A 57,671-nucleotide genomic window follows, 5' to 3' on the forward strand; every position below is an offset into this window, starting at 1 on the left:
GTGGGCAATATGCTTGTAGAACTCCTTGTACTCTTCGTCCTTGATCTCGGTACGCGGCAGGGTCCAGAGAGCGGTAGCGTCGTTGACGGTTTCGTCTTTGCCCTTCTCTTCCTCGTCCTCGGATTCGGATTTCATGACCACCGGGAAGGAAATGTGATCCGAGTATTTCTTCACAAGATTGCGCAACCGGAAGCCGTCGGCAAATTCGGTGGCATCCTTTTTCAGGTGGATCACAATCTCGGTGCCGCGATTTTCCCGATTAACCTGCTCGATGGAAAATTCGCCGTCGCCTTTGGACTCCCAATGCACGCCCTCTTCCGCCGGAGCGCCTGCACGGCGAGTGAAGACATCAACCTTGTCGGCCACAATAAAGGAAGAGTAGAAACCAACACCGAACTGACCAATCAGTTTGCTGTCCTTCTTCTCGTCCCCGGAGAGCTGCTTGAGGAATTCCGCGGTACCTGAACGAGCAATGGTGCCGAGATTCTGGACGACGTCGTCGCGGGTCATGCCGATGCCGTTGTCCGTCAGCGTGATGGTGTTCGCCTCTTTGTCGTAGTCCAACCGGATTTTCAGCTCCGGATCGCCCTCGTACAGACTGTCGTCCTTCAAGGCGGCAAAGCGCAGTTTGTCCTCGGCGTCCGAGGCGTTCGAAATCAGCTCACGAAGGAAGATTTCCTTGTTGGAATAGAGGGAGTGGATCATCAGGTGAAGCAGCTGCTTCACTTCGGTCTGAAAACCCAGGGTCTCTTTTTGCGACTCAACCGTCATGGCGTCTAAATCTCCTGATTTTAACTCACAGTTCAGAGAAGGAAGTGCAGAGGTTTTTCCAAAACCGAGCGGAGCCGTGTCTGGCAGAGCCGAGCGCACAAGGGCGTATTCGCAGCGAGTTTCAGCAAAACCTCTGTGCTTGCTTCAGCACGGATTTTTTGTCTTGCTGCAAAAGTGGGGGCGTGCCAGAGCTTTTCAAGCCCCGGCCGCGTGGGGAAATCAGTCTTCCATGAGAAAGTGGGCGCGCGCCGTGGCAATAGGCTGGGAACGGGATTTCTGCCACGCGGTGACCATGACATTGGCAACACGATTGCCCTGGCGGGTGAGACGGCATTCTGCGTAGGTTTCGCGGTTCAGGCCGGCCCGCAGGTAATCCAGCGAAAAATCCACGATGCGGGGCATACGCATGCTGTCCTGTGACATCATCAGGTAGATCGCAGCCGACAGTTCCATAAATCCACCGATCACACCACCATGTATCGCCGGCAGAATCGGGTTACCCAGGTTTTCCTCCTTTTTCGGCAGGCGGAAGATAAGGTCATCGCCAAACTGGTCACACTCCAGCCCGATGAAGGTGGCGTACGGAATACTTTGCAGCAGACGGGAAAAATCGCCGGTTTCCCGCGTGTAGCGGTAGATTTCGGGATCGGTCATTCGCCACCTCCGGTGATCAGATCACGGTAGTGCTTGGGCGAGGCCTCCTTTCCGATACGCATGAAGGTGCCGACGCAGTTGGCGATGGTCTCCCCACCTTCCTGGTAGGCCTCGCAGCGGGTGAAGATGATATTGCGGGTGACCTTGTAGGTTTCCGCTCGGGCATAGACCGGCTTGTGGGGCTCTGCCGGTCGCATGTAATCCACCCGAAGGTCCAGTGTCGGGCACAGCTCGAAGTCATCCAGCGCGCAGAGAATGACCGACCCTGACGCCGTGTCCATGAGCGTGGTGATCGCGCCACCGTGGATGACGCCGGTATCGGGGTTCCCGATGATCCGGTCGCTATAGGGCAGGCACAGGGTGAGGCTCCCTTCCCTGGCCTCGATTACCGACAGGCCCAACTCCTGGGCCTGCTTGAGGGTATCAATGAACCGGGTAACCCGGTTTAGGCGGATAGCATCGTTCATTCAGGACAAACCTGTGAATCAAGAATTGGACTTTTCATTTTTCTCGGACTTACCCGGCACCGGTTCCTCGAACACTTTGCCCGAGCGCAACGCAAAGAGCGCGTCGGAGCAGAATTCCCGCCGATAAAGAACAACCACGACCAGTGTAGAGGCGGCCATAAAGACAACCGGATGGATGAACCAGCCGACCACGGCAAGGGCGTAGTAGTATGACCGCAATCCGAGGTTGAAGGCATCGCCTGCAAGATTACAGACATTCCCGGCGCTGCGGGCAAACGCCTCGCGACCAGCCGGGCTGGTTTTGGTGTCATCCGGTGGTGGAGCGCTGCCGACCATCACCGACACGAAATTGTACATCCGCATGGACCAGGTGAACTTGAAGAAGGCGTAAATGAAGACCACCAGCAAGACCACCATCCTCAGTTCCCAGACTTCGCGGCTCGGTAGGGTACCGAACGGCATGGTGCTGAACACCTCCATAACTTCCTGGGTATAACCGAGGGCGGTGATGATACCGGCCAGGATCAGCAAACAGCTGGAGGCAAAAAACGCCCCGTTGCGCTCCAGGTTACCGACCACCGAGGCGTCGGCAATGCGGTTTTCGCGCCGAAGCATCACGCGCATCCAGTCCTCCCGATACAGATCGAGGGTATTGGAAAGACACGGCCGATCTCCGGCCCGGCGCTTGGAGTAATGGCTGTAGCCCAGCCAACAGAGCAGAAACCAGAGTAATGCGATCAGTTCGAGGAAATTACTCATGTAACGCCTTAGAGCCAGAATTCGGAGTGAAACGTCGAGGGAACAGATACTTATAATACGCTAAGGTCGGTGGCGTCACCACAACCAGGGGGATTTCCAGCCAACCAAAGCCGTGCAATGATGTGCTATAACGTTGCGAAATGCCGTGAAGGGAGTTCCGTGTGAATCAGTTCGTATTGAAACGTTGCGTAATGCTGCTGGTGCTGGCTCTGGCGGTGACTGGCTGCTCCGTCAATCCGGTGACCGGCGAGAGCCAGTTGTCCCTGATTGATGAAAATCAGGAGCTGGCCATGGGTGCAGAGCAGTATACACCTACCCAGCAAACCCAGGGAGGTCAGTTCTACCTGGATCCGGAGCTCACCCTCTACGTCCGTGAGGTGGGGCAGAAACTGGCTCAGGTCAGTGACCGACCGGACCTTCCCTATGAATTTGCGATCCTGAACAGCAGCGTGCCCAATGCCTGGGCGCTCCCCGGCGGCAAAATCGCCATCAACCGCGGCCTGTTGACCGAACTGGACGACGAAGCCCAACTGGCCTCGGTGATCGGCCATGAGATTGTACACGCAGCAGCGCGACACAGTGTCCAGCGCATGCAGCAGGGGATGCTGATCAGCGCCGGAGTTGCCGGACTGGGATTTGCTCTCTCCGACAATGAGTGGGCGGGCCTGCTCATGGGTGGCGCCGCCGTGGGCGCCCAGCTGGCGCTTGCGCAATACAGCCAGTCCGATGAACTGGAATCGGATTACTACGGCATTCTGTACATGAAAAAAGCTGGCTACGACCCGACCGCGGCCGTTGAGCTTCAGCAGTTGTTCCTGGAACTGTCCGAGGGCAAGGAGAGCGACTTTATCCAGGGCATGTTTGCCACTCACCCGCCCTCGGCGAAGCGGGTACAGAAGAATCGGGAACTCGTCAATAAAGTCGGTGCCGGAGGCTACCGTGGGGAAGACGTTTTTGAACGCAAACTGGCAACCCTCCGCAAGCTCCAGCCAGCCTATGATGCCCATGAGAAGGCAATGAAACTGGCCTCTGACGGGGACATGAAAGCGGCGCTTGAGAACATCACCGAGGCCATTCGCCTGGCTCCGGATGAGGCCCTGTTCTACAGCCTGCGAGGCCGCATTTACCAGGAACAGAAGAAACTTGAGCAAGCCTCGGCGGATTTTGAGAAAGCCGTTTCCCTTTACCCTGAAATGTTCGTTTACCGGCTGTACAACGGCCTGAACGCGCTGGCACTCAATAATCTCGATAAAGCCCGGGCCAACCTGGAGCGCGCCAATCAGGTGGTCCCCACATCCATAGCCTTCCTGCGCCTGGGCGACATTGCTGCCAAAGAGAATCGCCGCGATGAAGCCATAGCCTATTACAGCAAAGCGGTCGAAGCCGGGGGCGACGTTGCCAAGGAGGCACGTCAGAAACTGGAAGCGCTCACCGGCTGATCAGCCCCATGCTGCTCGGAAGCAAGCCGGCGGACAGCCCCATCCGCCGGCTTTTTTTATGCCCGACGCCCGGGTTTGCCCTGCTGACGCAGATTAAACGTCATTGCCACATTGACTTTTAGAGCAATAACTCTAAAAATCAGGTTACACCAACAACAAATGGATGACGGCCATGCTAGCGAAACGTATCCAGCCGATGATTTTCCAGGCTCGTCGCCTGTACGTGGAGATGATGTTCCAGGTGATGGGACGTGCGTTGCAGGCAGTGAGTGAAGTGGATGATTCGGTCAAAAATGAGGCCCGGGCCCTGCCCGAAGGGTTTCTCTTCGAGATGATGGTCATGCCGGATGGGCCGCGACTGATTGTCGAGCATACCGGCCTCGGCCGTTTCCATTTTCATGGCGACTCGGCGCCCCGACCGATCGACCTGTCAATCCAGTTCAAACACATCGCCCACGCCTTTCTGGTGCTCTCGTTCCAGGAAAAGACATCCGTAGCCTTTGCCAACGACCGCATGCTCGTTGATGGCGATATCAGCTACGCCGTTCGCATGACCCGCGTGTTGAACCGGCTTGAGTCATTTATTCTTCCAAAACTGATTGCCCAAAGGGCGGTAAAGGAATACCCCGCCAACCTTCACCTGCCGGAAAAGCTGATCAGCGCGGCAAGAATCTACCTGAAGGTTGCTACCAATTTCGTTGAGACGGTGAGAGCGTAATGACCAACAAATACTATGAGTTCTTTTGTCCGGTAAAAGTGATCGCCGGCAAGTCAGCCCTGGAGCATATCCCCTACGAATTGACCGGACTGGCAGCGAAACGACCCATGATTGTGACGGACAAGGGTGTGCGTGCCGCCGGCCTGCTCGACCCTGTCATCGCGGCGTGCGAGGAAAGTGGTCTGGAAATTGTCAGCATTTACGATGACGTGCCTCCGGACTCCTCGACCACAGTCGTCCGGGACATCGCCGGCATCTACCGCCAGGAAAAATGTGACTCGATCATCGCTGTTGGCGGTGGCTCCGCCATCGATACCGGCAAGGCCGTAAACATTCTGGTGTCCGAAGGTGGCGACAATATCGCCAAATACAGTGGCGCCGGGATCATCAAGCATCCACTAAAGCCATTCTTTGTTGTGCCGACAACCGCGGGCACGGGCTCGGAAGTCACCTCTGTCGCCGTCATTACAGACGAGGCCAAGGGCGTCAAACTGCCCTTCACCTCATCCTTCCTGCTGCCCAATGCCGCCATTATTGATCCAAGAATGACCCTGACGCTGCCGCCGCACATCACCGCGGCCACAGCGATGGATGCCATGACACACGCCACCGAGGCCTTCACCTGCATGGCCAAGAATCCGCTCAGTGATGCCTACGCCACCGCAGCGGTGAAGAAGATCAGCCACTCCCTGCTGCATGTCATGGACAACCCCAAAGACACCGACGGCCGCCTGGAACTGGCCCAGGCGTCAACGATGGCCGGCATCGCGTTTTCCAACTCCATGGTGGGCCTGGTGCATGCCCTTGGGCATGCGACCGGTGCCATCTGTCACCTTCCCCATGGCCTGTGCATGAGCCTGTATCTGCCCTACGTGCTTGAGTACAACCTTGAAGAAATTCGCGCCCCGCTGGGCGAACTCCTGCTTTACCTTGAAGGGCCCGAGGTCTACTCCGCCACACCGTCCAGCCGCCGCGCCGAGGCCAGCATCTCTGCCCTTCGGAAGCTCCGGGATCAGTTGTACAAGCGCTGCCAGTTGCCACGCACGCTCAAGGAAACCGGCAAGGTGCAGGAAGAACAGCTCGATCACATTGCCGAGATGGCTCTGGACGATGGATCAATCATGTTCAACCCGAAGGAAGTTACCCTGGAAGACGCCCGCGCGGTTTTGCGACGGGCCTGGGCATAACTCACGACGGGGTCCCAGCGAGGGCCCCTTTTTTTCAGTCACTTGCAGACAAAACAATGATTGAATTTATCTAACAAAAGCGTAACAATTGTGGCCACACTGGCAGGGAGTAAGCCGGGTACAACTTTACACAGTGAAGAGTCCTGCATGATGATGCGAAAACGGTCTCGCCGATTGATTCCTGCCGTGCAACTCGCCGCACTTGTAATCTGGGCCGTGACCCTCAGTTCCGAAGCCATCGCCGCCGCAGACAGTAAAACCTTCCATTTCAATGTCTCTCCGAATGGCTATCCGCCGTACCTCATCGTAAACGAGAGCCAACCCTCCGGCATCATGTGGGATGTGGTCTCGCTTATCGGAGAGCGTCTCGGTTACAAGGTCGTGCCGGAGAAAGTCCCCAGAAAACGGGTGGATGAAATGCTGCTCGAGGGTTTTATTGACGGCACCCCCCGGGCAATCGAATGGACCACCGAGCCGGAGCGCTTCCTGTTCACCGACGCGGTAGTGCCCATTGAGGAAGTCTTCTTCATTCCCGCCGAGTCCGACCTGACCTTCCGGTCGCCAGAGGATCTTTTCTCAAAGACCGTCGTTACCCATCTCGGTTACCAGTACCCCCTCCTGCAGGAACATTTTGATGCGGGAACCATCCAGCGTTTCGATGTTTCCCGGGATCGGGATATGTTCACGTTTGTGCTGCACGGTGAACGCTTTGACGCTGCCATCGCCGATAGACTGGTCGGCCAGTGGATCCTTCGCCGGGAGGGGCTCCAGGATCGCTTCCGGAGCACCCGTGAGGGTATCAGCAAGGTGGGGTTCCGTCTTATGCTCCGAAAAGACTGGCAGGACTTTGCCGAGGCCTTCAACGCCGAACTTAAAGACATTCGCGAGAACGGCGAACTGGAAGCCATCCTCGCGAACTACCGATAAGACCCGCTTCATTCCAACCGGCGAAGCAACAGCATGGGCGACACGCTCAGCACCGGGCTCAGCTGCCACCGACCGAACAGGGCCAGCACAACGGCGCTGATAAGCGGCACCGGCAACACCACCTGCCAATGCCAGCTGAAGTTACCCTCAAACATCCGGAACTGAAGAGCCCATACGGCTGCCTCGGCTGCAACCACGCCGAGCACTCCGGCAAAACCGCCCAGCAGCGCGAACTCCAGCATGGTGCTGCGCACCAGCAACGACTGACGACCGCCAAGGGTTCGCAGCAGGGCTCCCTCCCGCTGGCGATCCCGCAATGTGGCACTGACAACCGCCGCCATCACGACCAATGCAGCGGCGAGGATCAAAGCCAGAATGGCTTCAATCGCCTGCGTCACCTGGCGAACAATCTGCTGGATACGGTCAATAATATGATCGATCTCGAGCACTGAAATGGTTGGGAACTGCCTCGAGAAGTCATTCAGCGCGGTTTTCTTGTCAGTGGGCAGGTAGAAGCTGGTAATCCAGGTCGCCGGCATATCGGTCAGACCGCCCTCTGGCGGAAATGCCATGTAGAAATTAGGCTTCATGCTGTCCCATTGGACCGTACGAATGCTGGTGATCGATTCCGTCACCTTCTCTGAGCCAATGGTGAAGGTCAGTCGGTCTCCCAGAGACAGGCCTAAACGTTCGGCCAGCTCCGCCTCAACGGAAACCCCCTCGGTCTGGCCAGGGTCAAACCACTGGCCCTGAATAATTTCGTTATCCGTTGGCAGGGTCGACATCCAGGTCAGGTTCAGTTCTCGGTTCAACGCGCCCACGCGCTCATCCTTACTCACCGCCTCCTTCACCGGCCGCCCGTTCAACTCGGTCAGCCGGCCCCGAACCATTGGATACTGCTGGTTCAGGGGTTGCCCACGCTCCTGCCAGAAGGCACTGACCTCTTCAACGGCGTCAGGCGCGATATTGATGAGGAAGTGGTTGGGAGCGTCCGGGGGAAGCTGGGCCTGCCAATCGTCCAGGAGCGAGCTTCGCACCAGGACCAGGGTCGCTGCCAGCATCAGTGTCATCGCGAACACCGCCATCTGTGACAGGCTGGCACGACGATGCCGGTAGAGCCCGACCAGCGCGAGACGCCAGGCATTGCCGCCTCCCCTGACCCTACGCAGGGTTGCGACCAGCAGCCAGCCCAGGAGGCCCAGTGCACCGAGCAGCAGCACCAGCCCACCCAACAAGGCCGCCACCAGACTCAATTCGCCCGCGTACAACCAGACCAGCCCGAATACCGCAATGATCGCAATCGCGAAGTCCGGCAAAGCCTCACGCCCTCCTTCGCCCGGCTGGCTACGAAGCACGCGCATGGCCGGAACATCACGTAGCCGGCGAATGGGTGGATAGGCAAAGGCAAACAGGGAAACCAGGGCCGTCAGCAATGCCGGGGCCAACGCCGCCGGATCCAGGTAAAACTCGACCGGTCGCTCAAGCACATTACTCAGCAACCGGGTCAGCAACCAGAACAGGGGCAAGGCAACCAGCAGCCCGCCGACGATACCGGTCAGGCCCCAGAGTGCCAGGCGACGAAGGTACAGCTTGCCGATTCCCCGACTGCGAACCCCGAGCGTTTTCAGCAGCGCAACGGTGTCACGCTGGGACAGTGCATATTGCCTGCTTGCAACGGCAACGGCCACGGCCGCCAGTAAGACGGCAAGGCTGCCGCCCAGCAGCAGAAAACTCTCCGCGCGCTCCAGAGACCGCGAAAAGGTTTCCCCGTCCCGAACGCCCTCCCACTCGTGGCTGGGCTCCAGTCGCGACTGCAACCACTGGTAATAGCCCTCAAGCGCACCGTCATCGCCGGCAAACAGGTAGACATACTCGACCCGGCTGCCCTCCTGGATAACACCGGTTGAGGGCACGTCATCGGCGTGGATCATGATCCGTGGCGCCAGTGACGAGAGCCGGAACCCGCCGTCTGGCTCCCTGATCAGCAGGCCCGACACCCTGAGGTTCAGGTTCCCCACCTCCAGGGAGTCGCCGATGTTCAGTTCGAGCAGCCGCAGCAACCGTGGATTGATCCAGACCTCACCGGGTTTCGGGCCTGACCCGACCAGCTTTCTCGGTGCGTCCGCAGCGTCCTGAACCTCGATTTCACCACGCAGTGGATACTCGTCGCTGACGGCTTTTACGGACACCAGCTGAAAACCACCGCTGCCGAAGACCATGGTGGAGAACTCCACCATACGCCCCGTTTCCAGCCCCCTGGACTGGGCTTCGGTCAGCCACTCCCCGGGAATCTCCCGCCCGTTTTCAGCCTCCAGTTGCCGGTCGGCTGCAAGAAACGAGCTGGCAGACGACACAAGGGTACGCTGCAGCTGGCTGGCAAACAGCGCGATGGTAGCGACAGTGGCGACGGCAATGATCAACGCAGCAAGCACTACCCGTACATCACGCTCCCGCCAGTCCCGGCGAACCGACATCAACTTGCTTGCAGCCGCCATCAGTCAGCCAGCTCCCGGGCCGCTTCCGGCTCCGTCAGAATGCCTGCCTCAATATGGAACTGGCGGCCGCAGCGGGCCGCCAGATGTTCATCGTGAGTCACCATGACCAATGTCGTTCCCTGCTCACGGTTCAGTTCCATCAGCAGATCCGACACCGACTGGCCAGTGCGGTTATCGAGATTGCCGGTCGGCTCATCGGCAAACAGAATGACTGGGTCGGAGGCAAATGCCCGGGCGATCGCAACCCGTTGCTGCTCACCGCCGGACAACTGCCGGGGGGTATGGTTGAGACGCTCGCCCAGGCCAACCCTTTCCAGCAGTTCCCGCGCCCGGGCTTCCGGCGACTCCATCCCTGCCAACTCCAGCGGCAACATCACGTTCTCCCGGGCAGTCAGTGCCGGCAGTAACTGGAACGACTGGAAAACAAACCCCACCCGGCGCGCCCTGAGCTTCGCCCGCTCATCTTCGGTCAGCTTGCTGATCACGGAGCCGTCCAGTTCCACGGTTCCGTCACTGGGCGTGTCCAGACCTGCCAACAGGCCAAGCAATGTGGTTTTGCCCGAGCCGGACCGGCCGACGATGGCTACGGACTCTCCCCGATTGATTTCCAGACTGACCCCCTGCAAGATCGTCAACGTATCAGTTTCCAGGCTGACCCGGTGCGTAAGGTTGTCCACTCGTAACATGGTTTGTCGGCGCTCGGCGTTGAAATCGGTCATCTGGTTCACGGAAGCTCTCAATCCTTGGGTCAATAAACTGAATTAGGGTAAACGAATTGTCTATGAATACGGCACGACTGTCCGTCAGATCAATCCTTTTCGTTGTGCTCGCCTTACTGGCGATGCCGGCATTGGCCAATCAGAATACCTTGCTGATCATGGGGGACAGTCTCAGTGCCGCCTATGGCGTGCCATCCGAACGTGCCTGGGTGCAACTGCTCAAGGAGCGCCTGGACCAGAATGGGCTATCCCAGTGGCAGGTAATCAACGCCAGCATCAGTGGTGAAACCACCGACGGGGGCGCCAGACGTCTGCCGGATCTACTCAGGGAAAACGATCCGGATGTTGTCGTTATTGAGCTCGGTGGCAACGATGGCCTGCGGGGGTTTCCACCCAATGTCATCGAATCCAACCTGGCGGAAATGATTGAACAGGTCCAGCAAACTGGCGCTCGCACCGTGCTGGTGGGTATGCAGATACCACCAAACTACGGTCAGCGGTACACCGAGATGTTTGCGGATATTTTTCCGAAGTTATCGGACCGCTACAACACGGCATTGGTTCCCTTCTTTCTGCAGGGGGTCTACGACCGGGACGGGTTCATGCAGGACGATGGCCTCCACCCGTCAGAGGCGGCGCAGCCAAAACTGCTGGAAAATATCTGGCCCGTTCTCAAACAAAACCTGGAATAACCCTCCCCCGAGTGGGCACCGCTTTACACAAAGCCCTGCAGGAATGCGATTGCCCGGCGCTCGGACCAGTAATAACCGTCCCGGGCGTGCTCGACAAAACCTACGTGACCGCCCCAGCGTGGGGATTCAACCCGAACATGGGCGCCGAGTACGCTGCGGGATTCGGGAAAACACCGATCGGATAAAAACGGGTCATCAATGGCGTTAACCATCAGGGCCGGTACCCGGATATCTCGCAGGCGTCCCAGCGCCGAGGCCTGCGCCCAGTAATCTTCAGCATCCCGGAATCCATGCAGTGGAGCGGTGTAGCGGTCATCAAACTGGCGGAAATTACGAATCGATTCAAATCCCGAGACATCGATGATGTTCGGAAACTTTTCCGCCTTTTCCTTCATTTTACCGTGCAGATCGTTCAAGAAACGCTGCATGTAGATCTTCCTGCTGGGCCGGGAAAGCACGTCTGCACTACCGGCCAGGTCGCAGGGCACCGAGTAGGTGACAGCGCCGCAAATACGGCTATCAACCCGCTCTCCCTGTTCGCCCAGGTACAACAGGGTCAAATTGCCGCCCATGCTGAATCCGGACAGAAAAAGCCTGCTGTAGGAGCCTGCCAGGCCATGCCGGACCACCCGTTCCAGATCCCCCGTGGCGCCGCTGTGATAAAACCGGGGCTGACGGTTCATCACACCGCCGCAGGAGCGATAGTTCCAGGCAAGTACATCCCAGCCGGCACTCAAAAGCGCGCGGGTCAGACCCAGCACATAGGGCCTCCGGCTGTGCCCTTCCAGACCATGCGACACGATGGCCAGACGGTCACTGCCCTGACGGTACCAGTCCAGATGGAGCTCATCGTCATCGTCGGTGGGCAGGATTTCGGCCTGGGGCGCCACCATATCCACCTTGCGAAACAGTGTGGGCCAGATGGATTGCAGGTGACCATTTCGTAGCCAGGGCGGCGGCGCATATTGCATTCGCTCCAGCCTGACATTGGCGGGTAAAGGATAAGGGGCGGATTCAAAAGCGGTCATAACAACACCTCCCTGTCACTATGCACTGCCGAGCACTCACTTCCGTACAATTTTTAACCTTCTAATTCAGGGGGTTGACCCGGTCCACCAAAGCACTTAATATGCGCGCCACTTCGATACTGTTCCCCGATAGCTCAGTTGGTAGAGCAACGGACTGTTAATCCGTTTGTCGCTGGTTCGAGCCCAGCTCGGGGAGCCACTTTTCCGGAATGCCGCTACTTCATACGAAGCAGCGGCATTTTTCGTTTCATGCCTCACAGAACGCGATCACGCTGCATGAATTCGGTCAGCACCCGAAATAAAGTATAGCCGTCTTCGGTACCGATGAGTTCCCGAATCGAATGCATGCCAAACTGTGGCACGCCGATGTCGAGCGTGGTTACGCCCAGGTTACCTGCAGTCAGGGGGCCAATGGTGCTGCCACAGCCCATATCACTGCGCACAACAAACGTCTGGTGCGGCAGCCCCAATTCATCGCTGATATGACGATAAACGGCTGCAGACCGGCTGTTGGTCGCGTAGCGCTGATTGTGATTCACTTTGATCACCGGGCCCTCATTCAATTGTGGGCCGTGGTTTTCGTCGTGCTTGTCCATATAGTTCGGGTGAATTCCATGGGCGTTATCCGCCGAGATCATCATGGACCGGGCAATCGCCCGAGATTTACCCGCACCGCACCAGCGCTCGAGCACGGAGGCGAGGAACGGCCCCTGGGCGCCCTCTGCCGACATGCTGCCCACCTCCTCGTGGTCGTTACACACCAGCAAAGCGGCTTCATCACCCGAGGTTTTAAGCAGCGACTGGAGGCCAATGTAGCAACTCAGCAGGTTATCCAACCGGGCGGAGGCAATGAACTCGTCGCGCAAACCGATAAAAGAGGCTTCGCTGGCGTCATAGAAACTCAGCTCATACCCCAGCACCTTGCGCACCTTCATGCCGGACTCGGTGGCAATCTGCTGGCGCAGCAGGTCGGCAAAGCTGGTGGTATCACTCTCCGGCACCTGCATGACCACCGGCGGCAAATCGGTCTGCGGATTCACCGTGCGATTGCTGTTGGCCTCGCGATCGAGATGAATCGCAAGGCTCGGGATAAAGGCCACGGGCTTGCGGAAGTCCAGCAGGGTGTCGCGCACTTCGCCGTCTTCATCCAGAACCGTCACACGGCCGGCAAGCGAGAGATCACGGTCAAACCAGGGGTTCAGCAGAACGCCACCGTACACCTCGACGCCCAACTGGAAAAACCCCTTGCGCCGCACCTCAGGGTTCGGCTTTACCTTGAGGCACGGGCTGTCTGTGTGCGCCCCGACCATCCGGATGCCGGAGGCAGAAACGTCCCGAGTGCCGGTGCGGAATGCGACGATGGAGGACCCGTTCCGGATGGCGTAGTACCCCTGATTGGGTTCGAGGCTCCAATCATCTTTCTCGTCCAGCTCTTCAAAACCAGCAGCGTCCAATTGGACCTTCATGGTCGCCACTGCATGCCAGGGCGTTGGCGACGAGTTCAGAAACTTCAACAAATCTTTGTTAAATTCAGCGTGTTCCATGATGTCCCTGATTGAATGATAATTGCCGGAACAGTATGGCATGAAGCCATGAAGCCTCATACCGGGTCAGCGGACATTCCTTATAACCGCGACCTCACTTACCTCTCAGAACTGGAGCTCAGCGTGCAAGCACCGAGATTTCTAGATATCGAATACTGCCAGACCGAAGACGCCCTGTTTCCAGTTGCCATGGCGTGGTCCCTTGCGGATGGCCGCATGAAAACGGTCGTCATCGCCCCTGAAGACGATTGGCTTCCGGAGGATGGCGACCTGGGGGATTTCGACCTCAGGTATCTTGAGGAACAGGGCGTTCCGCCCCTGGAACTGACCAGAGAGCTCCATCAGGACCTGCCGGACCAGACCGTTTATGTAGACGGCCTTGATCCGGATGAAATCCTGATCGACAAGCTCTTCAGCGCCGTCGGCCAGGAACCACCCTTCGAAATAGCCCCCATCACCGAGCTCATTACCAGTCTGGACAGCGACTCTCTTGAAGACCGACGTCGCCAGCTCATGATTGATGAGGGCCTCGAACCGCAGCTACCGGAGAATAGCGTTTACGCCCTGCTCTTGATGGCCCGGGAGGAAGGGCTGTTTGACGAAGACTGAGGCGGGGCCTGCCGGACACGGGGAAGTGTGACACGGGTCGACGTAACAAACGGTTACGCAAGGCAGAATCAGGCCCGTATATGCTCACCTCAGGAAGCCCGATAACAATGAACAAGGTTGTGCGAACGTCCCTGCTTGCCGCGCTGTTAACAGCGACACTGATGATCAACCCGGCCGCATTCGCCCAGGAAAGTGCTGCCTCGGACTCAAGGGAAGATCTCCACTATGTCGGATTGCTTGCAACCACCTTCAACCACCGCAGCATTGGCGAGATTACCAATGAGGCAGCATGGGGCACTGGCGGCACACTGATTGTCGGCGGGCACATCACCGACCTCTTTCATGCCGAATTGCGTGCCGGCGGCGGCTTTAAGGATGCCGAAGTCCCGAACAGCGATTTGACTCTCACGGTGGATTATTTCGCCAGCTGGTATATCGGCATGCACCATCCCATCACCGACTACGCCAACATCTACGGTCAGTTCGGCTTCTCTTACATCAGCGGTGAGGCTGAACTGCGCAATTCCGAGGCAGACCGCAATCGCCAGTTTCAGACCCTGGAGGGCGAGTTCCCGGACAGCGGATTCAGCGTCAGTTGGCTCGCAGGCCTCGACTTCGAGGTGATGACGAACACCTTCCTGGTGTTCGAAGGCGGCAAACTCTTCGAAGACACTGGAACGGAGGTCAACACGTTCCAGTTCTCTGGCGGGTTACGTTACGAGTTCTAGGTTTCAGCCGCGATGGCGGATATGCCAGCAGTGGTGAATGCGTGCGTTTCTTTGAAAGTCCTTATCGATGGTGCTGCGGCCCACCTCCTCTACATCAAACTCGGACGCCAGCTCCTCGTCCAGCTTGAAGCGACGGAAGTTGTTGGAGAATATCAGCAACCCCTCCGAGCTGAGACGCTGCATCGCCTGGCGCACAAGCCGGCTGTGATCCTTCTGGATATCCAACACCCCGGCCATCCTTGCTGAATTCGAGAACGTCGGCGGGTCCATGAAAATCATGTCGAAGCGCTGGTCCGGGGACGGCTTCTCCGCCAGCCAGGCCAGGCAATCCGCCTGCTCCACCCGGTGCCGCTTTGGATCAATGCCATTCAATGCCAGATTATCCTCCGCCCATCGTACGTACGTCTTGGACATATCCAGACTCAGCGACCGGCTCGCGCCACCAACCGCTGCATGAACCGTTGCCGCACCGGTATAACAGAACAGGTTCAGAAAACGCTGGCCTTTGGCGTGCTGCTGGATCCAGTGCCGGACCGGACGATGGTCGAGGAACAACCCGGTATCCAGGTAGTCCTTGAGATTGACCTTGAGCACGCAACCGTGTTCGTGGACCTGGAAAAACTCACCACTCACCGCCTGCTTTTCATACTGGCTGGTTCCGGCCTGACGCTGGCGCTGCTTACACACCATCGACTCCCGCTCGACACCCAACGCCTCAGGTATCACGGCGAGCGCCTCAGCCAGGCGTTCCCGGGCAGCGCGCTCATCAACTGTTTTTGGTGGCGCGTATTCCTGCACATGCACCCGCCCTTCGTATACATCAATGGCCAGGGCAAATTCCGGCATATCGGCATCGTAGAGACGGTAACAACTGATTCCCTGCTTGCGCGCCCACTGCCCAACCGTTTTCCGGTTTTTCTGCAAGCGGTTCCGTAACATTGCCGCCCGGTCCTCGTTGGTGATTCGAGGGGTAATTTCGCCGGGAACATCGGGTTCACGCGGCGTCATTGCACTGACTTCGTCAATGGTGAACAACAAAAGTTGGGCCGGCAACTTGCCGTTAAAGAGACGATATTGCTTGTAACTGCGCAAACCGATTGATTTTCCGAACTCCGGGGCGCCGGTAAACACCCCAAGTCGCCAGCCCGGAACCAGACGTTTCACAGCGTCACCCAGGGACTCATAGAGTGCGCCCAGTTCGCGGCGCTCGCTCAGCCGCTCACCGTAAGGAGGGTTGGTCAAGACCAACCCGGTGGACGACCACTCGCCCTCAAGCTTGAGATCCGCCAGCGGGCAAATGCCAACCTCAACCACGCCGTCCAGCCCTGCTCGCTGAATGTTATTCCTTGCAGTGGCAATCACGCGGTTGTCCTGATCGAACCCCCAAATTCTGGGCAGCTTTCCTTGTTTGCCCTCGTGCGCCCGACGCTCCGCTTCCTGACGTAATGACAGCCACATCTCCGACTGGTGGCCGAGCCATTTCTCAAAACCGAAGCGTTCTTGTTTGCGGCCAGGTGCCAGATCCAGAGCCATCATAGCCGCCTCGATCGCCAAGGTGCCCGACCCGCACATGGGATCAACAAAATCACCGCCCTCGCGCGCCAGGTCAGGCCAGCCCGCCCGCATTAACAGAGCCGCCGCGAGGTTCTCCTTCAGGGGCGCCGCGCCTTTCTCGGTCCGGTAGCCGCGCATATGGAGGCTGTGCCCACTCAGATCGATTCCCAGCGACAACCGGCCCCGATTCAATCGCGCAGACACCGTAACGTCCGGTGTTTTCGCATCCACAGAGGGTCGTTGCCCTCCGCTTGCCCGGAACCGGTCGACAATGCCGTCCTTAACCCGCTGGGCGCCAAACTGCGTGTTGCGGATAGCATCGTTCTGGCCCAGAAACGTGACCCTGAAACTGCCGTTGACCGGAATATGTTGCTGCCAATCCATGTGAACGACACCGTCGTACAGCTGGTCGCCGCTGGTGGCGTCAATCTCATCCAGGTGCAGAATGATGCGGTTCGCCAGACGCGACCACAGGCAAACCCGGTAGCCGCCTTCAAGAGTACCTTCTGCCCAGACGCCTGCAGGTGCATTGCGCACTGGTTCCAGACCGAAAGTACTGAGCTCGTCCGCCAAAAGGTATTCGACGCCCTTTGGGCAGGTTACGAAAAAGACAGATTTGGACAAGTTCTACTCCTGATTGAAGAGGCTTCAGGTAAGTTGGCGAAATTGCGGCTTTTACCTGAAACGGCCACCATCGCTTATGTCATGAAACTATAAGAAAATCGCCACATAGACGAAATAATTAGTGTACATCCGCTCGACCTTCGACTTACCTTGTAGGTGACGCGTCGTTCCGGAGGTCATTAATTGCCTCCGTTAACAGGATCCTGACTGCTCTGGCTTGAGCTGACAATAGTGGGTTTTCCCCGGAGGGGTGCCGCATGTCAGGGCCACTGCAGATGTGTACACGCATGTTCTGTTAATCCATCAGTGAGGAACGGCATGAAAAGACAGAAAAGAGATATGTACGCTCGTGCATTCAAGCGGGGTTATCTCGCTGGCGTGTCTGGTAAACCCAAGGACAGCTGCCCCATCGAACAACCAGAAGTCCGCCAGGAATGGTTAAGCGGGTGGCGAGAAGGCCGCACCGATAACTGGGAGGGTATGACCGGAGTTTCCGGCATCCACAGACTTTCCAACGTCACCTCGGCGTGACGGACATTCACTGAAACTCCGGATCTAGTCTGATCTTTTGTACACCGACAATTTGACGCAGTACGCTGACTAACCCAAACGGGGCCTCCCGCCCCGTACCATGCGAAGAAGCGCCACGGGGTTTATTCCCCGCACGGGCCCGCTAAGCGGGCCCATTCTTGTTCTGGCCCCGGCGTATTCCTGCCGATCAGGGCATTACCCCTCTTCCTTTAACTGCCGAATGGCCTCCACCGCTTCACGGATCAATGCCGGTCCCTGGTATATGAAGCCTGTGTATATCTGTACCAACTTGGCCCCGGCGCGAATTTTTTCCGCAGCACTCTCACCATCCGTGATGCCGCCAACCCCAATGATCGGCAGCGCCTCTCCAAGCTCGGCGTACAGTCCCTGGATCACTCTCAGGGAGGCTTTTCGCACTGGCGCCCCGCTCAGGCCACCAGTTTCTCCGGCGTGGCGGTGGCCAGTTACGGCATCGCGACTGATGGTGGTGTTCGTGGCTATTACCCCATCGAGTCCCGTTTGCCGCAGCGCATCAGCGACAAAACGTATGCCATCATCATCCATGTCTGGCGCGATCTTCACGGCAATCGGAACGTAGCGGCCAAATTCCCGCTCGCATTTGCCCTGCTCGTCCTTGATGGCTTCCAACAATCCCTTCAGGGAATCCCCGAACTGCAAATCCCGGAGGCCCGGCGTATTCGGCGAGGACACATTGACGGTGATGTAGTCCGCCCTAGAATACACCGAAAAAATGCCCTTACGATAATCGGCCTCTGATTCCTCGTTCGGCGTGTCCTTGTTCTTGCCGACGTTGATTCCCAGGATTCCCTGGTAGCGTCGATGGTCTACCCGCTCCAGAAGATGCGAAAGGCCTTCGTTATTGAAGCCCATTCGATTGATGATCGCCTGATGTTCCGGCAAACGAAACATTCGCGGCTTGGGATTGCCCGGCTGGGCGACCGGTGTCACGGTACCCACTTCAATAAATCCGAAACCCAATGCACCCAACGCATCCAGATGATCGGCGTTTTTATCCAGCCCGGCGGCAAGGCCAACAGGGTTCGGAAACTCCAACCCCATTACATTCACTGGCAATGCATCTATCTTCGGCGAAAAAATCTTCAGTAAACCGAGCCTGTTGGCCGCATCCAGACCGTTTAATGCAATATTGTGTGCCTGTTCAGGGGGTAGCCGGAAAAGCAGGTTGCGGATTACGCCATACATCTGAAAACTCCTTGCCAATGAGTGAGCGGAGTATACCGGAAGTTTTCCACAGCTTCGCTTTTCCATTAAGAATCAGCGCTAAATGACTGCCTGACGCACCTCCCAAGATCTTTTCCACGGAATCTGTGGATAAACCTGTTGAAAATCGAGGGGCAACGGTTTCCATCCCTTGATAACTGCGCCAATCTACAGATTGATCATTTTTTAACCAGTTATTTTATTGTTTATTTTCAGATAGTTATAATTTTTTAGAGAAGGTATTGAGTAAACATGAACAAAATGTTAGCCAGTCACAGTTCAGCAACATTGTGCATAAATAGTGCACGAGGTGCCTGAAAACTGGCCCCTCCCGTCTTCAGTAATAACGTTATAATGACACACCATCCTATTACCGGAGCAACCTGATGGAAGAGCCTGTTTCGCCGGCGCAAGGCCGTCGTGAAAATCTCGCCATGGAAATGAAGGCCGCAACCAGCGTCACTATCATTGGGATGATTCTCGATGCGGTTCTGGGCGTCATTAAGGTTATTGCAGGTACCCTTTTTCATTCTCAGGCGTTGTTGGTCGACGGTATTCACTCATTCAGCGACGTCGCATCGGACCTGGTGGTACTTGCCGTCATGAAGGTCTCAAGACAAGAGCCCGACGAAGACCATCCTTACGGCCATCAGCGTATCGAAACCTTCGGCACACTGGTTTTGGGCAGCATTCTGATTGCGGTGGGCGCGGCGCTGGCCTGGGAGAATACGTTGCGTCTGGTTCACGGCGAAGCGGACATCGTACCCGGCTGGCCGGTATTGGTCGCGGCAGGGCTATCAGTGGTCAGCAAGGAATGGATCTATCGCTATACCAGACGGATTGGCAAGGAAATTCGCTCCGACCTCATCATCGCCAACGCCTGGCATAGCCGAACCGATGCGTTCTCCTCGGTTGTCGTGCTGTTTTCCACCGTCGGCGCCATGGCCGGTATGCTCTGGCTGGACGTCCTCGCGGCGGTTGTCATTGCCGGCATTATTATTCACATTGGCTGGAAGTTCACCTGGGACAGCGTCAAGGAGCTCGTGGACACGGGCCTATCCCCGGAAGACACCGACATGCTAAAGGATATTGCGCGCCAGACCGACGGTGTCAGGAATGTCCATGAACTGCGCAGTCGCCGGATGGGGCACGACATCCTGCTCGACATTCATCTGGTCGTTCGGCCGGATATCAGCGTTTCCGAAGGCCACCAGATCGGCATGCAGGTCGTTGGCGGCATGCGGCACGCACTTGAGAACATACGGGATATCAATTTCCACATAGACGCCGAAAACGATGAGGATCAACCCCAAACCTCGGAACGCCTCCCCAATCGCGAAGAGATCCTGAATGTCCTGTCCCGGCATGTCGGCGAACTGCCGTCGAACACCCGCCTTCGGCTGCACTATCTGAAGAACAAGGTATACCTGGAGCTGTTTTTCGACACCGCGGCCGATGGCGACATACTTTCTGCCGACAGAATTCGCGAAGAACTGGCCGACTACGGCTGGTTTGGCAGTGTAAGGGTCTGGGTAAGTGGCCAGTAAAAACCGGGAGACCGGCGCCTAACGACGCCGGTTGTCCTCCATACGCGACAAAAACTCCTGCATGATCAGCGTGTAGAGCTCTCCGCCGAGAAAGCGGTCTTCCACGCCTGCATCAATACTGGGATTGTCATTGACCTCAATGACTGCCACACGGTTACCGGACTGCTTGATATCCACCCCGTAAAGTCCGTTGCCGATCAGCCGGGTAGCGTTCAGCGCCGCCTGAATGACATTTCGCGGCACCTCGTAAGTGGGCATGGTTTCAAAGTCGCCACTTTCACTGCTGGACTCACCGTGCTGATAGATCTGCCAATGCCCCTTCACCATCATGTACTTGCAGGCGTAGATGGCCCTGCCCCCAAGAACGCCAATCCGCCAGTCGTAATCGGTATACAGGTACTCCTGCGCCAGCACCAGGGCAGACTGCTTGAACAGCGTCTTCAGGCCTGCGCGCAGCGATACCTCATCCTCGGCCTTGGTGACGCCTCGGGAAAAGGCACCGTCCGGTATCTTGATGACCACAGGAAAGCCCAGTTCCGAAATGATCTGCTCCACCGACTGTTTGTGGTCCCGGGATAGAATCAGTGTCTTCGGTGTTGGCACCTTGTTGTTTTTCAGCAGGTCTGCCAAAAAAACCTTGTTGGTGCATTTCAGGATGGACACCGGGTCATCAATCACCACCATCCCTTCGGCTTCGGCCTTACGGGCAAACCGATAGGTATGATGGTCAATCGCCGTAGTCTCACGGATAAACAGGCCATCGTATTCAGGCAGCCGCATGTAATCGCGACGGGTAATCTGCTCCACGTTGATACCGAGCTTGCGTCCGGCCTTCTCGAAGCGCTTCAAAGCAAGCTTGTCGCTGGGCGGCATCTCCTCCTCGGGATTGACCAGAATCGCAAGGTCATAACGGTAACGACGCCGGGTGCGCGGTTTGCGCCAGACCATGCTGCTGAACCGGTCCAGGGCTTCCGCGAAGACATCCTGTTCCTGCTCATCCAGATCAGCCGGCGCCGCCGGTTTCATCGACTCGATCTGCCAGCCTTTTCGGCGCTTGAAGACCACTTCCAGGATCGGGCACGGAAACCGGTCAAACAGCGCGCGGGCAACAGGTTTCAGCTCCGCGTGGGCCGCCTGGCCAAAATAGGTTCGGATCCTCACCTCATGGGTGGCCTCACGCGCATCCGTGGCCGGATCAATCTCCGCACCGGAAGCCTCCAGCCAGTTCACTACGCTGTCGTCCAGTTCCTCCAGTTGCAGGGAAAAAAGCCCCTTCCGACTCAGATCGTTGAGCGTCATCACGGACGGCACCACATGATGCCCACGGGCTTCGGCCAGCAGGGAGCAATAGTAACCCCGGCTCAGGTAACGGGCACTCTGGCACAGATTGATAACCCGCACCCGGCTGGACGCGGGCGCTGAGAACTGGAGGTACTCATCGAACGTAAGGACATCTTCACTGGGGTAATAAGGAGACCAGTCTTTCGCACGATCGACGACTATGAGCAAACGGGACATTAAAGGCGCTCCTCCCTGAAGGTTCGACCCTGATTATTTTTGGCAACAATACGCTTGAGCCGAAACCTGCACAATCGTTTGCTGATGCGTGCTTTTACGCATACTTCAGCTATTTTTCAGTCATCGGCTCTGGCTCATAATAGCGCCGCCAGGAAAGTTCACCGGCCTGCCCACCAAGACGCTCACCAAGGCTCCGATAAAATGTCCTTACTCCAGATCAGACAGGCCATACAGACCGATCTCGACGACCTAGTTCAGCTGGAGAATCGGTGCTTCTCTGAAGACCGGATATCGCGGCGCAGTTTCCGTCGATTTCTCGACATGCCGCGAGACCGTCTGATTGTTGCGACCCTCGATAATGCACTGGTGGGTTATTGCCTGGTCCTGATGAATGCAGCGACCCGGCTTGCCCGCATATATTCGATCGCCGTTTCACCGAAAACCCGGGGCCTGGGTGCAGGCGAGAAACTGGTGCGTGAGGCGGAACGTGAGGCGGTCAACGCCGGTCGCATCATCATGCGTCTGGAAGTGCGTGAGGACAACCATCCGGCAATCAATCTATACAAGCGCCTGGGCTACCGACAGTTCGGCACTTACCGGGATTATTACGAGGACCATGGCAACGCCCTGCGCTTCGAACGCCGCATTCTGTTTTACGAACCCTCCAAGCAATTTTCCCCCGTGCCCTACTACCCGCAAACGACGGATTTTTCATGCGGGCCCGCGGCACTGATCATGGCCATGGCGGCACTGGATGAAAAACAACCGGTCACCACGCTGGAGGAACTCAGACTCTGGCGCGAAGCGACCACCATTTTCATGCTGGCCGGCCATGGGGGCTGCGGGCCCCACGGACTGGCACTGTCAGCCTGGAATCGGGGATTCCAGGCCAGCGCCTGGATCAGCAAGGAAGGCGCCCTGTTCAAGGACACCGTCAGGAGCGAGGAGAAGAAGCGGGTACTGGAACTGGTACACGAGGGCTTCCTGCACGACATCGGCCAGACCGGAATTGAATTGCATCACGACCCTCTGACGCTGGAGGGCATGGAGCAGGCTCTTCAGCACGGCCGCATCCCGGTCATCCTCATCAGCACCTGGCAACTGAATCGAAGCCGGGTTCCTCACTGGGTGACCGTCTGCGCCATAGACGAACAGTTCGTCTACCTGCACGATCCGGAAATCGATGTCGAGGCCGGCGAAACCGTGGCCGATAAGCAGTATCTGCCCATCGACCGCCGGATCTTCAACAAGATGTCCCGTTACGGCCGTCTGCAACCACTTCAGGCGGCCGTCATCGTCGGCCCCAAACGGGGCAACTGATCAGCCGGTACGCAAAGCTGCTTCTTTCAGGTCGGAAATCTCATCCCGGATCCGTGCAGCAGTCTCAAAATCCAGATCCGATGCGGCCTTGTACATCTCGTCTTCGAGTCTTGACACCTCTTTGAGCACCTCTTCGGGTGACTTGTTGCCAGTCTTGGCCCGATACCGTTCCGCTTCCTCCGCAGCCTTCTGACCCGGACGCTCGCCCTTCCGGCGGCCTCGACCGCCACCACCGGCGCCTTCCATGATATCGGCAATCTTCTTGTTCAGTCCCTGAGGCGTAATCCCATGCTCTTCGTTATGTGCAGTCTGTTTGGCGCGCCGGCGTTCGGTTTCATCAATGGCTCTCTGCATGGAACCTGTAATCCGATCCCCATACAGAATCGCCTTGCCATGTATGTTCCTCGCAGCCCGGCCAATGGTCTGGATCAGTGACCGTTCAGACCGCAGGAAACCTTCCTTGTCCGCATCAAGAATGGCTACCAGCGACACCTCCGGCATATCCAGGCCCTCCCGCAGCAGGTTGATTCCGACAAGAACGTCGAACTCACCACGCCGAAGGTCCCGGATGATCTCAACCCGCTCGACGGTATCGATATCGGAGTGGAGATACCGAACCTTAATGTCGTGTTCCATGAGAAAATCGGTAAGGTCCTCAGCCATCCGTTTGGTCAGGGTCGTCACCAACACGCGCTCCTTGATGGCCACCCGGGAATGGATCTCCGAGAGCAAATCGTCGACCTGAGTGGACGCGGGCCGGATCTCGATCTCCGGATCCAGCAAACCGGTGGGCCGGACCACCTGCTCCACAACCTGCCCGGAATGCTCCGCCTCATAGTTGGACGGCGTTGCCGAGACAAAGATCATCTGGGGCGCGATACGTTCCCATTCATCGAATCGCATGGGCCGGTTATCCAGCGCGGACGGCAATCGAAAGCCATACTCCACGAGGGTCTCCTTGCGCGAGCGGTCGCCTTTGTACATAGCACCAATCTGGGGGATGGTCACGTGCGACTCGTCCACCACCAGTAGTGCATTGGGTGGCAGGTAATCAAACAAAGTCGGCGGTGCTTCACCGGGACGGCGTCCAGACAGATAACGCGAGTAGTTCTCGATACCATTGCAGTAGCCCAACTCCATCATCATCTCGATGTCATAGCGGGTCCGCTCTTCGAGCCGCTGCGCCTCCACCAGACGATTGTTGTCGCGTAACTGCTGCAGGCGCTCGTCGAGTTCGACCCGGATATTCTCCACCGCATCCAGAACGGTCTGGCGGGGCGTAACGTAGTGCGACTTCGGATAGATCGTGACCCGGGGAACCCGGCGCAGGACCTCGCCCGTAAGCGGATCGAAGTAACTGAGGTTTTCTACCTCGTCATCGAACAGCTCGATCCGGATGGCCTCCTTTTCGGATTCTGCCGGAAACACGTCAATCACGTCGCCACGAACCCGGTAATTGGCCCGGTGAAACTCGATATCGTTGCGGGTGTATTGAAGTTCGGCCAGCCGACGCAGGATTAAGCGCTGGTCAATCTGGTCGCCCCGGTCAAGGTGCAGCATCATCTTCAGATAGGATTGAGGGTCACCCAGACCGTAGATGGATGAAACCGTGGCCACGATGATTGCATCCGGCCGTTCCAGCAGGGCTTTGGTCGCAGACAGCCGCATCTGCTCGATGTGCTCGTTAATCGATGCATCCTTCTCGATGAAGGTGTCGGACGAAGGCACATAGGCCTCGGGCTGGTAATAGTCGTAATAGGAAACGAAGTACTCGACGGCGTTATTTGGGAAAAACTCCCGGAACTCGCCATAGAGCTGCGCGGCAAGCGTCTTGTTGTGCGCCATCACAATGGTCGGGCGCTGAATCTGCTCAATGACATTCGCTATGGTAAAGGTCTTGCCGGAGCCGGTTACCCCCAACAACGTCTGGTGCGCCAGACCTGACTGAATGCCATCTACCAGACCGTCGATGGCCTTTGGCTGGTCACCAGCAGGCTTGTAGGGCGAATCAACCTTGAACACACCCTCTTTGTCAGCACTGGACTCGTTTTTGGCCATAATAGGCGGACAACCTCCGGTTTTTTGACAGACACAGCCCTTGCGCAGGCCCGAACCGTCGAGAAATTTAGCGTTACGCCGGCTTCATGATACCATCAGTGCGATCGACGGCTGGGCGAAAATCAGCCAGCTCCATGGCTTAAGCACCGAGTCCCGGCCGATCGCAGCCCTATCAGACGCAGCTTTAAGGAGCGCAAGTTTGGACCTTCAACTTTCCAGCCGTGTACAGGCGATCAAGCCCTCTCCCACCCTCGCAGTCACCAACAAAGCCGCGGAACTCCGCGCAGCTGGCCAGGACATCATTGGCCTGGGTGCAGGCGAGCCGGACTTCGACACTCCCGATCACATCAAACAGGCAGCCATTGAAGCCATCAACAACGGCCAGACAAAGTATACCGCTGTGGATGGTACGCCGACCCTGAAGAAAGCGATTATTGCGAAGTTTAAACGGGACAACGGCCTGGATTACGAAGCCAACCAGATACTGGTATCCAGTGGAGGCAAACAGAGCTTTTTCAACCTGGCGCTTGCCACTCTTAATCCGGGTGACGAAGCCATCATTCCGGCTCCCTACTGGGTATCCTACCCAGACATGGTCCTGGTTGCCGAGGGCAAGCCGGTGATCATCGAAACCGGCGCGGAAACCCGATTCAAGATTACGCCTGAGCAGTTGGAAAACGCCATCACCGAGCGCACCCGTCTGTTCGTGATCAACAGTCCGTCCAACCCGAGCGGTATGGCCTATACCCTGGAAGAGCTACAGGCGATTGGCGAAGTTCTGAAAAAGCACCCGAACATCATGATCGCGACCGATGACATGTACGAACCGATCCTCTGGACTGGCAAGCCGTTCTGCAACATCCTGAACGCCACCCCGGAGCTGTACGATCGCACCTTCGTGCTCAACGGCGTATCCAAGGCCTACTCCATGACAGGCTGGCGCATCGGTTACGCGGCGGGCCCGGCCAAAATTATCGGTGCCATGAAAAAAATCCAGTCACAGAGCACCTCTAACCCGGCCTCCATCTCCCAGGCGGCGGCACAGGCTGCGCTTGATGGGGACCAGGGCTGCGTTGGCGACATGGTCAAGGCATTCAAGGAGCGCCACGACTGGCTGGTTGAGGCTCTGAACAAACTGCCGGGCGTTGAGTGCCTGAATGGCGACGGCACCTTCTACGTGTTCCCGAGCTTCCACGGCGCCATCGACGCCGATTCAGGCGTCAGCACCGACGTGGAATTTGCCGAAAAGCTGCTGACTGACGCCGGCGTGGCACTGGTTCCAGGCTCCGCCTTTGGTTGCCCGGGCCACATGCGCCTGAGCTTCGCCACCAGCATGGAAAACCTGAAAAAGGCCATCGAGCGCCTTCAAAAAGCACTTGGCTAAAAAGTTCCGACCAGGGGTTGACGGGGGCGTATTGCCAACTTAATATACGCGCCTCGTCACACGACGACGTTCCCCGATAGCTCAGTTGGTAGAGCAACGGACTGTTAATCCGTTTGTCGCTGGTTCGAGCCCAGCTCGGGGAGCCACTATTCAAAAAAGCCGCTGATTCCTGGAATCAGCGGCTTTTTTCATTTCTGGCCGAAGGCAAAGCGACTCAGAGAGTCGCCACCTCCTGATGTATCGCCTCCAGCGCCGCCAGTGGATCAGACGCCTGGGTAATCGGCCGACCAATCACCAAGTAATCACTGCCAGCCCGAAGCGCATCGCTCGGGGTCATAATCCGTTGCTGGTCACCTCTGGCCGCACTCAGCGGCCGAATGCCCGGCGTGACCAGCCGGAAATCGGCGCCCTGCTCCGCCTTCAGAGTCGGCGCTTCCTGAGCCGAGCACACGACACCGTCAAGACCACAATTTCGGGTCAGGGTTGCAAGCCGTGACACATGGGCCTCTGGCGATTCAACAATGCCAATACCTGCCAAGTCTGCAGCGCTCATGCTGGTCAGGACCGTTACCGCAATCAGCAATGGGCGATCGGCACCGAAAGACTCCAGGCGTTCGCGACAGGCGGTCATCATCTTTTCGCCACCCGAGGCGTGCACGTTGACCATCCACACCCCCAGGTCCGCCGCAGCCGCCACCGCTGCAGACGTTGTGTTGGGGATATCATGAAACTTCAGATCAAGGAAGACTTCAAATCCCCGCCGTTGCAGGTTCTGAACCAGTTGGGGGCCAGAACGGGTAAATAGCTCCTTACCCACCTTCAGACGGCATTTGGCGGGATCCAGCTTGTCCACCAGCTCAAGCGCCGGATTCTCGGAGGGAAAATCCAGCGCGACGATAATTTTCGGATCGTTAGCGTCTTGCACGTTTAATGTCCTGCGGAATGTCAGAAAAGTTATTCGGCTTCAACGCCCTGGATCGGGCGTACGGTTTCCCATTGTTTGCAACTCGGGCACAGCCAGTGCAGCTGTTGACCGGAGAACCCGCAATTCGCGCAACGGTAAACCGGGCGATTGGAGAGAATCAGATGACCAATCCGACTGACCAGCCGGCCTTCGTCCGTGGTCATGCCTTTTTCGTATCCGGCCATCTCCACCAGCCGGAGCAAGCCCCTGACACTGGGGCGCGTCTCGAGCTCCTGCCTTAACAAATCAATGGCTGCCGGTCGGCCAGAGGAACGTTCCACCGATTCAACCAGCGCCAGAAGCAGGCTCGTACTGGGATAGCTTTCGTAGAGCTTGCGCAGCTTTTTACCAAGGCGACCAACATCGCCGTGCTCATTTTCCAACCGCATCAGGCGGTCAACCGCCTCCGGGCCAAACTCCGGATTCTGGTCGAAAACCTTCAGGCTCTGGTTAGCCGCCTCCCGGAAACTGCCCTGGCGAACTTGCAGCTTCATCAGTATCAGGGTTGCCCTGACACAGGAATGATCGTAATCCAGGGCTTCCTTCGCCAGTTTCTGCGCCGCCCAGCGGTCGTCACGCCGCAGCGACTCTTCTGCCAATTCGCAGGTAATGTAAGCAAGCATCTTGAACATCGCCGGATCGGCATCGCCTTTAGTCAGCGCCCGTGCCACGTCAGCGGCCTTCCCCCATTCCTTTTCCTGCTGATAGACCTCAATCAACTGCTGGGCGGATTTGCGGCCGTAGTCTCGGTCTCCCATCAATTGTTGCAACAAGGCTTCCGCCCGGTCCAGAAGGCCGGCGTTCAGATAGTCCTTGGCCAATTCGAGAGTTACCTGGGGTGAAAAGCGGGTGGGTAATTCTGGCCGGGCCAGTAGATTCTGATGAATCAGGATTGCGCGCTCGGTCTCGCCTTTAAGGCGGAAGTGACTGCCAATAGAGAGGTGCAGACTGACCGTATCCTTGTTCACCGCGAGGGACTGAACAAAATTTTCCACGGCCTGGTCGGAGTAATTGGTAAACAGAAACTGAAGACGATCGCGCACCGACTCTTCGTCGGAGATGGTTTTTCTGGTCCTGCGGCCATTGCTGCCTAGCCTGCCGGCTACCCAGCCAGCCGCGACCGCTGCGGTGAGCAGCAGCCACTGAAGCACTATATCCATTAAAGAGTCCGGTCGTTCTGGGCCCTGGATTTCTCCAATGCCTGCTCGGCACGATCAAGTCGTTTCTGAAGAGTTCGCCGGGAAACCGAGTTACGAACAGTTGCCAGCATCGCGATCAGCACTCCAACCAGAGCGCCGATCACAAATGCCATGATAATCCAGACAGCCACCCCGTGGGGCTGGGTTTCGAACAACAGAAAATTGAGCGAAACAGCCACCTGATTATTGAGCGAAAACACGAGTGCTAGCAGGATAAGGACCAGTACCAACAGAATAATAAGAATTTTCTGCAATCCTGCCATAGCCATAGCGCTCCCTGATGGGCTTCGGAAAAGCCCGAATTATACCCGTTCCCCGATCCGGCGTCAGAAGCCTTTTTTCAGACTGTCGTTAACCTGTTCCCGCAACTCTTTGCCCGGCTTGAAATGGGGCACGTACTTGGCGGGTAACTGAACCGCTTCTCCGGTCTTGGGGTTACGGCCGGTGCGAGCAGCCCTGTGATGCAGGGAAAAACTGCCAAAGCCCCGGATTTCAATTCTCTGACCATCGGCAAGGGATTGAGACATGTGCTCAATGATGGTCTTCACAGCCAATTCTACATCTTTAACGGAGAGCTGAGTTTGCTTGGACGCGATCAGCTCGACCAGTTCGGACTTCGTCATGAGGCGTTTCCCTCTTTCATTATTATTCGACCGTCGATTACCGGACTCTCATGACTACCAGTTTAGCCAAACCAAAAAAAAACACAAAAAAAACGGGCTCTTAGAGCCCGTTTTTTTCTTACCAACTTGAGATATTAATCTTTGTTGGCGTTCTGCTGCTGCATCTGCTCCTTGATGAGATCACCAATAGTGGTCGCACCAGAAGTTTCAGCCGCTTTGGCCCGCACACCCTCAAGTGCCTGCTTGTCGTCCTCAACGTCCTTGGACTTCACTGACAGGTTGATGATGCGGTTCTTGCGGTCGATGCTGATAATCTTCGCTTCGACTTCTTCGCCTTCCTTCAGCGCGTTGCGTGCATCTTCAACACGGTCACGGCTGATTTCAGACGCCTTCAGTACGGCTTCGACTTCGTCATTCAGGGCAATGGTCGCAGCCTTGGCATCAACAGCAGACACGGTGCCCTTCACGATGGAGCCCTTGTCGTTCAGCTGTACAAACTCGGCGAACGGGTCGCTCTCGAGCTGCTTGATACCGAGGGAAATGCGCTCGCGCTCCGGATCAACAGACAGGATAACGGTTTCAACCTCATCACCCTTCTTGTATTCACGAACCGCTTCTTCGCCAGTCTCGTTCCAGCTGATGTCAGACAGGTGAACCAGACCGTCGATGCCACCGTCCAGGCCGATAAAGATACCGAAGTCAGTGATTGACTTGATCTTACCGGAGATACGGTCGCCCTTGTTGAAGTTGCTGGAGAAATCTTCCCACGGGTTGGAAACGCACTGCTTGATACCCAGAGAAATACGACGACGCTCCTCGTCGATATCCAGAATCATCACTTCCACTTCGTCGCCAACCTGGACGACTTTCGACGGATGGATGTTCTTGTTGGTCCAATCCATTTCGGAAACGTGGACCAGACCCTCAACACCCTCTTCCAGCTCTGCGAAGCAGCCGTAATCGGTCAGGTTGGTTACGTGTGCGGTAACCTTGGTACCTTCCGGATAGCGACCCTTGATATCAACCCAGGGATCTTCACCCAGTTGCTTCAGACCCAGTGATACACGGTTACGCTCACGGTCGAACTTCAGGACCTTAACGTTGATCTCATCGCCCACATTCACGATTTCGCTCGGATGCTTGATGCGCTTCCAAGCCATGTCCGTGATGTGCAGCAGGCCGTCAACCCCGCCCAGATCTACGAACGCGCCGTAGTCGGTCAGGTTCTTGACGATACCTTTGATTTCCAGACCTTCGGTCAAGGTTTCCAGCAGAGCTTCACGCTCGGCGCTGTTTTCAGCTTCCAGAACGGCGCGGCGGGAAACAACCACGTTGTTACGCTTCTGGTCCAGCTTGATAACCTTGAACTCGAGTTCTTTGTTCTCCAGATGCGCGGTATCGCGAACCGGACGAACATCTACCAGAGAGCCGGGTAGGAAGGCGCGGATGCCGGCCAGATCGACGGTGAAACCACCCTTGACCTTACCGTTGATAATACCCTTGACAACCTCTTCCGCTTCGAAGGACTTCTCAAGAACCTTCCAAGCTTCGGCACGCTTGGCCTTCTCACGAGACAGACGGGTTTCCCCGAAGCCGTCTTCAACAGCATCGAGAGCTACATCGACAACGTCGCCGATAGCAACTTCCAACTCGCCTTTTTCGTTGAGGAACTGGGAGGCGGGGATAACGCCTTCGGACTTCAGTCCGGCGTTAACGGTGACCCAGTCGCTGTCGACGTCAACTACGGTTCCCTGGACGATGGAACCCGGTTGCATGTCAATTTCTTTTAGGCTTTCTTCAAAAAGATCCGCAAAGCTCTCGCTCATTATGTGTCCTATGTGATCAACGCAAGTTTACTCCGTGCTACCAGCAACACGGTCTGTTAGTCATGTCCGGATATGGCCAGTGGCTGGCCGATAACGCCACATCCGGCATTTGAACGACAAAAAGGTGTAGTCAGGCCTGACCTGCTGCGGCCATACACCTGTCTAACACCTCTTCTATACTCAAACCCGTAGAATCAATGACTTGCGCATCATCTGCAGGCTTGAGAGGGGCTGCAGAACGGTTCATATCCCGTTCATCACGAACCCGTATCTCCTCTAAAAGGGTATCAATGTTAACATCGACACCCGCGTCCTTCAACTGGCTAAATCGTCTCCGGGCACGCTCCTCGGCACTGGCAGTCAGGAAAATCTTCACCGGCGCATCGGGAAAGACAACCGTGCCCATATCCCGGCCATCGGCAACCAATCCCGGGGGCTTCCTGAAATCCCGCTGCCGTTGCAACAGCGCATCCCGGACCGGCTGCATCACCGCAACCCGGGAAGCGTTGTCGCCACAGGTCTCAGTGCGAATTTCCGAGGTCACATCCTCCCCTGCCAGGATCACTTTCGCCGGTTCTCCCGCCGGAGTTGGCTGGAACGCCACATCCAGGGAGGCCGCAACACCTACCAGGCTGGCCTCATCATCCAAGGAAACCCCCTGGCGCACGGCGGCAAGGGCGGTCAGCCGATAGAGTGCACCACTGTCCAGAAGATGAAATCCCAGCTTCGTCGCCAGCATCTGGGTAATGGTACCTTTGCCCGATCCACCCGGCCCATCAACGGTAATAACCGTCGCCACGCTCTCAGACATTACTCATCTCCCTCGGCGGTGACGTGGATCCCGGTGCTCCGGGCCAGCTCCACGAATCCCGGGAAAGACGTTGCCACGTTGGCACAGTCTGTGACCTCTATCTCCGCTTCCGCCCGAAGCGATGCCACCGCAAAGGACATGGCAATTCGATGATCGCCGTGACTGTTGACCGTTCCGCCGTCAATCGTCTGGTCGCCCTCGATGACAATGCCATCCGGCGTTACCGTGGTTTCAACGCCCAGCGCAGCAAGCCCATCGGCCATCACCTGGATCCGGTCACTTTCCTTGACCCGAAGCTCTTCGGCCCCACGGAGAACGGTGCGCCCCTTGGCGCAGGTTGCGGCGATGAACAGCACCGGAAACTCATCGATCGCCAGTGGCACCTGATCCTCGGGAATATCTATACCTTGCAGCTCCGCCGCCCGGACGCGCAGGTCCGCCACCGGCTCCCCACCGATTTCCCGCTCGTCAAGCACTTCGATATCGGCCCCCATCATGCGGAGAATGTTGATCACACCCACCCGTGTCGGGTTCATTCCCACATGGCGCAGCACAAGGTCCGAGCCCGGTGCGATACTGGCGGCTACCAGGAAAAACGCCGCTGACGAGATATCGGCCGGCACGTCGATGTTGGTGGCCTTGAGATGCCCACCCCCACTGACGCTTGCGGTCGCGCCGTCGCGATGAACGTGGTAACCAAAACCCGCCAGCATGCGCTCGGTATGATCGCGGGTCGGTGCCGGTTCGGTTACAGAAGTACTGCCCTCGGCATAGAGACCGGCCAGCAACAGGCAGGACTTCACCTGTGCGCTGGCAACCGGCATCTCATAATGGATGCCACTCAGGTGCTGACCGCCGCGGATTTTCAGCGGCGGTCGACCACCCTCGGCGGTGTCGATTACCGCACCCATGGCCCGCAGCGGATCGGCCACTCTACCCATGGGGCGCTTGGACAGACTCGCATCACCGGTCAGTTCGGAATCGAACGGCTGAGCTGCGAGCAGTCCGGCAAACAGACGCATGGCAGTGCCGGAGTTGCCCAGATAAAGCGGTCCCCGCGGCGCCTGCAGACCATTGACACCAACGCCGTGAATGCGCACAAATCCGGCATCCGGTCCCTCAATGGTGACACCCATGTCCCGAAATGCCTGCAGGGTGGCCAGGCTGTCCTCACCCTCCAGGAAGCCTTTCACCTCGGTGGTCCCGTCAGCCAACGCGCCCAGCATAATCGAGCGGTGGGACATGGATTTGTCACCCGGAACCCGGATATCGCCGGTAACGGCGCTGCCGGGCTGAAGACGGAACGTTACCTGTTTCTCACTGTTGTTTGTCACGTAAGCCTGTCCTGAAAGCATCTTTGAAAAGTGTTCCCGCGCTGCTTTGGCGCGACTGAAAACTCGCAGCAGCGTGGCGCTGTCCTGATTGGCAATCGCCTCACGCAGCTGTTCCAGATCGTGGGTGAAATGGTCGATCACCCGAAGCACTGCCTGTTGGTTCGAAAGGAAGATATCGTGCCACATTACCGGGTCACTGGCGGCAATCCGCGTGAAATCACGGAAACCACCGGCAGCGTATCGGAAGATGTCCATGTTCTCATCTTCGCCGGCAAGGGTATCCACCAGGGAGAAAGCGATCAGATGCGGGAGGTGGCTGGTCGCCGCCAGCACTTCGTCATGATAGGCCACCGACATGGTCAGCACGGTAGCGCCGCACCCCTCCCAGAGCCGCTTCAAACGATCCAATGCGGACTGGTTGACCTGCTCATCAGGCGTCAGGATAACCTTATGCCTGGCAAACAGATCCGGATTGGCCGCCCGGATACCGCTTTTCTCGGAACCGGCAATCGGGTGCCCAGGAATTACCTGCGGCGACAGCGCCCCAAAAACCGCCTCCACATCGGCGACAAAGCTGGACTTGGTGCTGCCAACGTCGGTCAGCACGGCGCTCTCACCGAGCCACGGCTGGATTTCCTCCAGCACCGCTCGCGTTGCACGGACCGGCACCGCGAGAACCACCAGATCGCTCCCCTTCACCGCCTCTTCGATTGATGCCGCGGCCTCATCAATGACACCGAGCTCATGACCCAGCGCCAGCTCGTCGGCGCGCTTGTCGGCGCCAACCACTACCTCTGCCAGACCGTTTCGCCGGATCGCGCAGGCCAGAGATCCGCCGATCAGGCCCAGCCCGATGATCGCGACACGCTTGAAGAGCGGCTGCTGATCAGACATCCGCGGCTCCCTGCCCTGGCGGCTGCAGCGCATGCTCCAGCGCGTCGATAAAGCGATCGTTGTCAGCCTGCAGGCCTACCGATACCCGTAAATGGTTCGGCATTCCGTAACCGGCAACCGGCCGAACGATGACGCCCTGGGCGAGCAGTGACTGATAGATGTCCTGGGCCCGCCCGCCAACGTCAACGGCAATAAAATTACCGGCTGACGGTATGTAGCCCAGGCCCAGCCTGTCGAACGCCTGTTCCAGCTGTTTCAGTCCTGCGGCATTTACCTCACGGGATCGCTCCAGATACTGGTCGTCACCCAACACCGCAGTAGCAGCTGCAAGAGCCAGCGTATCAACGTTGAAGGGCTGGCGAACACGGTTGAGGATATCGGCAATCGCTGCTGAGCAGATGCTGTAGCCGACCCGGAGCGCGGCCAGTCCCCAAGCCTTGGAGAAGGTCCTGCAGACAATCAGATTGGGAAACCGGCTCAGCAGCTTGACGCCATCAGGGTACTGATCACCCTGGAGGTATTCGCAATAGGCTTCGTCGAGAACAACGAGGACATTGGCGGGGATTTTTTCCAGAAACGCCTCGATCGCTTCAGCCTCGTGAACCGTGCCGGTCGGATTATTCGGGTTGGCCACAAAGATCAGTCGCGTGCGATCGGTCACGGCTGCGGCCATGGCGTCAAGATCGTGCCCCCACGCCTTTGCCGGTACCGATATGCCTTTGGCGCCAATGGCCTGAGTCACCAGGGGATAAACAGCAAAGGCATACTGGGAGAAAACGACTTCCGAGTCACGGTCCGCGAAACAGCGGGCAATCACTTCCAGCACATCGTTCGAGCCGTTACCCAGGGTGATCTGGTCCATACCGACACCAAATCGGGCCGCCAAAGCCTGTTTCAGGTCAAAACCATTACCATCGGGATACAGGCACAGTTCCGGCAGCGCCTCCCTAACGGCCGCAAGCGCTTTATCACTGGGCCCGAGCGGGTTCTCGTTACTGGCCAGCTTGACGATATCGGCCGGATTCAGGCCCAGCTCACGGGCCAGCTCTTCAATCGGTTTGCCCGGCTGATAGGGAGACAGCGCCTGAACCCCTTTCACTGCCAGGCTTTGGTAATCAATCGCCATAGCCTTACCTCGTTCCTAGCCTGAATACCGCGAATCTAGAGCACACCAATCGGGTAGGAACCCAGCCGCTTGAGCTCAACCGCCTCGTCGTCCACTTCCGCCAGCAGATTGCGTACCTGCTCATTCTCCATGTGCCCCTCGAAATCGATGTAGAACACATACGCCCAGGTACCGCTGGGCGACGGCCGGGTTTCGATCCGGGTCAGGCTGATGCCATGGCGATGGAAGGGTTCCAGAAGCTGATAGAGCGCGCCGGGTTTATTGCGCATGGACACCAGGATGGACGACTTGTCGTGCCCGCTGGCCGGCACTTCCTCGCGGCCGATAATGAGGAACCGTGTCGTGTTATCCGGACGGTCCTCTATGCTGCTCGCCAGCATTTCCAGCCCGTAGAGCTCCGCGGCCATATCACCGGCAATGGCCGCCGCACCGGGCTCTTCCGCCGCACGCCTGGCCGCCTCGGCATTGCTCGACACGGTAATGCGTTCAATACCGTAGCGATGGGTGTCCAACCACTGACGACACTGGGCAAAGGATTGTTGATGGGAATAGATCCGGGTGATTTCCTGGTCTTTGTGTTTCGGTGATACCAGCAGGTGGTGGTGAATTCGAAGCTGAACCTCACCGCAGATTTTCAGCGGTGACGACATGAACATGTCCAGGGTGTGGTTGATCATACCCTCGGTGGAGTTCTCCACGGGCACCACCCCGTAATGAGCAGCGCCGGACTCCACCTCTCGGAACACCGCGTCTATCGCGGGTAAAGGCACACTGACCACCGAGTGCCCGAAATGCTTCAGGGCCGCTGCCTGGGTAAAGGTACCCACCGGGCCCAGAAAAGCAATGTGCATCGGCTTTTCCAGAGCCAGGCAAGCAGACATGATCTCTCGGAACAGCCGGGCCATTTCCTCGGCAGACAAAGGCCCCGGGTTCTGCTCCTTGATACGGCGCAGCACCTGGGCTTCGCGCTCAGGGCGATAAAAGAAAACATCCTGGTCCGGGTTCGAAGCCATTTTGACGTGCGCCACTTCCTGGGCACAGCGGGCCCGGGCACTGATCAGATCCATGATTTGCTGGTCAAGGCTGTCGATCTCGTCCCGAAGCTCTGCCAGGCGAACTTGCTCGTCACTCATGCTCAGCCACGCTCCCTGGCGAATTCCGCCATGTACTGGATCAGGGCGTCAACGCCGGCCTCAGGCATGGCATTGTAGATGCTGGCGCGCATTCCTCCGACGGAGCGATGCCCCTTCAGATTGAGAAGACCGCGGGCGTCCGCGCCTTTCAGGAAGTCACTGTTAAGACCGTCGTCCGCCAGGGTAAACGGGACATTCATCCAGGAGCGGAACCGGGGATCAATCGGGTTCGCATAGAAGTCGTTGGTATCGATGAAATCGTACAGCTTCCTCGCCTTGCGATGGTTGATCTCACCCATGGCTTCCACGCCGCCCTGGGCCTTCAGCCATTTGAATACCAGCCCGGCCAGATACCACGAATAGGTCGCCGGGGTGTTGTACATGGAGTCGTTATCGGCGATGACCTGATAGTTCATCATCGTCGGCGTTTCCTTGCGGGCCTTGCCCAGCAGATCCTTGCGGATAGCCACGACAACCAGCCCCGAGGGTCCGATGTTTTTCTGGGCTCCGGCATAGATCAGACCGAACTTCGAGAAATCCATCGGGCGGGACAGCATGGTGGACGACATATCCGCCACCAGCGGCACCTTGCCACTGTCCGGGATGAAGTCGTACTCGAGTCCCCCGATGGTTTCATTCGGCGTGTAGTGCAGATACGCAGCATCAGCGTTGAGTTGCCAGCTGGACACATCCGGAATGGTGGTGAAGCCGGATTCCTCCGAACTGGCCACCACATTCACCTCGCCATAGCGCTTTGCTTCTGCAATCGCCTTCTTGGACCAGATGCCAGTGTTCACATAATCCGCGGAAGTCTTCTCTCCCAGAAGATTGAGCGGAATGGTAGCAAACTGGCTAGAAGCTCCACCCTGCATGAAGAGTACGGCGTAATCATTTGATATACCCGCCAATTCACGGAAGTCTTTCTCGGCAGTTTCGGCAATCTGTACAAACTCCTCACTGCGATGGCTCATCTCCATGACGGACATGCCGGTACCGCGCCAGTCCAGCATTTCCTCGCGTGCCTGCTGCAGCACGGATTCCGGCAAGGTCGCCGGGCCTGCACAAAAGTTATACGCCCTACTCATGATCCTGTGATCTCTCAAGTCTTACTGGTTCGGTCTTGTGGCGGTGCCGGCTTATTCCTCGCCGGCACTGTCTTCGGAGCTGCCTTCAGCGGAACCTTCACCCTCTTCGCCGTCGAGCTCCTCGTCGTCGGTTTCGGCAATACGCTCCACGCCCACGAGGCGTTCGTCTTCCTGGCTGAGTTTGATCAGCCGCACACCCTGGGTGTTCCGGCTCAGTACAGAGACCTCGTCGGTACGGGTCCGTACCAGCGTGCCCTTGTCGGAGATCAGCATCATCTCATCGCCATCAAACAGCTGCAGCGCAGTAACCAGGTTGCCGTTACGCTCGGAACACTGCATGGCAATAACGCCCTGGCTGCCACGACCGTAGGTGGGGAACTCATCAATGGCGGTTCGCTTGCCGTAGCCGTTTTCACTGGCGGTCAGGATCACACCGTCTTCTTGGGGAATAATCAGAGACACCACGTGATGCCCTACCGGCATCTTGATACCGCGCACACCTCGGGCGGTCCGGCTCATCGGGCGCACCGCCTCTTCGGCGAAGCGAACGGCCTTGCCAGCGGTGGAGAACAGCATCACTTCCGCATCGCCTTTGGTAATGGCGGCGCCAATCAGGGTATCGCCCTCATCCAGGGACAGGGCAATCAAACCACTGCTCCGGGGACGAGAGAAGTTCGGCAGCGGCGTCTTCTTGACCACACCGGCGGAGGTTGCCATCAGTACAAACTGGTCTTCCGGGTAATCCCGGACTGGCAGGAAGGTCGTAATTCGCTCGCCCTCGTCCAGCGGCAGGATGTTCACCATGGGACGACCGCGGGAAGCGCGGCTTGCACGGGGGATTTCGAAAACTCTCAGCCAGTAGACCTTGCCGCGGTTCGAGAAACACAGAATGGTGTCATGGGAATTGGCCACCAGCAGTTTTTCGACGAAATCCTCATCCTTCATGGACGTGGCTGCCTTACCCCGACCACCACGGCGCTGGGCCTGGTAATCCTCAACGGCCTGGGTCTTGGCGTAGCCGCTGTGCGAGATGGTAACTACAAGGTCTTCTTCATCAATCAGGTCCGCGATGGTGAGATCGCGGCGCGAACTGGTGATTTCCGTAAGGCGCTCATCACCGAATTCGGTAACGATGGCTTCCAGTTCCTCGCGTATAACCTGCATCAGGCGGTCGGGATCGCCAAGAATGTCGAGCAGGTCGGCAATCTTTTCCAGAATTTCCTTGTACTCATTCTCAAGCTTTTCGGTTTCCAGACCGGTCAGGCGATGCAGACGCAGATCCAGGATGGCCTGGGCCTGCTCGGGCGACAAGTGATACAGCCCTTCACGCAGACCATAGATCTCGGGCAGGTCATCCGGACGACACGCGTCTTCACCGGCGCGCTCCAGCATGCCCAGAACATCACCGGGGGACCAGCCCTTGTCCATCAGCTTTTCTTTGGCTTCGGTCGCCGACGGTGAGGCTTTGATCAGCTCGATGATTTCATCGATGTTGGCCAGGGCAACGGTCAGGCCTTCAAGAATGTGGCCCCGCTCCCGCGCTTTACGCAGTTCGAAGATGGTCCGACGGGTTACCACTTCACGGCGGTGACGCACGAACGCGTCCAGCATCTGCTTCAGATTGAGGGTCTTCGGCTCGCCATTGATAAGCGCAACCATGTTGATGCCGAACACGGTTTGCAACTGGGTCTGAGCAAACAGGTTATTGATGATGACGTCCGGGTTTTCCCCACGCCGCAATTCAATAACCACCCGGATGCCTTCCTTGTTGGATTCGTCCCGCAGCTCCGAGATGCCTTCGAGACGCTTTTCTTTCACCAACTCGGCAATTTTCTCGATCAACCGCGCCTTGTTCAGCTGGTACGGCAGCTCGGTGATGATGATCGCGTCGCGGTTGGTCTTGTTGTCGTGCTCGATTTCATGGCGGGCACGAATGTAGATGCGGCCGCGACCGGTCCGATAAGCCTCAACGATGCCGGCACGGCCATTGATGATGCCCTGGGTCGGGAAATCCGGGCCGGGAATGAATTCCATCAGCTCGTCAACCGTCAGATCCGGGTTATTGATCAGCTCCAGGCAGCCCTTGACCACTTCGGTCAAGTTGTGGGGCGGAATGTTGGTCGCCATGCCCACGGCGATGCCTGAGGAACCGTTAACCAGCAGGTTGGGCACCCGGGTGGGCAGGACGTCAGGGATGCGCTCGGTGCCGTCGTAGTTGTCGACGTAATCCACCGTTTCCTTCTCGAGATCCGCCAGCAGCGAATGGGCAATCTTTTCCATCCGGATTTCGGTGTAACGCATGGCTGCCGCGTTATCACCGTCGATGGAACCGAAGTTGCCCTGACCGTCGACCAACGGATAACGCAGCGAGAAAGGCTGAGCCATACGAACAATGGTGTCGTAGACCGCGGAGTCACCGTGGGGGTGGTATTTACCGATAACATCACCCACCACACGGGCGGATTTCTTGTAAGCCTTGTTCCAGTCGTTGTTCAATTCGGACATGGCGAACAGAACCCGGCGGTGCACCGGTTTAAGGCCGTCCCTGACGTCCGGCAAGGCCCGGCCGACGATGACGCTCATGGCGTAATCGAGGTAGGACTGTTTTAACTCGTCTTCAATATTTACCGGCAGGATCTCTTTGGCTAACTCACCCATCGAGAAAGGTTCCTTTGCGTTATCTGGAAGTCGTGTCAGGGCCGTTTCCGGGCCCCCTAGTTATTCTTCAACAAGCCGCCAAGTCTACCACAATCGCACCCTCGCCGGGGCAACTGTGAGACGGCCTTAATCAAACACCACAGTCTTGTTTTCATAGGTAATCACGCGATCTTCGATATGGGATCGCAAACCGCGGGCCAGCACGTTCTTTTCCACATCTTTTCCAAGGCGCACCATATCTTCGATGGAATCGCTGTGGGTGATGCGAATGACGTCCTGCTCAATGATCGGCCCCTCGTCCAGGTCCTGAGTGACATAGTGACAGGTCGCACCGATCAGCTTCACACCCCGGCTGTAGGCCTGGTGGTACGGGCGGGCTCCGGCGAATGATGGCAGGAAGCTGTGATGGATATTGATGACCTTGCCGGCGTACCGGGCGCAAAGCTCGGCGGGCAGGATTTGCATGTATCGGGCCAGCACCACAACGTCAGCGTCATACTGTTTGAAAAGTTCGTCGATGTGGGTGAACGCCTCAGCCCTGTTTTCCTTGCTCACGGGCACGTGGTGGTAAGGAATTTCATGCCATTCCACCATTCTGCGCAGATCGTCGTGGTTGGAAATCACCGCCACGATCTCGGCATTGATTTCCTTGCTGTGCCAACGGTACAGAAGGTCAGCCACACAGTGGGATTCCTTGCTGCACATCAGGACGACTTTCTTGGGCTGAGCCGAGTCCGCAATGTGCCAGTTCATATTGAATTCACGGGCAATGGGATCGAACGCTGCGCGGAACTGATCCAGGCCGAAGGGAATCGAACTGGCCTTGATCTCATGACGCATGAAGAACCAGCCGGTGTGAGTATCCGAATGGTGACTCGCCTCGGTAATCCAGCCATTGTAGGTGGACAGAAAGTTACTCACCTTGGCGACAATTCCCACCCGGTCCGGGCAGGAAATCACAAGACGATAGGTATGCTCCATGAAAGCCTTTCCTTAACTAAAATCCGGGAAAGCAGGTGCGCAGGGGAATCACTGACGGATACTCGACAGGTTGACGATACGCACCTATTAAAATGACCGGCTATCATAGCCTATCTGAACGTCAGAAACGAGGAAGAGAATCATGAACACTGCACCACAGCGGCAAACCCGGAAAAGCCACCTCATGACGCGCTCAGGGCACCTGTGGGTCATTGCATTCCTCCTTTCCATGACAACCGTCGTTCCGGCTTCCGGTCAGCCCATTCTCGAGGGCGAGCGCTTTCACCCAACCGTTGCCCGCCATGGCATGGTCGCAACCAGCCACACCCTGGCAACGGACGTCGCGCTGCAGGTCCTGAGAGACGGCGGAAACGCCATTGACGCCGCCGTCACTGCGGGTTTTGCCCTGGCAGTAACCCAGCCCCGGTCCGGCAATATTGGCGGCGGTGGATTCATGCTGATTTCGAAGGGCGATGGCAGCGCCCCGGAAGCCATTGATTACCGTGAGCGGGCCCCAGCCGCGGCAACCGCAACCATGTTCCAGGACGACAGCGGGGAGGTGGTCGAGGACCGCAGTCGTTTTACCCACCTGGCCGCCGGGGTTCCGGGTACGGTCGCCGGGCTGGCACTGGCGCTTGAACGCCACGGCACGCTCTCATTGAAAGAGGCCTTGGCCCCGGCCATCAAACTGGCCCGCGACGGGTTCACGGTGCCCAAGCGTTTCACCGAGGGCCTGGAATCCGCGCGACCGCGCCTAGAGCGCTGGCCCGCCACACTCAATACCTTTTACAAGCGCAATGGTGATGCCTACCAGCCCGGCGACCTGTTTCGCCAGCCAGCCCTGACCAGAACCCTGCAGCGCATCGCCAATGACGGGGTTAAGGGGTTTTACGAGGGCAAGACGGCGGAACTGATCACAGAGGAAATGCAGCGCCATGGTGGTCTGATTACCAGGGAAGACCTGAAAGCCTACCACCCCGTGGTTCGAACCCCGGTGCATGGCAGCTATCGAGGGTACGACATCTATTCGATGTCGCCGCCCTCCTCCGGCGGCACCCACATTGTCCAGATCCTGAACATTCTTGAGGGTTTCCCGATTGGCCAATTCGGCCACAACTCCGCCGACACCCTCCATCTGATGGCGGAAGCCATGAAACTGGCGTACGCGGATCGCTCGGAATACCTGGGAGACACTGACTACGTCGATGTCCCCCTGGCCGGACTGACCAGCAAGGCCTACGCCGAAGCGCTGCGAGGCGATATTGAGCCGGGTCGGGCCCGGCCAGCCAGTGAAATCAGCCCGGGACAGCCGGCGGCCTACGAAAGCCCGGAAACCACGCATTTTTCAGTCGTGGACAAATGGGGCAATGCCGTGTCCAACACCTATACCATCAATTTCAGCTACGGTTCCGGTATAACCGTAAAAGGCGCCGGCTTTCTGCTCAATAATGAAATGGACGATTTCAGTGCAAAACCCGGCGTGCCCAATGCCTACGGCCTGATCGGCGGCGAAGCCAACAAAGTGGAGCCTGGCAAACGCATGCTCAGCTCCATGTCCCCGACGATTGTCAAAAAAGATGGCAGGAACTTCCTCGTTACCGGCAGCCCGGGTGGTTCAAGGATCATCACAACTACCCTCCAGGTAATCATGAACGTCATTGACCATGGCATGAATATCCAGACAGCGGTCAATGCCCCCCGAATTCATCACCAGTGGCTGCCAGATGAGGTTCGGATTGAGCAGGGGATCAGCCCTGACACCATTGCACTGCTGGAAAAACGAGGCCACACCGTGGTGACCAATTCGGCGATGGGCGCCATTCAGAGTATTATGATTGGAAAGGACGGTACGCTTTACGGTGGCGCCGACCCGAGGCGAAGCACCTCCTCGGCCAGGGGCTATTAACGTGACCGGTCAACTGAAACGCTGAACAAGGAGGCGAGCATGTTCCTGTCAGTCCAACTGAGCTGCTATCCGCTCAAAGACGACTACAAACAACCGATCTGGGACCTCATCGCGCGTCTTGAGGAAACCTCGCTTGAGGTGGTTCCGGGGCGCATGAGCACGGAAATCTTCGGTGAGTATGACGAAGTCATGAAAGTACTCTCCGATACTATGAAGTGGTCCTTCGAAACCTATGGAAAATCCGTTTTTGTCGCCAAAATCATGGAGGGTGACCGGAGACCGAAATGACAACGCCAAACGAACCTGGAAACCATAAACCGTCAAATGAGCCGCAGCCGGCTATCCCGAACCAGTATTCCTTCCTGTGGCTCAGTGCCGCCATCTTCCTGATGGTGCTCTGGCTCCAGGATGGCGGCCAGCCCAGGCTTCACGAACTGGCCTATTCGGAGTTCAAGACGGCGGTGGTAAACAACGAAGTGGCGGACGTCACTCTCATGGAGGAGAGCATCATCGGAACGTTCACCGATAGCGGTGCAGCGTCGTTCAGCTCAGACACCTCCCCCCAGGAGAGCGGCACCGGGTTTCACACCATTCGTCCGCCGATGGAAGACCCCTCCCTGCTGCCATTGCTTGAAGAAAACGAGGTCACCATACGCGCTACGCCCTCGGGGCTGCCCTGGTGGCAGGAAATGATTCGGGGCTTCCTGCCCTGGATTCTGCTCCTGGCCCTCATGTTCTGGTTCTGGGGCGTCGCCCAGAAACGCATGACCCAGGGGGGCGGACCGTTTGACTACGGCAAGTCCAAGGCTCGTCGTGCCCGCAAGGAAACCTCCACCACCACGCTGGACGACGTTGCGGGCATTGAGTCGGCAAAGCGTGAGATCAGTGAAATCATCGATTTCCTTAAGGCCCCTGAGAAATATCGGGCACTGGGTGCGGAAATGCCCAAGGGCGTGCTGCTGGTCGGGCCGCCGGGCACCGGTAAAACCCTGCTGGCTCGCGCCATTGCTGGTGAGGCCGAGGTACCTTTCTTCAGCATCAGTGCCTCGGAATTCATCGAAATGTTCGTGGGTGTGGGGGCGGCACGGGTGCGGGATATGTTCCTGAACGCCCGCAAGGAGGCGCCCGCTCTGATCTTTATTGATGAACTTGATGCCATCGGCCGCTCACGGGGCACCGGCCTCGGCGGCGGACACGATGAACGGGAACAGACGCTGAACCAGATCCTTACCGAAATGGATGGCTTCGAACCCCATGAAAACATACTCGTTCTGGCGGCCACCAACCGACCCGATGTACTCGACAGCGCCCTGCTTCGGCCCGGGCGGTTCGATCGCAAGATCACACTGGACCGGCCACACAAGGAGGCGCGCGCCGCAATCCTGCAAGTACACGCGCGCAAAGTGCCACTGGCGGACGATGTGGACCTTGACCAGCTCGCAGCGCGCACCATCGGTTTCTCCGGCGCTGACCTGAAAAACCTGGTCAACGAGGCAGCCCTGACGGCAGCCCGGGAGAACCTGCACGAGGTTACAGCCCACTGTTTCGAGCTGGCCCGCGACCGCATCATTCTTGGTGAGGAGCGCGATGCCCACCTGTCGAAGGAAGAGCGGGAAGCCGTGGCGTACCACGAGTGCGGACACGCCATCATGGCCTATTACCTGCCCAAGGCGGATCCGCTCACCAAGATCACCATCATTCCCCATGGCCTGGCCATGGGGGTGACCGAGCAGACCCCAAAAGACGATCAATACAACTACACCGAAAGCTACCTGAAAGACCGGATCAAGGTGATGCTCGGGGGAAGGTCCGCGGAAAAGCTGATCTATGGCGAGGTCAGCACCGGAGCCCAGAACGATCTCAAAGAGGCGACCACGCTGATCCGCCGAATGATTGGGCAGTGGGGCATGAGTGAAAAAATCGGCCCGCTAGGCCTGAGCATTGGCGAGGAGCACGTTTTTCTCGGCCGGGAAATGGGCCTGCCCCGGGAGTTCAGCGAAAAAATGGCGGAGTTGATCGATACGGAAATCCAGTCACAGCTCCTTGCCCTCGAAAAATCCACCCTCGATTTCCTGAAGGAACATCACCGGCAACTGGAGGCTCTGGCACAAGCCGTGCTGAAGAAGGAGACGCTGTCCGCCGAGGAGATCGACGAGATTCTGCGTAAGGAAGACGCCCGGAAAATTGCCTGACCGGGCGTTCAGGCAATCGCCACCAGATCGTGACTGAACAGGGCCAGACAGAAACCGATCACTGCGCCCAATGGCGGGCCCCAATGCCTATCAAGCCGGGATTGTGGCGCAATATCCTGGAAGATCAGATAAAGAATCCCGCCAGAAGCGGCAAGCATGATTGCACCCAGAACGACAGGCTGCTCGGACAGGAAAAAATAGCCGAGCAGACCTGCAAGGGGACCCGCCGTCACCAGGCCCGCCATGAAAATCAGCGTCTTTTTTGAGGTATAACCCGGCAAAGAAGACAGCTCCCGGTATGCGTTGAAGCCTTCGGGCAGGTTCTGCAAGGCGATCAGCACTGCAAGCAGGGGCGCCGTGCCGGGGCTCGCCACCGCAAGCCCACCCAGCGCCGTCGCCTCCGGAACGAAATCGAGCATCAGCCCCATCAACTGGGGGGATTCGCGGCGCCGAATCCCCAGCACACGCTCGATCAGAAAGAACAGCAGTCCCCCCGCAACAATCATGGGGATCGCCCATAACGAATCGCCCATACTCGACTGCCCTTCCGGCACCAGGACCACCGCTACGGCACCAAGCAGAATTCCACCCCCGAACGCGATCAGGAAATGGCGGAACTCCTGTTCCAGCCAGTTCGGGCCGATGCGCTCGGCACAGGCCAGCAACCCGCCCAGTGGAATACAGGCGCCGGCAAGCGCGGTCAAGCCGATGATGTAAAGGATATCCAGAAACATAGAAGCGCTACCGAGAATCGAAAAAAGCCTTTAATCCTGAAATCTTCAGGGTGTAACGGTAACCGGAAGATCAAGCACTACCAATAGCTGGTCGGCTCCCGGCTTCTGAAACAACACACACCCACGGCTGATCACCAAGTGGGAGGCGTGTTCCTGCCGGACTGTCTGAGCGATGGTTGCCGGATCACAGGCTGGCAAAACACGCAATCGGATGCCACCCCCCATCACCTCAAGATCACGGCTGAAGTCACTGAGCTGCTCCTGGGAAACCGATGAGCCCGGGCACAGCAGGGCCGTCACCGCTTGCCGGTAGCGCCTGGACGCCTCAGCCGCTGCGGTGAGCGCCCGCTCATTGGCCTCAGGATGGTCGTTAAGAAAAACCACAATCCGGTCCCGGGCGGGAACATTTTGTTCACACCACAACAGGACCCGCCCCGGGGATCGCTGGACCAGGCCCCGGGCCGTTGAACCCAGCCTTGCGCCCGGTGCTGACGACCAGCCTACCCGGCCAAGAACCAGCAAATCCTCCGGACCTGCCAGTGCCAACACCTCTTCGATAACCCGACCCCGGGTGATGCTGAGCGCATGATGTCCGCCACGCCCTTCCATGGCTTTGGCCAGTGCCTGGCGGGCGTGATCCGCCAGACGCTGAAGACGACGCTCCACCCTGGCGGTATCAAGGGTACGGCTGATGCCAGACGCGGAACCCACTTCCCGGGAAAAACTGAAACCCGCGCTGCGTAAAAGGTTCATCTCCTCCACGAAGACACCCAGTACCTCCGCGCCGGTCTGTGCAGCAATATTGGCGGCCGCTCTGAGCGCTGCGTAGCTCATCGGGGAGCCATCCAACAGAACCACAATACGGCCCTCACCGCGCCGCGAATGACGCTGCGCCTGGCGGTCGTCAGTCCTCCCGTTTGTCACCGCTCTTGTCCTCTCCAGCGTCGTTGTCGTCCCGCTTCTTGCTGATCTCGGCAAACTTTCCCAGGCGGTCCGCCACCGCGCGATTAAACGACCCCTCAGGAAAACATCCCGCGGCGTCCGCTTCACCGGCCTCCATACCGGTCAGCATTTCAATCGCCTGGTCGATCCCGGAGATCGGATAGAGGCTGAAATCGCCCACGGCAACCGACTTGCGAACCGCCTCATTCAGCATCAGGTGTTCCACATTGCTGGCAGGCAACAACACGCCCTGATTCCGCACCTCTCCTGCCTGACGGCAAACGTCGTAGAACCCCTCGATTTTTTCATTCACCCCGCCCACAGCCTGGACCTCGCCAAGCTGATTCATGGAGCCGGTTACTGCAAAGCCCTGCTTCAACGGCACACCACTGATCGCCGAGAGCAGCACACAGGTTTCAGCGACAGAGGCTGAATCCCCCTCCACGCCGCCATAGGACTGCTCAAAGGCCAGGCTCGCAGAAAGCGACAGGTCCCCCTCGCCAGCGTATCGGCTTGCGAGAAAACGGGAGAGAATCATCACCGCCTTGCTGTGAATCGGCCCACCGAGCTTTGCCTCCCGCTCGATGTCTACCACCTGCCCTTTCCCGGGCCTCGCCGTCGCGGTAATCCGGGTCGGCTGACCAAACATGGAAGCGCCGAGACTGAGCACAGAGAGTCCATTCACCTGACCAACCACCTCACCGCTCGTGGCAATTATTACAATGCCCCGGCCGACCTGTTCACGACTGCGCTGGCGTATCCGGCTGGCGCGATATTCCCGTTCGTCGATCGCCTGCTGGATGTGGCCGGCACCAATGACCCCGGAACTCCCCTGATCTGCCCAGTGATCCGCCTCACTCAGGAGGTCCCGGAGTACCCGATCATGAGCGGTCAGCTTGCGCTGATCCGAGGCGAGCCGGCTGGCATGTTCGATCAGCCTCGCCACTGCGGCACGGTCGAGGGGCCGGCTTTTCAGATGGCGAGTCATAGTGGCAATCATGCGGGCGTACAGGGTATAGCACTCTTCGTCCCGATCCAGATCGTCCTCAAAATCTGCCTCGACCTTGAACAGGTCCAGAAAATCCGGGTCATAGTGAGACAGCAGGTAGTACAGCAACCGGTCACCCAGGAGCACGACTTTGACCGAGACTGGTATGGGTTCGGGTTGCAGGCTTACGGTGCTGACCAGGCCGTAAAGACGTTCGAGGGATTCGATCCGGATTTCACCGGAGAACAGAATTCGCTTTAGGCTCTCCCAGGCCATTGGCTGTGACAGGACCCGGCGGGCATCAATAATAAGAAAGCCGCCGTTGGCCCGATGCACAGAGCCCCCGCGGATCAGGGTGAAGTCGGTATAGAGGGTTCCCTGGCGGGCCCGGTGCTCAATCTGACCCACCAGGTGCTGATGATTGGGCAAATCCTCATAAATGACAGGCGCGCCCACAGTCTCCGCGTTGTCGGTGATCAGATTCACCCGGTAACGCCCCATCAGGCCACCGGGAACGCCATTCTCGACATCCTGAAACATTTCCGCATGCTCGACGACATCCTCGCGCACGGCGTCAAGGTAATCCACCACCCCCTGCAAGTGAGACCACTTGGCCCTCAGTTCACCGATGGGACCACCTAGGGTCAGTTGAACCATTTCCTCATTCAGGGCATGCACCCGCTCCCGCACCTCTTTCCGTAACCGCGGAATCTGCTGAATGGTCAGTTGGAGCTTCTTCTGCAGCTCGTCGACCTTCGATTCAACAAGCTCTTTTTCTTCCTCGGAGAACGCCTTGTACTCTTCCGGATCGATAACCTCGCCATTTCGCATGGGCGCAAAGGTGAAACCGGCAGGTGTGGTGATCATGGCAATGTTATTGCGATTGGCCTCTTCCTGGATATCAAACAGGCCCTGATGCTGGCGTTTCGCCATTTCTTCCTGGAGTTCCTGAAGCCGGGCCTGGTACTCCTCGCTCTCGAATGTCGCGGGAATCGCCGTACGTAACTCCGCGGCGAGATCGACCATATCGTCCTTGAACTGCCGCCCTTCGCCCGCCGGCAAGCGAATCGCGCGGGGTCGGTCAGAAAACTGGAAATTGAAAACATGACACCAGTCAGGCGGGACCGGCTGCGTTTCGGTATGCCGGGCCAGAAAGCGTTCCACAAACTCTTGCTTGCCTGCCCCCGAGGGCCCCAAGACAAACAGGTTGAACCCCTCTGCCTGCATGTTCGCACCAAACTCCAGCGCCCGCAGGACACGTGCCTGTCCACAGGGTAGCTCGAGATCTTCCAGGGAATCCGTGGTTTCAAAATCCAGTTGGCCGAGAGGGCATCGACGGTAGACCTGTTCCTCGGTCAGCGCTGCGGTTCCTTTCATCAACTTCCTCCCGACGGGCGTCTGGCAGAAATTGCGCTGCACGCAGTTTAATCAAGAATAGCTCAAAGATTAGGGTGCCGTTGCAAACGAAAAACGGCAGCCCTCGGCTGCCGTTTCGTGTTTCAGTATCCGTGTCAGGAATGACCAAGTATCGCGGCCAGTTTTTCCTGGGTCCTGTTCTCGAAGTCACTGGCGTCATGACGCTCGTGCAGCTGCTCGGCAGGTTCTCCCCAGGTACGATTGACCATCCTGCCCCGCTGAACCGCTGGCCGGTGAGCAATTTCCTCAGTCCAGCGGATCACATTCCGGTATGTATGGGCCTCAAGGAATTCCGCGGCATCGTATACCTTGTTCGTTACCAGAGCACCGTACCAAGGCCAGATCGCCATATCGGCGATGGTGTACTCATCGCCCGCGATGTATTGATGGTTGGCCAATTGCCGATCCAACACATCCAGCTGACGCTTGACTTCCATCGTGTAACGGTTGATGGGGTACTCGTAGGGCTCCGGTGCATAGGCGTAAAAATGCCCAAAACCTCCGCCGAGTAAAGGCGCGCTGCCCATTTGCCAGAACAGCCAGTTCAGTGCTTCGGTTCGCTTGGCAATCTCTTTCGGCAAAAACGCGCCGAATTTCTCGGCAAGATAAAGAAGAATGGAGCCGGACTCAAACACCCGGATCGCCGGGTCAGCGCTGCGGTCCAGTAGCGCCGGAATCTTGGAATTGGGATTAACCTCGACAAAGCCACTACCAAATTGATCGCCTTCGGTAATCCGGATTGGGTAGGCATCATACTCAGCCCCCTCAATCCCATGCGCCAGCAACTCCTCCAGCATAATCGTCACCTTGACGCCATTTGGCGTTGCCAGCGAATAGAGCTGCAGCGGATGCTTGCCCATGGGCAAATCTGTGTCGTGCGTTGGCCCGGCGATGGGCCGATTGATCTTGGCAAAGGCGCCACCGCTCTCGGCCTCCCATTTCCAGACCTTCGGAGGGGTATAGGTGGGATCACTCATAGCTATCACTTCTCCTGCCAGACAAATGTACAACTCAGGCCGCTGCGCTGAGCATTTCCAGTAAGTCATACGCCACTTAAGTCGCCCAAGACCACTTCCCCATTGGAACATGAATGACGAGCCAAGTTCAGCCGGCCATCCCGCCAGTAATTGCAGGAAGTCAGTTGATCGGTGCTCCTTCACGCCGATTCTCAAATCCGCTGCTATAGTATATCCAGTTGTTTTACATTTCTTGACATTCCTGCTTGCGCCGCCGGATGGCGGGTTACACCGTAGACAAGGGAGTTCCTACATGAAGCCGCACAAACTGATACCACGTACATTCGTGATACTCGCCCTGACTTCAGCATTGATGGCCTGTGCCGGGCCCGGCCCCAAGCCAACCAGCGAGCTGCAATTAGCGCGGGCCTCAATCCAGCAGGCTGAAGCGAACGATGCTCGGCAATTCGATCCCGTGTTGTTGAATCAGGCCCAGAACAAACTGGCTGATGCCCGCGAGTTGATCGATAAACCGGACCCCGATGAGGAGGACTACACCGAAGCGAGACGGCTGCTGGAACAGGCTGCAGTCGATGCGCAGCTGGCCGGAGCCCGCGCCGAGACAGAAAAAGCCCAGCGCGCAGTGGCTGAGATCAGCCGTAGTATCGAAGACCTTCAGAATCAACTCGAGATGGATCAACAGTGAGCCCGGACAAGGAGATTGAGATGATGACGCGTACACTATACACAAGCATCGTGATCGGGCTGTTCACATTGATGGCCGGTTGTGCCAGCTCGCCCCCCTACAACGCCACGCTCGACGAGGCCCGGTCAACCTATCTGAGTATCGAAAACGATCCGGATGTGGCGCGCAGCGGCGACAGCCAGCTGCGTGCCGCCAGGACTGAGCTGGATAGAGCCGAGCGGCTACTGGAAGAAGACGCCGATGACCCAAGGGTCGATCAGGCAGCCTACCTGGCACTCCGACACGCGCAGATTGCCCAGCAGCAAGGCATGCGTGCGGCCCTGCAAGAGGAGGTCGCCTCTGCTGAAGAACGTCGCCGGCAGATGCAGTTGGAGATGAAAACCAGCGAAGCCGAGAAACTAAGAGCAGAAATGGAGGCACTGAAGGCCGAACAGACCGATCGAGGCATGGTGCTGACGCTTGGGGATGTACTGTTTGACCTCAATGAGGCGGAACTGAAGCCCTCCGGTGAACGCACAGTTTCACGCCTGGCCGAGTTCATGCGAGAGTACGAGAACCGCCGCGTACGGATTGAGGGGTATACCGACAGCACCGGTGAGGAGTCCTACAACCAGCGTCTGTCAGAGCGCCGTGCCATGGCGGTCTACGATTCCCTGCTGGGCATGGGTATCTCCAGCAGCCGGGTTGAAGTGGAAGGCTATGGTGAGGCCTACCCGGTCGCCAGCAACAGCACCAGCGCCGGGCGACAGCAGAACCGGCGGGTTGAGATCGTGATTTCTGACGAGTCAGGCATGATTGAAGGCCGGTAGCGACAATAGCAACAACGACTCCTTGCCGGCAGGTGCCGGCAAGGATCCCCTCATCTAGTTTCGTGCGTCCGCATCAAGTTCAATGATTTCCCTGCTGTAACCGATACCCCACACCGTCCGGTCATCAATAGAAATATTGGTCAGGTATTTTGTGCCCGGAATTTTCGACATTGCGTCATCCATGGCTTCGTCCAGGCTTGGCGCATCACCCACCGGAAAGATATACAGAACCAGTGTCTGGGAGGAAGTACCCGACACATGACCTATCAGCTCTCCCTGGAACTCGCCTTTGGGATCAATGTAGGAGTGTGGAATAAAGCTGCCTTGCATGTCTCTCGTCGCGCAAGCCGACAGGAGAAGACACCCACAAACAATCGCCAGAGAGGTAAGCTTCATATCGACTCCCCGCTGATCGTACGAAGTAAAAAGCCCTGCCCGGACCAGAGAGTCAATGACGGGGCTTCAAGCGAACCAGCATCCCGTAATAGTGGTCCAGGGAATGGTCAGGATGGTACGGAATGACGCACTCCTTGTCCGCGTTCTTCCATTCATCAATCACCTCGCCATTCATCTTCTGGATATCCTCCAGCAGATCACCAACGCCGTATATCCGGTACGGACAGAACGCCGTGCTGATGTTCTGCAGGGTCACGTAGCTCTCTCGCGGATGCACCGGCAGCATATTGATCAGCACGTAGGTTGGCCGGTACGGCAGGCGTTCGATGATGGAGTTGACCGGCTCGTCGACATACTGCAGCGAACCGGAAAACAGCACCCAGTCATTCTCATTCGCTTCAGCCAGATCATCGATAAAACTCAGTTGAGCGGATTTATTGTTGGTAGCCGCGAACTTTCTGGCTTCCTTGATGACGGCCGGGACATCGTAAATTTGCCACTCGAACGGCGTGGGGAACGTCAGATACTTGGTGAGCGCGTAGTAGAGCACACCAACGTGGCCACCAAAATCCAGAAGCTTCTGGTTCGGCTCCAGGAGTCGATTAAGCCAGAACGCCACGGGGTAATCGCAAGGCGAAATCGCCTGCATTCGAAAACGATACATTTCAGCGGAGGCAGGAGCTTCGTTGTTGTAACCCAGAGGCTTACTGGCGGGCGCATCGGCAATGGCGGATGCAAAGTCCGGGTACACGCCCTTGAACCAGTTTACATTTGTTGCGCTTGCAAACTCCTTTGCGTAATGCCGATCAAGCGCATGATTAATGAATGGAATCTGCTCAAACTGATGAAGAAAAACTTTCGCTCGGCGGAACATGGCTTTTTTCTCCCTAAAAAGCCCATGATTATTAACCCTAGCAGGTCTGGACGTTTTTTCACGCTGGCAGACGAAATGAGATCTCTGAAAAGCCATGAACACCGATTTGGTCTATCCGTAACTCCCGGGAGTACAATGAGCTTCATGCACAGCACTCGTACCGAGCCGGATCATGACCAGGTATCAACGACTCATCATGCTGCTGATTCTTGCCACCTTGACGTCAGGCGCCCAGGGTGCCCTGCGTTGCGGCGCGTCGCTGGTCAGTGACGGTGCCTGGCCAATCGAGGTCGAGGAGCGTTGTGGGCCACCGGATTACGTCGCGGAATACCCCTCCGCGACCGTCCCCGGTCTGGGGGTCGTTCAAACGGAAATGCATTGGTATTACAATCCGGGGCCCCAACGTTTCATCCGTCTCCTTGTCTTTCGCAACGGCAGGCTCGCGCGTGTGGAAAGTCTGGGGTACGGGTTCCACACAGACGGCATGGGCACCTGCGGACCAAACACACTCCGGCACATTCAGAACGAATACGAACTCGTAACCCGCTGCGGCCAACCCGCATCGAAACGGGTGGAATGGCAACTACCCACACCCCGGAGGCGCTCCGAAACCTGGCAAGTCCTGCAACCGGTACTCATACAGCAATGGCTTTACGATTTCTCCAGCAACCAGTTTCGCCAGGTCGTTACCTTGAGAAACGGCCGCGTCATCAATATCGAATCCCGGCCCGGGAACTGACCCGGCAGAATGGTTCACTCCGTCGGCGAGACTTCAGATGCGCGCAAGGCCTCCAACTCGGCGGCAAACGCCGGGTCGACATCGTCAATGGCATCCCAGAGCCGCAGGATGTAGTCCGGCGGGAACGTGTAGACGGGCATGTCCTCCTGCATCAAGAGACCTCTCTGTTGGGGCGTCAGGCCGTAATAGAGTGTCATCAGGATGTCACTGCTGGCCCAGGGGCTACTGAGGAAATAGCCGTGACCGTTCCCCAGGTCTGAGGCTTCCGCCTCGCTCACGTTGATGAAGGCAAGCTGGTCACTCAGATCGATCAGGGCCTGCCTGACCAGCGGCAGCATCTCATCGCCAGCGCCACCCCAGAGCTGCCCCAACCTCTGGCGGCGGGTCAGAAACTGCGAAAAGCCCAGTGCCTTGTCGCGATCGGACACATACACGGAGGTTCGGCGCGGTACCTTCAGCAATCCATCGGAGATGAATGCACCAAACACCCCCCGGTCGAGATCACTTCCGACCAGAATGACATTGCTGATACGAAGCTTCTCGTGGATGACTTCTTCGGATTCGCTGTGATGCTTCAATGCCAGCTGTTCCAACGCCCGCAGTACCAACCGCGTTCCGTTGCTATAGCCAATGACATGCACCTCCTCCGCATCCGTCTCTTGCGCGATGAATTCAAGCAGCACTCTCAGGCTTCTCGCAAATCCTTCCGATGTGTCTGAATCCTTGATATAGGCAAACCGGCTCGGCGTCGATGGCCAGGCGTAGGCAATGAAAGCGCCCTCGTAGCCCAAGAAATGCCAGAGTTCGGCAGAAACGAGAACCGGATTCTCAAACACCACCTTATAGCCATGCACATAGATATAGACATGCTTTTTACCGGATACCGCCAACTGTGCATTGATGGCCTTCGCGAACCTGTCGGATGCGTCCTCGGGCAACTCGCCCCTGTCGAGTAGACTGGTGTCTATCCAGTTGGGCAGTGAGCTTTTCATCATTCCCCACTCCTCAACACCCGTGATCTTGACCGGGTAATCCTCGGTGCGTGTTTTCAGCATCGAAACCTGGCGGGCGAATTCCCACGAGAATTCCTTCTTGCCGAATTGAATCTCGGCCAGACCCACTCGCACGACAAAACCGCGATCGTTCAGGTAGTAGTTTTCGGGATCCTCCCCGGTCGCCGGCGCGCGATCAGTTGCAAACAGAATCCCGTCGTATGGAATTCGCTGGAAAGGTTCGGTCTCGGGAAGCGGGTTCAGCAGGCCATCGCCATAGACGTCCGGTGCAGGCATGAGCTCAATCTGATCAACCGGAGGGGTCGCGCAGCCCGTCTGCAGGGCCACGCAAACCATTGCAACCAGAAACGCCCAAAATCTTGGCGTACGAGTGGTCACAGGCGCGCCATCCCAGCAAAGTTAATCGGACTCGCAACCTTTGGCAGAGCAGAGCGGGGTGCTCGCTCTGCTCTGCCAAAGCACCTAACCGTCATGATTCCGGTGTGTACCAGATTGGAGACGTGTAAGCCCTCTCCTGCCCGGTGGTTACAGCCCCCTCAGGAATCTCCACGCCGAAACGCATAGCGTCATAAACCACCCATCGCGGCGTCGGGATCTCCAGCACTCGTGCGTAATAAAACGCGGACTGGGATGCATCGAAATCCGGGTCGCTCCAGACAGTGCCCAGCTCCGAAGCGCCGATGGTGTTCATCCAGTTGGCAGTCTCAATATCCACGGTATTGCCAACCGGGGGAAGAACCCCATCAGCATCAGGCTCTCTGCCTGGCGACCAGGCAACGTCATAGACCTTTTCGTGGGTCTCGCCATCGCTGTCCAACCATCCTTTCACGATCTGAATCCGGTCGAGGTTTGCTCCAATCGGGTCGCGAAGCGCATAGACCATGAAGGTTGGCGCTGAGTCGCCGGTTCGGTCTGGCAGGTCATCGCCCATGGGCACGCCCTTCTCATACCCACGGAAGGCTGGTTGACGGCTATTCATGTCTTCAGACGTGTAGTCCCAACCACCAAAAAAACGAACGAGCATGCGCGACCCTGTCGTGCCGTACACCTCTTTGCGCTCCATCGCATCGAAGATCGCTGCGCGGGTATTTTCAGTGGCCCAGACACCGGTGTAGCCCGAGGCTGTGAGTTCGTAGCCCTCGAACACACCTTGTTCCGTTTTCGTGAAAGGATGTTCCATACGCGCGGGATTGGGTTCAACGTTCGTCGCCTTGCCGAAAAAGTTGTCCTCCTCAACAGCCGCGAGCGCAGTATGGCTGTCGGTGGACCCAATCAGCCCAAACTTGTAAGGGTTGGTGCCATGACGCTTGTCTAGCTTCAAGCCATTCTTCAACGCTTCCCGGGCATACTCGTACTGAAGCATATCGTCCGTTTTGGCTTCCGAAAGATCGAGGTTGCCCGCATCCCAGGTTTCATAATCGGCAAAGGCGTCATCCGGCGACAGCAGCGGGTGAGCCTCCCCATCCCCTTTAATCTGGGTGATCTCGTACATGGGTTCCCACTTGCCACGCAAGCGAACATATTCTGAATCGATCTCCTTCCCCGTGTACTGGGCATCTACCGGGAACATGAGCCCGTTCGACAAATTGCCGTTGTGCGCCAGGGCGAGTACCGAACCGCCAGTGTTTTTCTCATAGTTCTCGAGCCACGCGTACAAATCCAGAGGATCGGTTGACCCGATAGGCGGCTGAGTGGTGTAAGGCACAATCTGGCTCGCCTTATCCGCGCCATCCCGGAACAACACGTTGCGGTGAAGATTGTTGCCCGCAACCAGGGAGGTCCATTCGAAGCCGATAATCGTCGTGAAGTGACCCGGCTCATTAAAGCGTTCGGCAGCATCAACCACCTTCTGCCAGATCGTCTGGTAGGTTTTTCCTCCCGGCGAGTACTCCTCCATCATCTCAGGATCAATCTTTCCCTGAGCAAACGTCGCAATCAAGTCGAGCGCAGCATCGGCTGACGCTTCACCGCCCTTCTGCAATTCCTCGTACCAGCGTTTGCCCTGATCGAACTTGATAACCTCAGGCTTGCCATTGGCAAGATCATTGAAAAATCCCATCGCATCCGAGTGATCGGCAATCACCAGCCAATCCAGCGGTCGCGAGAGTCTCGCAGGCTGTCCGCTGGAGGCCATTACCTCCTCCCCGCGCGCAAACCGGTAGGCTTCATCGAGTCCAAGCCGTGCACCGAAGAGTCCCGCATCGACGGATAACCCGGTATGCAGATGAGTGTCGCCCCAGAACACGCGATCCGGGAAGCTTCGTTGCGCGTAGGGCGAGTAGGCCTTGCCCGGGTATTGGTCAGACAGTGACTCCCGCGACGGCTTGAATTGGGCCCACGCGGAATCGGTCATCAAAAGGAAGGTACCTGGCAATGCCAGGACAAGCACAAGAGCGTATAGAAATATCCGTTTCATCACGGTTGTCCTCCGTTTCTGGATGCTGCTCAGGACAGATTGAATTGGCCGTGATCGCGGCCAACCCGTCTATCCACACATCGTTACGAAGCACGAAATCATCCCTGCGGGAATCGAGCTACTGCACTCGTAGTTGGCGACCTACTGCAGTGTTCGTCTAGGAGAGGTTTATCAGAAAGAACTCAAGTAAGAATAGTGAGGCACCCGGTTTTATCAAGGAGGATACCTGTAAGACCGGATTGAGACGGCACGCTAGGAATTGCCCGCACAGCATTCCTTGTTCAAAAAACTGATCAGGCCCTCAAGTTGCTGGTACTCGGGGATACACACAATCGTCCGGCTGTGTTTCTCCTGTCGAATAAGCCCCACTCTCGCCATGCGAGCCAGATGATGAGACAACGTGGAGCCGGGTATTCCCAACGCTTTCTGTATCTC

General features: G+C 57.5%; 50 protein-coding genes and 2 tRNA genes (2 of these 52 cut by a window edge). 19 read left to right on the top strand and 33 right to left on the bottom strand.

Features of this window, described 5'->3' with window-relative positions:
• From htpG to QQF73_RS11155, 4 genes are all read right to left on the bottom strand, one after another.
• Window positions 1–771, bottom strand: the start of a protein-coding gene (htpG, locus tag QQF73_RS11140) for a molecular chaperone HtpG (RefSeq protein ID WP_285368232.1). Its footprint begins 1,122 nt before the window's first position; the window shows 771 of its 1,893 coding nt (coding positions 1–771); the start codon lies at window positions 769–771; the stop codon falls past the left edge of the window.
• A 219-nt stretch (window positions 772–990) separates the two neighbouring features.
• Window positions 991–1,425: a PaaI family thioesterase gene (locus QQF73_RS11145; protein WP_285368233.1), complete on the bottom strand. Its 435-nt coding sequence runs from the start codon at window positions 1,423–1,425 to the stop codon at window positions 991–993.
• On the bottom strand, window positions 1,422–1,892 hold the full coding sequence (locus QQF73_RS11150; RefSeq protein ID WP_285368234.1) for a PaaI family thioesterase: 471 nt from the start codon (window positions 1,890–1,892) through the stop codon (window positions 1,422–1,424). Before QQF73_RS11150 ends, QQF73_RS11145 begins: the two co-directional genes overlap by 4 nt.
• 18 nt (window positions 1,893–1,910) lie before the next feature.
• Window positions 1,911–2,651 (bottom strand): DUF599 domain-containing protein, encoded by a 741-nt coding sequence (locus tag QQF73_RS11155; RefSeq protein ID WP_219865395.1) that lies wholly within the window; start codon window positions 2,649–2,651, stop codon window positions 1,911–1,913.
• A gap of 191 nt (window positions 2,652–2,842) precedes the next feature.
• On the opposite strand from QQF73_RS11155, the gene QQF73_RS11160 reads away from it, so the two are divergent.
• From QQF73_RS11160 to QQF73_RS11175, 4 genes are all read left to right on the top strand, one after another.
• The gene (locus QQF73_RS11160; RefSeq protein WP_285368305.1) at window positions 2,843–4,090 is read left to right on the top strand and encodes a M48 family metalloprotease; all 1,248 of its coding nucleotides are present in this window, start codon (window positions 2,843–2,845) and stop codon (window positions 4,088–4,090) included.
• A gap of 172 nt (window positions 4,091–4,262) precedes the next feature.
• Window positions 4,263–4,808: a hypothetical protein gene (locus tag QQF73_RS11165; RefSeq protein ID WP_219865394.1), complete on the top strand. Its 546-nt coding sequence runs from the start codon at window positions 4,263–4,265 to the stop codon at window positions 4,806–4,808.
• Entirely contained in the window at window positions 4,808–5,995 is a 1,188-nt protein-coding gene (locus QQF73_RS11170) for an iron-containing alcohol dehydrogenase (RefSeq protein WP_219865393.1), read from the top strand. The genes QQF73_RS11165 and QQF73_RS11170 overlap by 1 nt, the downstream gene beginning before the upstream one ends.
• 147 nt (window positions 5,996–6,142) lie before the next feature.
• Window positions 6,143–6,922, top strand: coding sequence for a substrate-binding periplasmic protein (locus QQF73_RS11175; protein WP_285368235.1), 780 nt, complete (start codon window positions 6,143–6,145; stop codon window positions 6,920–6,922).
• Between the two features lie 8 nt (window positions 6,923–6,930).
• Here QQF73_RS11175 and QQF73_RS11180 read toward each other — a convergent pair whose 3' ends face one another.
• Together QQF73_RS11180 and QQF73_RS11185 are read right to left on the bottom strand one after the other, a co-directional pair.
• A complete protein-coding gene (locus QQF73_RS11180) occupies window positions 6,931–9,417 on the bottom strand; it encodes an ABC transporter permease (protein WP_285368236.1) in 2,487 nt (828 codons plus the stop codon).
• Window positions 9,417–10,136, bottom strand: coding sequence for an ABC transporter ATP-binding protein (locus QQF73_RS11185; RefSeq protein ID WP_219865926.1), 720 nt, complete (start codon window positions 10,134–10,136; stop codon window positions 9,417–9,419). Before QQF73_RS11185 ends, QQF73_RS11180 begins: the two co-directional genes overlap by 1 nt.
• 62 nt (window positions 10,137–10,198) lie before the next feature.
• Here QQF73_RS11185 and QQF73_RS11190 point away from each other — a divergent pair, with 62 nt between their 5' ends.
• Window positions 10,199–10,828: an arylesterase gene (locus QQF73_RS11190; RefSeq protein ID WP_219865391.1), complete on the top strand. Its 630-nt coding sequence runs from the start codon at window positions 10,199–10,201 to the stop codon at window positions 10,826–10,828.
• Window positions 10,829–10,851: 23 nt separating this feature from the next.
• Here QQF73_RS11190 and QQF73_RS11195 read toward each other — a convergent pair whose 3' ends face one another.
• On the bottom strand, window positions 10,852–11,856 hold the full coding sequence (locus QQF73_RS11195; protein ID WP_219865390.1) for a YheT family hydrolase: 1,005 nt from the start codon (window positions 11,854–11,856) through the stop codon (window positions 10,852–10,854).
• 123 nt (window positions 11,857–11,979) lie between these two features.
• Here QQF73_RS11195 and QQF73_RS11200 point away from each other — a divergent pair.
• Window positions 11,980–12,055 (top strand) — tRNA-Asn (locus QQF73_RS11200).
• A gap of 55 nt (window positions 12,056–12,110) precedes the next feature.
• Here QQF73_RS11200 and QQF73_RS11205 read toward each other — a convergent pair.
• Window positions 12,111–13,400: a M18 family aminopeptidase gene (locus QQF73_RS11205; protein WP_219865389.1), complete on the bottom strand. Its 1,290-nt coding sequence runs from the start codon at window positions 13,398–13,400 to the stop codon at window positions 12,111–12,113.
• Window positions 13,401–13,523: 123 nt separating this feature from the next.
• On the opposite strand from QQF73_RS11205, the gene QQF73_RS11210 reads away from it, so the two are divergent.
• Window positions 13,524–14,009, top strand: coding sequence for a hypothetical protein (locus tag QQF73_RS11210; RefSeq protein WP_285368237.1), 486 nt, complete (start codon window positions 13,524–13,526; stop codon window positions 14,007–14,009).
• 107 nt (window positions 14,010–14,116) lie between these two features.
• Window positions 14,117–14,737, top strand: a complete 621-nt coding sequence (locus tag QQF73_RS11215) for an outer membrane beta-barrel protein (protein ID WP_285368238.1) — start codon at window positions 14,117–14,119, stop codon at window positions 14,735–14,737.
• 3 nt (window positions 14,738–14,740) lie between these two features.
• Here the strand turns inward: QQF73_RS11215 and rlmKL are convergent, their stop codons facing one another.
• Complete coding sequence (gene rlmKL, locus QQF73_RS11220) at window positions 14,741–16,915, bottom strand: bifunctional 23S rRNA (guanine(2069)-N(7))-methyltransferase RlmK/23S rRNA (guanine(2445)-N(2))-methyltransferase RlmL (RefSeq protein ID WP_285368239.1); 2,175 nt, start codon at window positions 16,913–16,915, stop codon at window positions 14,741–14,743.
• A 318-nt stretch (window positions 16,916–17,233) separates the two neighbouring features.
• Between rlmKL and rmf the strand changes: the two genes are divergently transcribed.
• Window positions 17,234–17,446 carry a ribosome modulation factor gene (rmf, locus tag QQF73_RS11225; protein WP_219865385.1) on the top strand — a complete coding sequence of 71 codons (213 nt, stop codon included), beginning with the start codon at window positions 17,234–17,236 and terminating at the stop codon, window positions 17,444–17,446.
• Between the two features lie 195 nt (window positions 17,447–17,641).
• Here the strand turns inward: rmf and QQF73_RS11230 are convergent, their stop codons facing one another.
• Window positions 17,642–18,670: a quinone-dependent dihydroorotate dehydrogenase gene (locus QQF73_RS11230; RefSeq protein WP_219865384.1), complete on the bottom strand. Its 1,029-nt coding sequence runs from the start codon at window positions 18,668–18,670 to the stop codon at window positions 17,642–17,644.
• A gap of 404 nt (window positions 18,671–19,074) precedes the next feature.
• Between QQF73_RS11230 and QQF73_RS11235 the strand changes: the two genes are divergently transcribed.
• On the top strand, window positions 19,075–20,235 hold the full coding sequence (locus QQF73_RS11235; RefSeq protein ID WP_219865383.1) for a cation diffusion facilitator family transporter: 1,161 nt from the start codon (window positions 19,075–19,077) through the stop codon (window positions 20,233–20,235).
• A gap of 18 nt (window positions 20,236–20,253) precedes the next feature.
• Here QQF73_RS11235 and QQF73_RS11240 read toward each other — a convergent pair whose 3' ends face one another.
• Entirely contained in the window at window positions 20,254–21,753 is a 1,500-nt protein-coding gene (locus QQF73_RS11240) for a RimK family protein (protein WP_285368240.1), read from the bottom strand.
• A 201-nt stretch (window positions 21,754–21,954) separates the two neighbouring features.
• On the opposite strand from QQF73_RS11240, the gene QQF73_RS11245 reads away from it, so the two are divergent.
• Window positions 21,955–23,073, top strand: a complete 1,119-nt coding sequence (locus QQF73_RS11245; protein WP_219865381.1) for a GNAT family N-acetyltransferase/peptidase C39 family protein — start codon at window positions 21,955–21,957, stop codon at window positions 23,071–23,073.
• Here QQF73_RS11245 and uvrB read toward each other — a convergent pair whose 3' ends face one another.
• Window positions 23,074–25,131 carry an excinuclease ABC subunit UvrB gene (uvrB, locus tag QQF73_RS11250; protein WP_219865380.1) on the bottom strand — a complete coding sequence of 686 codons (2,058 nt, stop codon included), beginning with the start codon at window positions 25,129–25,131 and terminating at the stop codon, window positions 23,074–23,076.
• Window positions 25,132–25,330: 199 nt separating this feature from the next.
• Between uvrB and QQF73_RS11255 the strand changes: the two genes are divergently transcribed.
• Both QQF73_RS11255 and QQF73_RS11260 read left to right on the top strand, forming a co-directional pair.
• Complete coding sequence (locus QQF73_RS11255; RefSeq protein WP_219865379.1) at window positions 25,331–26,515, top strand: pyridoxal phosphate-dependent aminotransferase; 1,185 nt, start codon at window positions 25,331–25,333, stop codon at window positions 26,513–26,515.
• 70 nt (window positions 26,516–26,585) lie between these two features.
• A tRNA-Asn gene (locus QQF73_RS11260) sits at window positions 26,586–26,661 on the top strand.
• A 68-nt stretch (window positions 26,662–26,729) separates the two neighbouring features.
• On the opposite strand, the gene pyrF is transcribed toward QQF73_RS11260, so the two are convergent.
• The 12 genes from pyrF to purU all read right to left on the bottom strand — a co-directional run bounded on the left by pyrF (window position 26,730) and on the right by purU (window position 41,149).
• Window positions 26,730–27,440: an orotidine-5'-phosphate decarboxylase gene (pyrF, locus tag QQF73_RS11265; protein WP_219865378.1), complete on the bottom strand. Its 711-nt coding sequence runs from the start codon at window positions 27,438–27,440 to the stop codon at window positions 26,730–26,732.
• Window positions 27,441–27,469: 29 nt separating this feature from the next.
• Window positions 27,470–28,639: a lipopolysaccharide assembly protein LapB gene (gene lapB, locus QQF73_RS11270; protein WP_219865377.1), complete on the bottom strand. Its 1,170-nt coding sequence runs from the start codon at window positions 28,637–28,639 to the stop codon at window positions 27,470–27,472.
• Entirely contained in the window at window positions 28,639–28,941 is a 303-nt protein-coding gene (locus QQF73_RS11275; RefSeq protein ID WP_219865925.1) for a LapA family protein, read from the bottom strand. Before QQF73_RS11275 ends, lapB begins: the two co-directional genes overlap by 1 nt.
• Window positions 28,942–29,004: 63 nt before the next feature.
• The gene (locus QQF73_RS11280; RefSeq protein WP_008172061.1) at window positions 29,005–29,301 is read right to left on the bottom strand and encodes an integration host factor subunit beta; all 297 of its coding nucleotides are present in this window, start codon (window positions 29,299–29,301) and stop codon (window positions 29,005–29,007) included.
• Between the two features lie 134 nt (window positions 29,302–29,435).
• Window positions 29,436–31,127 (bottom strand): 30S ribosomal protein S1, encoded by a 1,692-nt coding sequence (rpsA, locus tag QQF73_RS11285; protein WP_219865376.1) that lies wholly within the window; start codon window positions 31,125–31,127, stop codon window positions 29,436–29,438.
• Window positions 31,128–31,257: 130 nt separating this feature from the next.
• Window positions 31,258–31,938, bottom strand: a complete 681-nt coding sequence (cmk, locus tag QQF73_RS11290) for a (d)CMP kinase (RefSeq protein ID WP_219865375.1) — start codon at window positions 31,936–31,938, stop codon at window positions 31,258–31,260.
• Window positions 31,938–34,166 (bottom strand): bifunctional prephenate dehydrogenase/3-phosphoshikimate 1-carboxyvinyltransferase, encoded by a 2,229-nt coding sequence (locus tag QQF73_RS11295; RefSeq protein WP_285368241.1) that lies wholly within the window; start codon window positions 34,164–34,166, stop codon window positions 31,938–31,940. The genes cmk and QQF73_RS11295 overlap by 1 nt, the downstream gene beginning before the upstream one ends.
• Complete coding sequence (hisC, locus tag QQF73_RS11300; RefSeq protein ID WP_219865373.1) at window positions 34,159–35,292, bottom strand: histidinol-phosphate transaminase; 1,134 nt, start codon at window positions 35,290–35,292, stop codon at window positions 34,159–34,161. Before hisC ends, QQF73_RS11295 begins: the two co-directional genes overlap by 8 nt.
• 35 nt (window positions 35,293–35,327) lie before the next feature.
• Window positions 35,328–36,425 carry a prephenate dehydratase gene (gene pheA, locus QQF73_RS11305; RefSeq protein ID WP_219865372.1) on the bottom strand — a complete coding sequence of 366 codons (1,098 nt, stop codon included), beginning with the start codon at window positions 36,423–36,425 and terminating at the stop codon, window positions 35,328–35,330.
• Window positions 36,426–36,427: 2 nt separating this feature from the next.
• Window positions 36,428–37,510 carry a 3-phosphoserine/phosphohydroxythreonine transaminase gene (serC, locus tag QQF73_RS11310; protein ID WP_219865371.1) on the bottom strand — a complete coding sequence of 361 codons (1,083 nt, stop codon included), beginning with the start codon at window positions 37,508–37,510 and terminating at the stop codon, window positions 36,428–36,430.
• Between the two features lie 51 nt (window positions 37,511–37,561).
• Window positions 37,562–40,168, bottom strand: a complete 2,607-nt coding sequence (gene gyrA / locus QQF73_RS11315) for a DNA gyrase subunit A (RefSeq protein WP_219865370.1) — start codon at window positions 40,166–40,168, stop codon at window positions 37,562–37,564.
• A 126-nt stretch (window positions 40,169–40,294) separates the two neighbouring features.
• Window positions 40,295–41,149, bottom strand: coding sequence for a formyltetrahydrofolate deformylase (purU, locus tag QQF73_RS11320; protein WP_219865369.1), 855 nt, complete (start codon window positions 41,147–41,149; stop codon window positions 40,295–40,297).
• 229 nt (window positions 41,150–41,378) lie between these two features.
• Here purU and ggt point away from each other — a divergent pair, with 229 nt between their 5' ends.
• From ggt to ftsH, 3 genes are read left to right on the top strand one after another with little or no spacing between them, the layout of a single operon-like run.
• Complete coding sequence (gene ggt / locus QQF73_RS11325; protein ID WP_228743221.1) at window positions 41,379–43,055, top strand: gamma-glutamyltransferase; 1,677 nt, start codon at window positions 41,379–41,381, stop codon at window positions 43,053–43,055.
• 39 nt (window positions 43,056–43,094) lie between these two features.
• Entirely contained in the window at window positions 43,095–43,343 is a 249-nt protein-coding gene (locus QQF73_RS11330; protein ID WP_219865367.1) for a hypothetical protein, read from the top strand.
• A complete protein-coding gene (gene ftsH / locus QQF73_RS11335; RefSeq protein WP_219865366.1) occupies window positions 43,340–45,247 on the top strand; it encodes an ATP-dependent zinc metalloprotease FtsH in 1,908 nt (635 codons plus the stop codon). Before QQF73_RS11330 ends, ftsH begins: the two co-directional genes overlap by 4 nt.
• Window positions 45,248–45,255: 8 nt before the next feature.
• On the opposite strand, the gene QQF73_RS11340 is transcribed toward ftsH, so the two are convergent.
• From QQF73_RS11340 to yghU, 4 genes are all read right to left on the bottom strand, one after another.
• Window positions 45,256–45,981: a ZIP family metal transporter gene (locus tag QQF73_RS11340; protein ID WP_219865365.1), complete on the bottom strand. Its 726-nt coding sequence runs from the start codon at window positions 45,979–45,981 to the stop codon at window positions 45,256–45,258.
• A 45-nt stretch (window positions 45,982–46,026) separates the two neighbouring features.
• The gene (locus QQF73_RS11345; protein WP_285368242.1) at window positions 46,027–46,905 is read right to left on the bottom strand and encodes a universal stress protein; all 879 of its coding nucleotides are present in this window, start codon (window positions 46,903–46,905) and stop codon (window positions 46,027–46,029) included.
• Window positions 46,886–49,288, bottom strand: a complete 2,403-nt coding sequence (locus tag QQF73_RS11350; protein WP_219865364.1) for a Lon protease family protein — start codon at window positions 49,286–49,288, stop codon at window positions 46,886–46,888. Before QQF73_RS11350 ends, QQF73_RS11345 begins: the two co-directional genes overlap by 20 nt.
• A gap of 134 nt (window positions 49,289–49,422) precedes the next feature.
• Entirely contained in the window at window positions 49,423–50,304 is an 882-nt protein-coding gene (gene yghU, locus QQF73_RS11355) for a glutathione-dependent disulfide-bond oxidoreductase (protein ID WP_219865363.1), read from the bottom strand.
• Window positions 50,305–50,596: 292 nt separating this feature from the next.
• On the opposite strand from yghU, the gene QQF73_RS11360 reads away from it, so the two are divergent.
• Together QQF73_RS11360 and QQF73_RS11365 are read left to right on the top strand one after the other, a co-directional pair.
• Window positions 50,597–50,989, top strand: coding sequence for a DUF4398 domain-containing protein (locus QQF73_RS11360; protein ID WP_219865362.1), 393 nt, complete (start codon window positions 50,597–50,599; stop codon window positions 50,987–50,989).
• Between the two features lie 20 nt (window positions 50,990–51,009).
• Window positions 51,010–51,798, top strand: a complete 789-nt coding sequence (locus QQF73_RS11365) for an OmpA family protein (protein WP_219865361.1) — start codon at window positions 51,010–51,012, stop codon at window positions 51,796–51,798.
• Between the two features lie 54 nt (window positions 51,799–51,852).
• On the opposite strand, the gene QQF73_RS11370 is transcribed toward QQF73_RS11365, so the two are convergent.
• Window positions 51,853–52,194, bottom strand: a complete 342-nt coding sequence (locus tag QQF73_RS11370; protein WP_219865360.1) for a hypothetical protein — start codon at window positions 52,192–52,194, stop codon at window positions 51,853–51,855.
• Window positions 52,195–52,246: 52 nt separating this feature from the next.
• Complete coding sequence (locus QQF73_RS11375; RefSeq protein WP_219865359.1) at window positions 52,247–53,068, bottom strand: methyltransferase, TIGR04325 family; 822 nt, start codon at window positions 53,066–53,068, stop codon at window positions 52,247–52,249.
• 172 nt (window positions 53,069–53,240) lie between these two features.
• On the opposite strand from QQF73_RS11375, the gene QQF73_RS11380 reads away from it, so the two are divergent.
• On the top strand, window positions 53,241–53,807 hold the full coding sequence (locus QQF73_RS11380; protein ID WP_219865358.1) for a DUF2845 domain-containing protein: 567 nt from the start codon (window positions 53,241–53,243) through the stop codon (window positions 53,805–53,807).
• 14 nt (window positions 53,808–53,821) lie between these two features.
• Here QQF73_RS11380 and QQF73_RS11385 read toward each other — a convergent pair whose 3' ends face one another.
• The 3 genes from QQF73_RS11385 to QQF73_RS11395 form a co-directional block, all read right to left on the bottom strand.
• Window positions 53,822–55,096, bottom strand: a complete 1,275-nt coding sequence (locus QQF73_RS11385) for an alpha/beta hydrolase (protein WP_285368243.1) — start codon at window positions 55,094–55,096, stop codon at window positions 53,822–53,824.
• Window positions 55,097–55,289: 193 nt separating this feature from the next.
• Entirely contained in the window at window positions 55,290–57,236 is a 1,947-nt protein-coding gene (locus QQF73_RS11390; protein ID WP_285368244.1) for a DUF3604 domain-containing protein, read from the bottom strand.
• A gap of 252 nt (window positions 57,237–57,488) precedes the next feature.
• Window positions 57,489–57,671, bottom strand: the 3' portion of a protein-coding gene (locus QQF73_RS11395; protein WP_219865356.1) for an ArsR/SmtB family transcription factor. Its footprint extends 108 nt past the window's final position; only the last 183 of its 291 coding nucleotides appear in the window; the start codon falls outside the window, past its right edge; it ends in the stop codon at window positions 57,489–57,491.

The organism is Marinobacter albus (assembly GCF_030238305.1).
In the GTDB taxonomy this organism is placed as follows: domain Bacteria; phylum Pseudomonadota; class Gammaproteobacteria; order Pseudomonadales; family Oleiphilaceae; genus Marinobacter; species Marinobacter albus.

Bases quoted from the DNA above. Each gene is read 5' to 3' on its own strand.
- QQF73_RS11145 (WP_285368233.1), bottom strand. From the start codon at position 1,425: ATGACCGATCCCGAAATCTACCGCTACACGCGGGAAACCGGCGATTTT.
- QQF73_RS11150 (WP_285368234.1), bottom strand. From the start codon at position 1,892: ATGAACGATGCTATCCGCCTAAACCGGGTTACCCGGTTCATTGATACC.
- QQF73_RS11155 (WP_219865395.1), bottom strand. From the start codon at position 2,651: ATGAGTAATTTCCTCGAACTGATCGCATTACTCTGGTTTCTGCTCTGT.
- QQF73_RS11160 (WP_285368305.1), top strand. From the start codon at position 2,843: ATGCTGCTGGTGCTGGCTCTGGCGGTGACTGGCTGCTCCGTCAATCCG.
- QQF73_RS11165 (WP_219865394.1), top strand. From the start codon at position 4,263: ATGCTAGCGAAACGTATCCAGCCGATGATTTTCCAGGCTCGTCGCCTG.
- QQF73_RS11170 (WP_219865393.1), top strand. From the start codon at position 4,808: ATGACCAACAAATACTATGAGTTCTTTTGTCCGGTAAAAGTGATCGCC.
- QQF73_RS11175 (WP_285368235.1), top strand. From the start codon at position 6,143: ATGATGATGCGAAAACGGTCTCGCCGATTGATTCCTGCCGTGCAACTC.
- QQF73_RS11180 (WP_285368236.1), bottom strand. From the start codon at position 9,417: ATGGCGGCTGCAAGCAAGTTGATGTCGGTTCGCCGGGACTGGCGGGAG.
- QQF73_RS11185 (WP_219865926.1), bottom strand. From the start codon at position 10,136: ATGACCGATTTCAACGCCGAGCGCCGACAAACCATGTTACGAGTGGAC.
- QQF73_RS11190 (WP_219865391.1), top strand. From the start codon at position 10,199: ATGAATACGGCACGACTGTCCGTCAGATCAATCCTTTTCGTTGTGCTC.
- QQF73_RS11195 (WP_219865390.1), bottom strand. From the start codon at position 11,856: ATGACCGCTTTTGAATCCGCCCCTTATCCTTTACCCGCCAATGTCAGG.
- QQF73_RS11205 (WP_219865389.1), bottom strand. From the start codon at position 13,400: ATGGAACACGCTGAATTTAACAAAGATTTGTTGAAGTTTCTGAACTCG.
- QQF73_RS11215 (WP_285368238.1), top strand. From the start codon at position 14,117: ATGAACAAGGTTGTGCGAACGTCCCTGCTTGCCGCGCTGTTAACAGCG.
- rmf (WP_219865385.1), top strand. From the start codon at position 17,234: ATGAAAAGACAGAAAAGAGATATGTACGCTCGTGCATTCAAGCGGGGT.
- QQF73_RS11230 (WP_219865384.1), bottom strand. From the start codon at position 18,670: ATGTATGGCGTAATCCGCAACCTGCTTTTCCGGCTACCCCCTGAACAG.
- QQF73_RS11235 (WP_219865383.1), top strand. From the start codon at position 19,075: ATGGAAGAGCCTGTTTCGCCGGCGCAAGGCCGTCGTGAAAATCTCGCC.
- QQF73_RS11240 (WP_285368240.1), bottom strand. From the start codon at position 21,753: ATGTCCCGTTTGCTCATAGTCGTCGATCGTGCGAAAGACTGGTCTCCT.
- QQF73_RS11245 (WP_219865381.1), top strand. From the start codon at position 21,955: ATGTCCTTACTCCAGATCAGACAGGCCATACAGACCGATCTCGACGAC.
- uvrB (WP_219865380.1), bottom strand. From the start codon at position 25,131: ATGGCCAAAAACGAGTCCAGTGCTGACAAAGAGGGTGTGTTCAAGGTT.
- lapB (WP_219865377.1), bottom strand. From the start codon at position 28,639: ATGGATATAGTGCTTCAGTGGCTGCTGCTCACCGCAGCGGTCGCGGCT.
- QQF73_RS11275 (WP_219865925.1), bottom strand. From the start codon at position 28,941: ATGGCAGGATTGCAGAAAATTCTTATTATTCTGTTGGTACTGGTCCTT.
- QQF73_RS11280 (WP_008172061.1), bottom strand. From the start codon at position 29,301: ATGACGAAGTCCGAACTGGTCGAGCTGATCGCGTCCAAGCAAACTCAG.
- rpsA (WP_219865376.1), bottom strand. From the start codon at position 31,127: ATGAGCGAGAGCTTTGCGGATCTTTTTGAAGAAAGCCTAAAAGAAATT.
- cmk (WP_219865375.1), bottom strand. From the start codon at position 31,938: ATGTCTGAGAGCGTGGCGACGGTTATTACCGTTGATGGGCCGGGTGGA.
- QQF73_RS11295 (WP_285368241.1), bottom strand. From the start codon at position 34,166: ATGTCTGATCAGCAGCCGCTCTTCAAGCGTGTCGCGATCATCGGGCTG.
- hisC (WP_219865373.1), bottom strand. From the start codon at position 35,292: ATGGCGATTGATTACCAAAGCCTGGCAGTGAAAGGGGTTCAGGCGCTG.
- pheA (WP_219865372.1), bottom strand. From the start codon at position 36,425: ATGAGTGACGAGCAAGTTCGCCTGGCAGAGCTTCGGGACGAGATCGAC.
- serC (WP_219865371.1), bottom strand. From the start codon at position 37,510: ATGAGTAGGGCGTATAACTTTTGTGCAGGCCCGGCGACCTTGCCGGAA.
- gyrA (WP_219865370.1), bottom strand. From the start codon at position 40,168: ATGGGTGAGTTAGCCAAAGAGATCCTGCCGGTAAATATTGAAGACGAG.
- purU (WP_219865369.1), bottom strand. From the start codon at position 41,149: ATGGAGCATACCTATCGTCTTGTGATTTCCTGCCCGGACCGGGTGGGA.
- ggt (WP_228743221.1), top strand. From the start codon at position 41,379: ATGACAACCGTCGTTCCGGCTTCCGGTCAGCCCATTCTCGAGGGCGAG.
- QQF73_RS11330 (WP_219865367.1), top strand. From the start codon at position 43,095: ATGTTCCTGTCAGTCCAACTGAGCTGCTATCCGCTCAAAGACGACTAC.
- ftsH (WP_219865366.1), top strand. From the start codon at position 43,340: ATGACAACGCCAAACGAACCTGGAAACCATAAACCGTCAAATGAGCCG.
- QQF73_RS11340 (WP_219865365.1), bottom strand. From the start codon at position 45,981: ATGTTTCTGGATATCCTTTACATCATCGGCTTGACCGCGCTTGCCGGC.
- QQF73_RS11350 (WP_219865364.1), bottom strand. From the start codon at position 49,288: ATGAAAGGAACCGCAGCGCTGACCGAGGAACAGGTCTACCGTCGATGC.
- yghU (WP_219865363.1), bottom strand. From the start codon at position 50,304: ATGAGTGATCCCACCTATACCCCTCCGAAGGTCTGGAAATGGGAGGCC.
- QQF73_RS11360 (WP_219865362.1), top strand. From the start codon at position 50,597: ATGAAGCCGCACAAACTGATACCACGTACATTCGTGATACTCGCCCTG.
- QQF73_RS11365 (WP_219865361.1), top strand. From the start codon at position 51,010: ATGATGACGCGTACACTATACACAAGCATCGTGATCGGGCTGTTCACA.
- QQF73_RS11370 (WP_219865360.1), bottom strand. From the start codon at position 52,194: ATGAAGCTTACCTCTCTGGCGATTGTTTGTGGGTGTCTTCTCCTGTCG.
- QQF73_RS11375 (WP_219865359.1), bottom strand. From the start codon at position 53,068: ATGTTCCGCCGAGCGAAAGTTTTTCTTCATCAGTTTGAGCAGATTCCA.
- QQF73_RS11380 (WP_219865358.1), top strand. From the start codon at position 53,241: ATGACCAGGTATCAACGACTCATCATGCTGCTGATTCTTGCCACCTTG.
- QQF73_RS11385 (WP_285368243.1), bottom strand. From the start codon at position 55,096: ATGCCTGCACCGGACGTCTATGGCGATGGCCTGCTGAACCCGCTTCCC.
- QQF73_RS11390 (WP_285368244.1), bottom strand. From the start codon at position 57,236: ATGAAACGGATATTTCTATACGCTCTTGTGCTTGTCCTGGCATTGCCA.